The following is a 54,899-nucleotide window of genomic DNA, read 5'->3' as shown; positions in this document are numbered from 1 at the left end:
GGCAGGCAGTACGACCTGTCCGCCTGGTACAAGTCGAACACCCCCGATGTGTCGGTGACGGTGTTCCGCCACGACACCACCACCGGCTGGCAGTACTGGACCGACCTGCAGAACCCGCCGGTCAGCGCCGCGTGGGCGCGTACGGAAGTCCGTACGCCCGCCGTCCCGCCGAACACCGACAAGATCGCGTGGGGCCTGTCCGTCTACGGGGTGGGCACCCTCACCTCCGACGACTACGCGCTGGAGGAGGTGGCGGCACCGGTGCCCCAGCCCGCCTGCACGGGTACCGCCGAGCAGTGCGCCCAGGGCAAGTGGGAGGTGATGGCGGCCCAGAACCCGGTGCGTTCCATGCACGCGGTCGTGCTGAGGAACGGGAAGGTGCTGCTGATCGCCGGCTCCGGCAACGACATCTCCCAGTTCAACGCCGGTACCTTCACCTCCGCCGTCTACGACCCGGTGGCCGGCAGCGTCAGGACGATCCCGACGCCGGTGGACATGTTCTGCTCCGGACACGTGCAGCTGGCCGACGGCCGGGTGCTGGTCATGAGCGGCAACAAGGGCTACCCGTCCGCCGACGGCAAGATCGGCTACCAGGGCCTGAAGGACTCGTACGTCTTCGACCCGGCCACCGAGCAGTACACGCGGACCAACGACATGAACGGCGGCCACTGGTACCCGTCCGCCACCATCCTCGGCAACGGCGACGTGATCTCCTTCGGCGGGCTGAAGGAGGACTCCACGGGCAACGTCACCGCGGAGAAGTTCTCGGCGGCGCAGGGAAAGTGGCTGCCGATGAACGAGGTCAACCAGACCTGGTCGTACTGGGGCCTGTACCCGTCGATGATCCTGATGCAGGACGGCCGGCTCTTCTACTCCGGCAGCCACACCTTCGGCAACGGCACGCCCGGCTCCGGCGCCTCGGTCTACGACTACGACGCCAACACCATCACCGACGTGCCCGGACTGCGGAACAAGGACCAGCGCGACGAGTCGGCGAGCGTCCTGCTGCCCCCGGCCCAGGACCAGCGGGTCCTGACCATCGGCGGCGGCAACAACGAGACCAACCCGGCCGCCAACCGGCTCACCGACATCATCGACCTGAAGAAGCCGAGCCCCGCCTACACCGCGGGCCCCGACCTCCCCCAGGGCCTGGTCGACACCGGCACGGGCAAGCGCCCGCAGACCGGCGCCGAGGGCAAGATGTACGTCTCCGCCGTGCTGCTGCCCGACGGAAAGGTGCTGGAGACCGGCGGCGGCCTCCACGACCGCGCCGACCCGGTCTTCGAGGCCTCGCTCTTCGACCCGGCCGCCAACACCTACCAGGCGGGCCTCGCCACCGACCCCATCCCGCGGACGTACCACTCGGCGTCCTTCCTGCTGCCCGACGGCCGGGTCATGTCGGTCGGCGACAACCCGGGCAACGGCACCTACAACCACAGCGTGTCGGTCTACACCCCGCCCTACCTGTTCAAGGGCGCCCGACCGCAGATCACCTCGGTGATCGACACGCGGTGGGTGTACGGGGACACGCAGCGGATCACCGTCGACCGGCCCATCGCCAAGGCGGAGCTGATCCGGCCGGCCGCCGTCACGCACTCCTCGGACCCGAACCAGCGGTTCGTGGACCTGCCGCTGACGGTGGTGGACAGCACGACGGTCGACCTGAACGTGACCAGCAACCCGAACCTGGCGCCGCCCGGCTGGTACATGCTGTTCGCGGTCGACGCGAACGACGTGCCGTCGATCGCCCAGTGGGTGCACGTGGGCGGGGCCCCGGCCCTGGCCGCCCTGTCGGGCGGGCAGGACCAGCAGCCCTCGGCGCACCAGCACTCCTTCGCGGACCAGCTGGGCCCGGCCAGGCCGAACCCGGCCAAGCGGGACTCGGCCCCGGTCAGCCCCAAGGTCGCGGGCTGCGACCGGCACTACGGCACGGCCACCTTGTGCGTGCCGACGGTGTTCCCGGCGGAGGTCGAGAACACCACCGGGGCCCGCTGCGACTGGCTGGCCGCGCACACGTACCCGAAGCGGATGAAGGTCAACGGTAGCGACCCGCTGCGGCTGGACGCGGACCGCGACGGCTACGCCTGCTGAAGCCGTCCCTCCACGGGGGCCGGTGCCCCGGGCACAGCCCGGGGCGCCGGCCTCACTTGGCCATCACGGTGTAGAGGCTGGAGTTGTCACCCGGGTTGGTGTCGCCCGCTACGCGGAGGGTGGCGCGGATGACACCCTGGCCCGCCTTGTCCACGTGCGCGAAGACCGGGAGCTCCTTCTTCTCACCGGCCTTCAGGGTGCCTCCGGTGCAGAGGTAACCCCTGACCTTGCCGTCGGCCGCGGGAGCGTGCATGGTGCACTGGAAGCCGCTGAAGGTGGTGTTCTCCGGTGGTTTCCTGATCGACAGCGACCCCTCGGTGGTGACATCGACCACCGCGCCCTTGGCCTCCCCGGCGGAGCTGAAGTACGGCAGCCAGTAGGTCCGGTTGGTGCCGGTCGTCGGGGCGAACTCGCCGTTGAACGTGCCCAGCGAGGCGTTCGTGGGCGCGCCGGCGGGATCGGCCGGGTCGGTCGCGGCGCTGCAGACGTTCTTGCCCCAGTCGCTGAACTCGTTCGTGGGGAAACCCGACGCGCTGTCCGTCGTGGGCACCATCGCCTGCGCGGCCCCGCAGTACGCCACGCCGGGCTTGACACCCGGGAGCGTCCGGGTGACCAGCCGTCCCTTCCCGGGGGCGCCCGGGTAGAGCTTCCGCACCTTGCCGGCTTCGTTGTTGGGGTTGTCCTTCTCGAAGACGGCGACCCAGTGACCGCTCTCGTCGGGCGTGTTGTCCCTGAAGGTGACGTAGGCGGTGGTTCCCTCCGTCCAGACGCGCACCGTCGTGGGGGCCGGGGGTTTCTCGCCGGCGGCCGCCGGCGTGGCCAGGCCGGCCACGAGACCGCATGCCATCCCGGCTCCTGCGCAGAGCCGGAGGACTCTCTTCGTCCGTATCCCGCTGGATGTCATCGGATGTCCATTCCGCAGGTCACGGTGGTCACGCACCGTGATGTCGATGGTCCCCCGCTGCCCCTGGGCCGACTCCTTCCATCCTGCTCCGGCCGTGTGACGGTGTCGATCCGGAGCGGTCGTCGCCCGCACGGCAAGGCACCCCGGGGGCACCTCCGTCCGTGCGGGCGTCCCCTCGCGATCGGGCAGCGGGTGCCTACGCGTGCTGGTAGGCGGCCAGCGAGATGCCGATGTAGTGGGCCACGAAGGCCGCGAGCGTCAGGGAGTGGAAGACCTCGTGGAAGCCGAAGAAGCGGGGGGAGGGGTTGGGGCGCTTCATCCCGTAGATGACCCCGCCCACGCTGTAGAGCAGACCGCCGACGATCACCAGGACCAGGACGGCGATGCCGCCGGTCCGCATGAAGTCGGGCAGGAAGAAGACGGCCGCCCACCCCATGGCGATGTAGCACGGGGTGTAGAGCCAGCGCGGTGCGCCGACCCAGAAGACCCGGAAGGCGATCCCGGCCGCGGCCGCGATCCACACCGCCCACAGCAGGGTCTTGCCGGTGGAGCCGGGCAGCAGCAGGACCGTGAGCGGGGTGTAGGTGCCCGCGATGATCAGGAAGATGTTCGCGTGGTCGAGCCGCCGTAGGACGGCTTCGCCGCGCGGCCCCCACGTGCCGCGGTGGTAGACGGCGCTGACGCCGAAGAGCAGGCAGGCGGTCAGGACGTACACCCCGCAGGCGACGCGGGCCTCCGTCGAGTCGGTGAAGGCCATCAGCACCAGGCCGGCGACCACCACGGCGGGGAACATCCCGAGGTGCAGCCAGCCGCGCATCAGCGGCTTCTCCTCCAGGGCGGTCTCGGCCGCCTCCAGGGCCTGGACGACCGGGGAGGCCTGGGGGGCCGGCGCGGCGGCGGCGTCTGAAGTCATGGTCCACATGCTACCTACGGGTCCGTAGCTTTCCGTTAGTCCTCTTTACGGAAGATTGACGGACGTGGCGATGCTCACGTGAGAGGCCCCCTGGACATATGCGCACACGCACCGGATGATCAGATGAGTGCGGTCGGCACCGGATGAGCGGAGCGCGAAGCGTCCGGGTCGCAGCCCCCACGGGGCATACACCAAACAACCCCTCAACAAGGAGCAATCGTGGCGCGCGACAACGCGGCTCCCACTTCCGTCCCGACGAACCACCGGGAGCTCGTCTCCTGGGTGGAGGAGATCGCAGCCCTGACCCAGCCGGACCGCATCGTCTGGTGCGACGGCTCCGAGGCCGAGTACGAGCGCCTGTGCGAGGAGCTCGTCGCCAAGGGCACGTTCAAGAAGCTCGACGAGACCAAGCGCCCGAACTCGTACTACGCCGCCTCCGACCCCTCCGACGTCGCGCGCGTCGAGGACCGGACCTTCATCTGCTCCGAGAAGGAGGAGGACGCGGGCCCGACCAACCATTGGAAGGCCCCGGCGGAGATGAAGGCCCTTTTCACCGGTGAGGGGGGCTTCGCGGGCGAGAAGGGCATCTTCCGCGGCTCCATGAAGGGCCGGACGATGTACGTCGTCCCCTTCTGCATGGGCCCCCTCGGCTCCGACCTCTCCGCGATCGGCGTCGAGATCACCGACTCCGCCTACGTCGCGGTCGCCATGCGCACCATGACCCGCATGGGCAAGGCCGTCCTCGACGAGCTCGGCACCGACGGCTTCTTCGTCAAGGCCGTCCACACCCTCGGCGCTCCGCTCGCCGAGGGCCAGGACGACGTGCCGTGGCCCTGCAACACCACCAAGTACATCTCGCACTTCCCCGAGACCCGCGAGATCTGGTCCTTCGGCTCCGGCTACGGCGGCAACGCCCTGCTCGGCAAGAAGTGCTACGCGCTGCGCATCGCCTCCGTCATGGCCCGCGACGAGGGCTGGCTCGCGGAGCACATGCTGATCCTCAAGCTCACCCCGCCGGCCGGCGAGGGTGGGGCGAAGTACGTCGCCGCCGCGTTCCCGAGCGCCTGCGGCAAGACCAACCTGGCCATGCTGGAGCCCACGATCCCCGGCTGGACGGTCGAGACCATCGGCGACGACATCGCCTGGATGCGCTTCGGCGAGGACGGCCGCCTCTACGCGATCAACCCGGAGGCCGGCTTCTTCGGCGTCGCCCCGGGCACCGGTGAGCACACCAACGCCAACGCCATGAAGACGATGTACGCCAACACCGTCTTCACCAACGTCGCGCTCACCGACGACGGCGACGTGTGGTGGGAGGGCATGACCGAAGAGGCGCCCGCCCACCTCATCGACTGGAAGGGCAACGACTGGACCCCGGAGAGCGACACCCCGGCGGCCCACCCCAACGCCCGCTTCGCCGTCCCGGCCTCGCAGTGCCCGACGATCGCCCCCGAGTGGGAGGACCCCAAGGGCGTCCCGATCTCCGCGATCCTCTTCGGCGGCCGCCGCGCCTCCGCCGTCCCGCTGGTCACCGAGTCCTTCGACTGGAACCACGGCGTCTTCATCGGCTCGAACATCGCCTCCGAGAAGACCGCCGCCGCCGAGGGCAAGGTCGGCGAACTGCGCCGCGACCCCTTCGCGATGCTGCCCTTCTGCGGCTACAACATGGGCGACTACATGGCCCACTGGGTCAAGGTCGCGGCCGGCAAGGACCAGTCCAAGCTCCCGAAGATCTACTACGTGAACTGGTTCCGCAAGAACGACGCGGGCAAGTTCGTGTGGCCCGGCTTCGGCGAGAACAGCCGCGTCCTCAAGTGGATCGTCGGCCGCCTCGACGGCACGGCCGAGGGCGTCAAGACCCCCATCGGGGTCCTGCCGACCAAGGACGCCCTGGACCTCGACGGCCTCGACATCGCGGACGAGGACCTCGACTTCCTCCTCACCGTCGACAAGGAGGTCTGGCGCGAGGAGGCCGCCCTGGTCCCCGAGCACCTCAACACCTACGGCGACCACACTCCGAAGGAGCTGTGGGACCAGTACCACGCGCTGGTCGAGCGCCTCGGCTGAGCACCCGGCCGGCCGTTCTCCGGCCGGCCGCCCCGCCCTGACACGACAGGGCAGCCCTGACACGACAGGGCACACGAACGTGGGAGTCCCCGACCAAGGTGCTCCCACCGCTGTGGGAATCCCCGACCAAGGCTTTCCCATCGCAGCACACGCCTGACTGGCCGACGGGCCGGCGCCACTGTCCCGGCCGCCGCCCGCCTCAGGAGCGTCCGCGCTCCTCCAGATAGGCCGTGTGCGTCTGCTGACGGCGGACCTCCCTGTCCTGGAGGTCCGCCGTCAGGCGTTGCGCCTCCTGCGACAGCACCGACAGCTGCCGCTCCAGGTGCCGCTCCGGGCCCTCCCCGCCCGGCGTCAGCCGGGTCCACCAGCGCGTCCGGTCGTACGTGTCCACGCACTCCGGCACGTCCGTCCGGACCGCCCGCGCCAGCGCGTGCACCGCCTCCGGCTCCGCCGCCAGCACCTGCGCCACCCGGTCCGGATCCAGCAGGGCCGCGTACAGGTCCAGCAGCTCGCCCAGCTTCCCCTCCGCCGCCGCCGGCAGCTCCACCTCCGCCACGTACGCGCGCAGCCGGCCCAGGTCCTCCCGTACGAGGTCCAGCTGCTCGGCGGCGCCGGGGAACAGCGGCGGAGGCGTCCGGTCCGGCGGGGCGAGCAGCGCGCCCGCCCCGTACAGACCCGCGATCACCGCCGGCCAGTACGCACCCGCGGCACCGGCCAGGGTCAGGACCAGCCCGGCGAGCCCGCAGGCACTGCCCCACAGGTTCTTCTTCGACTCCAGGTACGCGAGCGCCCTACTGGTAGCCACGGATCTCCTCGAAGGCCCCGTCCAAGGAACCGGTCCCGTCGGTCGCGTCGAAGAGCCGGCCACCGGTCAGCTCCGTGATGTGCGTCAGCTCCGCGCGGTCCGAATCCCCGAACAGCACCGCGAAGACCGGCGTGCGCTTGTGCGCCTGCGGCAGCCCGGCGTAGAAGGAGTCGAAGTCCTTCGCCTTGTCCCCGCTCCGCCCGTCCGTCATCAGCACGATCGAGGTGAACGCGTCGCCGTCGCCCTGACCCAGATGCCGGTAGGCGGCCTTCAGACTGGCGTAGACGGCCGTGCCCCCCTCCGGGCGCAGCGACTTCACGTCCGCCCGGATCGCGTCCAGGGCCCGCCCCGGATCGCCCGGCTCGACGACGTGCGTGAGCACCTCCTTCACCTTGTCGCCGAAGGGCAGCAGCGTCACCTCCTCACGGTCCCGGAACCGCTGCCCCGTCCCCGAACTCCCCGTTCCGGTCAGGTCGGTGAGCGCCGACCGAAGCCGCCCGATCCGGTCGGCCTCCGCCATCGAACCCGAGGTGTCCAGCACGTACACCGTCCGCGAGGGCCGGCGCAGCTCGTTCTCGTACGAGGCCAGCAGCCCGTCCGCCACCGACCGGTCGCCCGGGAAGGGCAGTTCGCGCCGCACCGAGGAGTCCAGCCCGGCCGCCGGAGCCACCCCGGCCGCCACCGGCCGCCGGAAGGTCTTCTGCGTGATCGCCCTCTGCGCCGTGTCGCCCCGCAGGTACTCCGTCAGCAGCCGGCCCGACTCCCGCGCCCCGGCCGGGGCCGACGCGAGCAGCGTCAGCGGGTAGTGCGCGGTGACCACCCCGTCCTTCGGGCGGATCACCTTCAGCGGGGCCTTCGCCCGGTCGTTCATCGACAGCAGCACCGATTCGTAGTTGACGAGCGCGTCCACGTCGTCCCGCCTGGGGTACGCCGTCACGAGCCAGCCCGAGGAGCCGGAGGTCAGCTTCTGCCCCTTGAAGAACTCCTTCAGCCGGGGCCGGGCCTTCCGCACGTCCGCGTCGGTCAGCGCCGACTGCGCGCCCGACAGCCCCGAGGCCACCGAGACGAGGGCGGAGAAGCCGGAGTTGGAGCGCACAGGGTCCGTCATCCCGTACGTCAGCTTCCCGGCCGCCACGGCCTCCTCGACCGCCGACCAGGTGACCTCCTCCGGCTTCCAGCCGAGCCGGGCCAGCGCCTCCGGCTTCACGCCGACGGCGACCGGCGAGGACATCACGGGGGTCTCGTTGGCGAGCTTGGCGGCGGCCTCCGGGCGCAGCCGCAGGTAGTCGTTGGAGGACAGCCAGACCGCGTCGTACGTGCCGTCCGCCTTGCCGGAGGCGACCTGCTCGGCCGCGTCCAGCGTGCCCGACCAGGTGAAGTCGACCGAGACCCCGGTGGCGGCCTTGGCGTCCTTGAGGACCTGCGCCATGTCGGCGAGCTCGCTGGAGGCCAGCACGCGGAGCCGGCCCTCCTTGTACCCCTGCTTCCCGGTTCCGCCCGCGGAACCGCCGCCCGTGCCCGTGGCGGGTTCGTCCGAGGTGCAGGCAGCGGCGCCCAGCAGGGCCGCGGCCAGGACCACCGCCGCGGCCAGGCGTCCGCGCGGCCGGGCCCTCGTCGCCCGTGCCGTGGTGTGCGTCGTCGCGTACGGCTTCGTCCTCGTGGCGGGCGGCTTCATCGGTCCCCGCCTTCCAGGGCGCTCGCGGTGCGGGCGCGGCTCAGGTAGGCCGAGGCCGCCTGGAGCTCGCCCGTCAGGGACTCCACCGTCGCCGCCATGTTCTCGGTGGCCTGGACCTTGAAGGTGTCGATCGCGTCGAGGGTCTTGTAGATCTGCGCGAAGGCCGTCCGGAGGGTCTCCGCCCCGACCGCCGGGTCCGCGGCGATCCGCTGGATGTCCCCGGTCTGGGTGGCCAGCATCTCCGCGTTGCCCCGGATCAGCTCCTCGGTGGTGCCCTTCAGGGCGTTGACCTGCTCGACGACCGCGCGCTGGTGGTCCAGGGCCGAGGCCAGCATCACCGCGATGCGCAGCGCCGAGACGGTGGTCGTCGCGGCCCGGTCGACGCCCTTGATGAGCTCCTCGTTGTTGCGCCGGACCACGTCCATCGCCAGGTAGCCCTGCGCGCACACGGCCAGCTGCGTCAGCAGGTCCTGGTGCTTCTGGCGCACGGGGAACAGCACGTCGGAGCGGAGGGCGTCCGCCTGGCCGGGGTCCGTGCGCCCGGCTTCGGCGATCCGCTGCTCGACGGCGGCGTCCAGGGCCTCGGTGAGCACCGCGTGTTCCTGGAGCCTGCCCATCGTCTCCCAGAGCCGGGTCCGCTCGGTGTGCAGGGCCGCGTTGTCGCGGCGCAGCTCGTCCTGGCCGCCGCGCAGCGCGCCCACGATCCGGTTCAGGGTGGCCTGGGAGGAGGCGTACGTGGCGATGTGGTCGCGGAGCCGGTTGCCGCCCGGCAGCTTCGCCAGCAGCCTGCGGACCCCCTTGGCGGGGGCGTCCCGCGGGTCGAGGTCCTCGACGGTGCGGCGCAGCTCGACGAGCGAGCCCGCGACGCGGGCCTGGGCGTCGCCGCCGCCGTCCGCGCCGAGGGAGCGTACGGCCCGCTCCAGCATCCGGTTGGACTGCTGGGCGGCGGTGCGCATGTCGGCGGAGCCGAGGGCGGCGATGTCGCCGAGGCGGGTGGCGAACTCCGGCGAGCGGGCGTCGATGCCGGCGAGCTGGGCGACGTACTCCCGGGCCCGGCGGGCCATCTCCTCCCGGACCCCGTCCTGGAGCGGTACGAGGCCGGAGGCCTGTCCGCGCTCCACGGCGGGGACGGGCTCGGGCGCGGTCAGCAAGAGCGGCCCGTCCTCGGGCGGTGTCAGTGTCACGGTGTGCCCCCCTGTCCCTTGGCGCGGCCCGCGAGCACCGCCAGGACCTTCACGGTCGGTGCGCTGACCTGGCGGATGCCGGTCAGCTCCGGGTTGAGGTAGCCGGCGTACCGGGCGGTGGACGCCGAGAACTCGGCGGTGCCCTCCTGCGGGCGGAAGCCGTGCCGCAGGGCCAGTTCGCGCAGCTTCTCGTCGGTGGCGAGGAGCGTGCCGAGGTCCTTGGCCTTCTCGCCGAGCGGTACGAAGGTGTGCGGGGAGTTGACGGTGGTGTCCGGGTACAGCACGACCATGCTCGCGGCCTCTCCGGTGGCCTGCTTCTGGAGGAGCAGCGCGGCGACCTGGGCTTCGTACGCCAGGACCAGCGGCTCGCCGCTGCCGCTGATGAAGGAGCGGAAGGGGCCGTCGGTGCTGGGCTCCAGGGAGCCCTGGACGGAGATCAGCTTCCGGAGGAGGGGCGCGGTGCGCTCGATGCCCGCGTCGTCGGAGACGACCGTCTTGTCGTTGGCGACGTTGGAGGCGGCGCCGATGAACAGGGCGCCGGAGTTGGAGGTGGTGGGGTCGGAGGTCTTGATGAAGACCGTCCCGGTCAGCTCGGCGTGCGCGGCCGAGCCGGGCAGCTGCTGCCAGGTGCGGTCCTCGCCGGCGGCCTTGAGGAAGGGGTCCATGAGGAGGGTGCCGGTGTTCTTGCCGTTCGGCTTCACGAGGCCGTTGTCGGCGAGGACCTTCGCCGCGTGGGCGCGGGCGATGACCACGAGGGGGGAGAAGAAGGGCTTCGCGCTCTGCGCGCCCTTCACCCCGGCCTTCGCGGCGATCTCGTCGGCGGGCTCGCTGCTGCTGGGGAAGGCGAAGTCGTACTCCTTGAGGGCCAGTTGGTCCATGGCCCAGGAGCCCGAGGTCTCCGTCTTCACGGTGTAGCCCTTGGCTGCGAGGGCCTTGACGACGTCGGGATCGCGGAAGAACTCGGACTTCTCCGACCCGATGACGCCACGCACGGTCTTCGTTGCCGTGCCCTCTGGTGTTCCGGTTCCCCCGAGGACGATGACGGCGATCACGCCGCCCATCAGGAGGACCGCCAGAGCGATTCCGAGGATGCGTCTCACGGGTGCAGCCTGCTCACGGAAACCCACATTCCGCGCGTGCTCGGATGAACGCCGGGTGTCCAGACGGTCCCGCTTCGAAATGCTGTCCGGGTCGGCGGGTGCTGGTGGGCGGCAGCGGGCGGCGGGAGGATCGGGGGATGGGCGTGAGCGTGGGCGCGGGTGCGTTGAAGTGGCAGGGGTGGGTGGTGGGCCTGGCGGGGCTGTCCTGCCTGCTGGTGTTCGCCCCGCTGGGACTGTACGTCTGGGCCGGCGGCTCCCCGGTCCCGGCGGCGGCACCGCCGGACGTACGGATCACCGACTGCCGGATCGACCCGCCGAGCCGGCGCGCGGTGGCGGTGGTGGAGGCCCGCGGCGAGGGTTCGTACGTCGCCACGGTCGCGTTCCGCGACGGACCGCCTTCGCTGCCGGACGCCCGGGAGGCCCGCGCCCTGGTCCCCCTCCGGGGGCTGGCCGCCGGCGCCCCGCCGGCCCGCGCGGAGGCCGTCGGCCCGGTGTGGGCGGCGGGGGCCCGCGTGTGGTGCGGGGTGACGGGGGTCGGGGAGCCGGGGGAGTCCTAGCGGCGCGGAACCGGGGGGCGTGCGGCCTCAGCTCCGCCCCCGCGGGGCATGGCGCCCGGTCCGGAGCCTGCGCGGTCCCGGACCGGGGCCGTCAGTGGGCGCCGGCCCGGTCCGGGGTTTCGAGGGCGGCGGTGTGGGCGTCCATGCGCTGCGCCGCGAGGATCGCCGCGGCGGTGTCGGCGCGGGACGCGGCGACGAGCAGGGCGCGCGCGGCGAGGTCGCGGGCGCGGCGGTGGAGGGTGCGGCTGTCGGCCCCGTCGGCCAGCGCGGGATAGGCGATGCGGACGGGGTGGGAGCCGCGCAGGCGGGTGACCTGGGCGGCGATGCGGACGGCGCCGTCGTCGTCGAGGCCGAGTTCGTCGGTGACGGCGAGCAGCGCGGAGAGGTGCCCGGCGAGCTGGATGTCGAGGGCTTCGCCCCGGCTGCTCTGCGGGTAATGGGCGTCGGTGTGGTTGCCGTCCACTCGGTGGACGACCGACTTGGGGCGGATCGGCTCGTACATGAGGAGGCCTCCTGCTGGGTCAGGAGGCCATCCTACATTGGAACCGGTCTAAGGTTGAGTCGAATCCTGGCTGACCACGGCTGGAGCGCGGGCCGGTGACGCTACGGCTGCCCGTAGCCGTCCAGGAAGCGGCCGATCCGGGTGACGGCGTCCGCGAGGTCCTTGGTGCTGGGCAGGGTCACGATCCGGAAGTGGTCGGGCTCGGGCCAGTTGAAGCCCGTGCCGTGCACGACCATGATCTTCTCGGCGCGCAGCAGGTCGAGGACCATCTGCCGGTCGTCCTTGACCTTGTAGACCGCCGGGTCCAGCTTCGGGAACAGGTACAGCGCGCCCTTGGGCTTCACGCAGGTGATGCCCGGGATCTGCGTCAGCAGGTCGTACGCCGTGTCGCGCTGCTCCAGCAGCCGGCCGCCCGGCAGCACCAGGTCGACGATCGACTGGCGCCCGCCCAGGGCGGTGGCGACGGCGTGCTGCGAGGGCATGTTCGCGCACAGGCGCATGTTCGCCAGGATCGTCAGGCCCTCGATGTACGAGGAGGCGTTCTTCTTGGGCCCGCAGACCGCCATCCAGCCCGCCCGGTAGCCGGCCACGCGGTAGTTCTTGGACAGCCCGTTGAAGGTCAGGGTCAGCAGGTCGGGCGCGATCGCGGCGGTGTTCGTGTGCGTGGCGCCGTCGTAGAGGATCCGGTCGTAGATCTCGTCGGAGCAGACCACCAGGTTGTGCCGGCGCGCGATGTCCGTCAGGCCCCGCAGCATCTCGTCGTCGTAGACGGCGCCGGTCGGGTTGTTCGGGTTGATGATCACGATCGCGCGGGTGCGGTCGGTGACCTTGCGCTCGATGTCGGCGAGGTCGGGCATCCAGTCGGACTGCTCGTCGCAGCGGTAGTGCACGGCGGTGCCGCCGGCCAGCGAGACGGAAGCCGTCCACAGCGGGTAGTCGGGGGCGGGCACGAGGACCTCGTCGCCGTCGTCCAGCAGCGCCTGCATCGACATCTGGATCAGCTCGGAGACGCCGTTGCCGAGGTAGATGTCCTCGACGTCCAGGTGGATGCCCTTGGTCTGGTAGTGCTGCATGACCGCTCGCCGCGCCGACAGCAGGCCCTTCGCGTCCCCGTAGCCGTGGGCGTTGCCCAGGTTGCGGAGCATGTCCTCGAGGATCTCCGGCGGGCACTCGAAGCCGAAGGCCGCGGGGTTGCCGGTGTTCAGCTTGAGGATGCGATGACCTGCCGCTTCGAGCCGCATCGCCTCTTCGAGGACGGGTCCGCGGATCTCGTAGCAGACATTGGCGAGTTTCGTTGACTGGATCACCTGCATGACGGGAGCTTACGGGCCCCGCCGCCCGCCCGCTCGAACGTTCCGGGGGAATTCCATCGAGGGAAATGTCCCACTTCGCGCGATGGGAGGGCGCAGACGCCGTCCACCCTTTGAAACGGCGGCCCGTCCGCCGCCCGGCCTGCGGAATGAGGAAACCCGGCCGCGCCCCCGGGCCTGGTGTTGCGCTCGTCACCCCGGACGCCGTTCGCGGCGACCCGTCGTCAGTGCCCCCGCCTACCGTGGGGGCATGGAGCCGCTGAGGATCGTTTCCGGGGACGCGACGAGTCCGCAGGCCAAGGGGCCCAAGCTGATCGCCCACGTCTGCAACGACATCGGCGGGTGGGGGAAGGGCTTCGTCCTCGCGCTCTCGCGGCGCTGGCCCGAGCCGGAGGCCGCGTTCAGGGCCTGGCACCGGGGGCGCGCCGGGAACGACTTCGGGCTCGGGGCGGTGCAGGTGGTGCGGGTGCGGCCCGACGTGTGGGTGGCCAACATGGTCGGCCAGCGCGGGATACGCACCGGCAGCGGCGGCCCGCCCATCCGCTACGACGCCGTCGAGCGCTGCCTCGGCGCGCTGGCCGGCCACGCGCTGGAGCTGGGCGCGAGCGTCCACATGCCCCGCATCGGCTGCGGGCTCGCCGGCGGCAGGTGGTCCCGTATCGAGCCGATCGTCACCGGGGCGCTCTGCGCGCGGGACGTGGCGGTGACGGTGTACGACCACGCGTGAGGTGACATCCCGATCCGGCGGCGGCCGCCGGTTCCGGGCGGCCGTTTCAGCGGGTGGAGCTCCAGCCGCCTTCGCGGAGGCGTTCGAAGCCGTCCAGCATCAGGTCCAGCGCGAACTCGAACTCGAACTGGTCGTCACAGCCCCCGCCCACCACGGAGTCCCCGTCGTGCGCGGCCGCCGCGGCCAGTTCCGCGATGCGCGGGTAGCGCTCCGCCAGTGCGGGGTCCGGGGGGCCGGCGCCGCGTGAGTCGTCGAACAGTTCCTGGCTGAAGCCCAGCAGCCGGCTGCCCATCGCGTGCATCACGTGGTGCGTGAGGTCGGCCGAGAAGCCGCCGTCCCGGAACGCCCCGATCATCGAGTCCAGGTACTCCAGCACCGCCGGCGTCGGGACGCCGCGCGACTCGAGCACCCGGTACGCCCAGCGGTGGCGCAGCAGGACCCGGCGGGCGGAAAGGATCCGACGCCGCACCACGTCCCGCCAGTCGGGGCCGGGCTCCGGGGGGTCGATCCCGGCGACGACGGAGTCCAGCATGCCGTCGAGGAGCTGCTCCTTGTTGGCCACGTGCTTGTAGAGCGCCATCGGTACGACGTCCAGCTCCTGCGCCAGCCTGCGCATGCTGAGCGATTCGATCCCGCTCTCGTCGGCGAGCGCGACGGCGGCCCGCAGGACCCGCTCCCGGTTCAGCCGTGTCATCCGGCCCCTCCCTTCCTCCCCTGCTCCTCCGCTTGACGAGTGTACGTCGTACACCTATGGTTCCGGGCAGGCAGAGAGGTGTACGCCGTACACCTCCGCAGGGGAGGGGTCGCGCATGGACGCGGACAGACGTACGGCGGTCGTCGCGGGGGTGCTGTTCCTGGTGACCGAGGCCGCCGCGATCGCGGGGGCCGTCCTCTACCGGCCCCTGCTCGGCGGCGGAGCGGGGGCCGGGGCGGGGGCGGTGGACCGGGCGCTGCTCGGCGTGCTCTGCGAACTGGTGCTCGTCGCCGCCGTGGCCGGCACGGGAGCGGTGCTGTACCCGGTGGTCCGGCGGTGGGGCGAGGACCTCGCGCTCGGGTACGTCTGCGCCCGCCTCGTGGAGGCGGTCGTCATCCTCCTCGGCATCGTCGCCGTGCTCACCCTGACGACCCTGCGCCGGGAGGCGGTGGAGCCGGGTGCCGCCGGCGCGGTGCTGGTGGCCGTCCACGACTGGACGTTCCTGCTCGGCCCCAACGTCGCCCTCGGCCTGAACACCGCCCTGCTGGCCCGGCTGATGTACCGCTCGCGGCTCGTGCCCCGGCCCATCGCCGTGCTCGGGCTGGTCGGGGGCCCGCTGATCTGCGCCTCCGCCGTCGCCGTGATGTTCGGGCTCTACGCGCAGCTCTCCGTGCCCGGTTCGCTGGCGGCGCTCCCGGTGTTCGCGTGGGAGGTGGCCCTTGCCGTGCACCTCGTCGTCAAGGGGTTCCGGGACACCCGGACCGTCGGCTGATCCTGCACGTGTCCGTCGCGGGGGCGCCCCGTCCACGGCGCGGGCGTATCGATTCGCCTCGACGGGACGGGGCCGCCCGTCACCCCTCCACGATCACCAGCGGCAGCTCGCGGGGCCGGGCGCGCTCCTGGTAGTCGTCGTACAGCGGCCACAGCGCGGTCAGCGCCTCCCAGTACGTCTCCCGCTCCACCGCGTCCGCCGTGCGCGCCCACGCCGCGAACGTCCGGGTGCCCACCTGGAGGCGGACCTCCGGGTGCGCGGTGAGGTTCCCGTACCAGGACGGGTGGCGGCGCCCGCCGGAGCCGGCGGCGACGACCAGGTACCGGCCCTCGTCCTCGGCGTAGATCAGCGGCGTGCGCACCGGCCGGCCCGTGGCACGGTCGAGGGTGGTCAGGAGCAGGGTCGGGACCCCGCGCCACAGGTGACCGTCGGTGCCCCCGCTCGACACGTAGGCGCGTACGTGATCGAGGCGCGGCCCGGGATGCGGATCCGTCGGGTGGTCCCAGTCGACCGGCGGGACCGGGGAGACCGGGAAGACCGGAGTGACCGGGACGGCAACGCTGTTCATGTGACCTCCGTAGGGCGTCCCCCCGGAGCGCTAACGAGCCTCCACCGATTCTGGATGCGCCGGACCCGTGGCGCACGCCGCCCGCCCGCGTCCCGGGCCCGGCTCGGCCCGGTCCGCCGCAGCCGCCGCGCCGGCGCTCAGGCGACCGGTTCCGCCTTCTCGATCACCACCGGCACCAGCGGGACGTCACCGTGGCCGCCCGCGCGTCCGGTACGGACGGCGGCGATGGCGTCGACCACGTCCCGGCCCCCGCTGACCGTGCCGAAGACCGCGTACCCCCAGCCGTCCGGCGTCGGGGCGGTGTGGTCCAGGGCCGGGTTGTCGGCGGTGTTGACGAAGAACTGGCACGTCGCCGAGTGCGGGACGCTCGTGCGGGCCATCGCCACCGTGTACCGGGTGTTCCGCAGGCCGTTGTCCGCCTCGTTGCGCACCGGCTCGCGGACGGGCTTCTGCCGCATGTCGGCGGTGAACCCGCCGCCCTGGTTCATGAACCCGGGGATCACCCGGTGGAAGACCGTGCCGTCGTAGTGGCCGCTCTCCACGTAGCCGAGGAAGTTGGCGACCGTGGCCGGCGCCTCCTCCTCGTGGAGGTCGATGACGATCGTGCCGAGGCTGGTGGTCAGCTTCACCTGGGGCATGCGGGTCGGTCCCTTCCCGTGCTGGAACGTGCCTCACAGCTTCGCAGAGGGTCACCGTGAGGCCACGGCCCGGGGTGCGACCCGGGCCGTGGACCCCGGCAGCGTCATCCGGCCGGACCCGCCCTACGGCAGGAAGCGTTCGATGACCTGCGGACCCTCCTTCTCGATCAGCTTCCGCGCCTTCTCGACCCGCTCCGGAGTCGGGTCGTGGCCGGTCGCCATCACCAGGTCCTCGGGGTCGTACGCGCGCTCCCCACCCGTGAAGAGCCGGTCCGACCGGGTGGGCTGCTCGTTGGCTTCACTGTCCATCGGATACCTCCTACGGTGCCCCCCAGGCCCCCATACTCCGGCTCCGGCCCCATGAACGCACGTCGGGCCCCCGAGGGCGCCCGGCCCGGGGCGCCGCCTCCCGGCGAGGGGAGCGTCAGGCAGGGGAGACGGCGGCCGTCAGCGTCGCCAGCGCGCCGACCGCGACCAGCGCCCCGCAGATCGACAGGTTGACCGTCCGGTGCTCCCAGAACACCGCCACGAACTCGCGCAGGGTGGCGCTCGGCAGGAAGTAGCGGGCCGTCGGCGAGCCGACCACCTGCCCGTTGACCCCCGTCTTGCGGGCCAGCATCGCGGCCCGGAAGGCGTGGAAGTTGTTGGTGACGACCACGCACCGGTAGCCCGGCTTCGCCGCCAGCATGATCCCCTTCGAGAAGAGCATGTTCTCCTCGGTCGTGCGGGAGTTCTCCTCCAGCGTGATCGCCTCCGCGGGAACCCCCTCCGCGATCAGCCAGTCGGCCATCGCCCGCGCCTCGGAGACCCGCTCGTCGGAGCCCTTGCCGCCCGAGACGAGCAGGACCGGCGGGCGCGAGCCGCGGGCCAGCTGGGCCTCGTAGATCCGCCTGCCCTTGCGCAGCCGCGAGGCCAGCAGCGGCGGCACCCGCTCCCCGCCGACCAGGCCGGAGCCCAGCATCACCACGTGGTCGACGTCCCCGCGCACCTTGATCCGGCCGTAGAGGAAGGCGTACCCGAGGAAGCACAGGAAGAGGAAGGAGACGTAGCCGACGACCAGGGTCAGGGTCGCGGCCATGCCGTTCAGGACGGTGGAGCGGAACAGGGGGACGACGACCAGCAGCGCGATCATCCCGAAGATCCCGAGCCCCGCGACCATCGACAGCAGGTTGGCCGGACGGCGGCCCTCCTTGCGGATCATCGTCACGCCGTTGGCGATCAGGAAGCCGCCGATCGCCATGGTGCCGAGGGCGGGCGCCGTGAGGGCGATCGCGATGATCGTCAGGGCCGCCCACCCCGGCAGCGCCGTCACCTGGAAGAGCAGCGCGGCCGACAGCGTGATGAAGGTCAGGCCGAACAGCACCGCGTTGCTGAAGCGGCGGCGGTCCTTGAAGGTGCTTATGCAGAAGGCGAGGAAGAGGAGGGCGGGGAGCAGGAAGGCGGCCATGCCGTTCATCGTATGTGCCGGGCGCATACGCCCTCCGGGACCAAAGTCCTACGGTCCGACAGGGGTTCGGCGAACCGCCCGTCCGGCCAGGACGCCGGTCCTGGTCCCGTCCCGCATGACGAACCGTCCGTCGACCAGGACGTACGGGATCCCCGTGGGCAGCGCGCGCGGCCGTTCGTACGTGGACCCGGCCGCGACCGTCTCCGGGTCGAAGAGGACCAGGTCGGCGCGGAACCCCTCGCGGACCAGCCCCCGGTCGGGCAGCCGCAGCCGCGCCGCCGGGCGGCCCGACAGGTGGGCCACGCACTCCTCCAGGGACAGCACGCCCAGCTCGCGCACGTAGTGCCCCAGGTAGTGCGGGAAGGTCCCGTACGCGCGGGGGTGCGGCTTCGCGCCGTGCAGGATCCCGTCGGAGCCGCCCGTGTGGACGGGGTGGCGCATGATCGCCCGGACGTTCCCCTCGTGGCCGACGTGCTGGAGCACGGTCGGTCCCAGCCGGTCCCCGAGCAGCAGCCGCCGCGCGGTCTCCCAGCCGTCGAGGCGGGTGCCGACGTGCCCCCGGTACGCGGGGTCGTTCGTACCGGAGACCTCCACGGAAGCCCAGTCCACCGGCACCCCGTGGCAGCCGTCGGAGCCCGTCACCTCCAGGGCGTACCGGATCCGTCCGGCGGTGTCCTCGTCGCGCAGCCGCGCCAGCAGCGCCTCGGGGCCGCCCTCGTGCGCCCAGCCGGGCAGCAACGCGGCGAGGGTGGTGCAGCCGGGGGTGTACGGGTAGCTGTCGAGGGTGACGTCGGCGCCGTCGGCGAGGGCCGCGTCGAGCAGGGCCAGCAGGTCGGGGGCCCGGCCCTCGTTCTCCGCGAAGTTCATGGTGGCGTGCGCCAGGTGCAGCGCGCAGCCGGCCGCGCGGCTCAGCGCGAGCATCTCGGCGTAGGCGTCCAGCGCGCCGCGCCCGTACGAGCGGTGGTGCGGGCAGTAGTAGCCGCCGTACCGGGCCACCACCGCGCACAGCTCGGTGAGTTCGGCGCCGGAGGCGTACATGCCGGGGGTGTAGGTGAGCCCGGAGGACATGCCGAAGGCGCCCTGCTCCAGGCCCTCGGCGACGAGCCCGCGCATCCGGTCGAGCTCGGCGGCGGTGGCGGGGCGGTCGTCCCAGCCGAGGGCGTACGCCCGCACGGTGCCCTGGGGCACGAGGTAGGCGGCGTTCACCGCGATGCCCTGTCCGCCGTGGGCCCGGTCCAGCCGGCCGAGGTACTCCCCGACGGTCCGCCAGTCGAAGTCGACGTCGTCACCGGGGCCGTTCCAGCCCGCGATGGCGGTCCGCACGCCGGCCAGGGTGCGTTCGTCGGCGGGCGCGTACGACAGGCCGTCCTGGCCGAGGACCTCGAGGGTGACGCCCTGTGCGGCCTTGGCGCTGTGGTCCGGGTCGCGCAGCAGTGCCAGGTCGCTGTGGGCGTGCATGTCGGTGAACCCGGGGGCCAGGACGAGCCCGTGCGCGTCGAGGGTGCGCCGTCCGCCGCCCGGGATCCTGCCGATCGCGGCGATCCGGCCCTCGTGCACGGCGACGTCCGCGGTGTACGAGGGCCCGCCCGTGCCGTCGACGACGCGGGCGCCCCGGACGAGGAGGTCCACGGCTAGAAGAAGGTGCGTACGTAGTCGGTGACCGTGCCGTCGGCCTCCACGACCGGGATCAGCGGCCACTTCTCGAAGATGGTGCAGGGGTGCGACATGCCGAGCGCCACCCAGTCGCCGACCTGGACGTCGTCGGCGGAGTCGGTCTCCAGCCAGGCGTGCTGGTCGGACAGCTTGACCACGCGGACGCCGGTCGCGGGCCGCTCGGTGCCGTCGAGGGCGTCGCGGACCAGCTCGGCCTCGGGCAGCCCGAGGTCGTAGGCGATGTCGCGCTTGCCGGCGTTGACGAAGGCCTGGGTGGGGGAGGGGCGGGAGACGACCTGGGTCCACAGCCGGAAGGCGGGGCGCAGTCCGCCCTCCTCGGGAACCCGGTTGAAGGGGGTCAGGCGGCCGTACCAGCCGTGGTCGTGGGAGACGTACGCGCCGGAGCGCAGCAGCTTCAGGACGGGCCGGGACAGGGCGGGCAGTTCGGCGAACACGTCGGCGACGGCGTCGAACCAGGCCGACCCGCCCGCGCTGACGACGATCTCCTCGACGTCCGGTCCGAACCGCCCGGCCTTGTCGAACTCGGCGGCCAGGCCGGTGAGCCGGCGCAGCCAGGCGTGCACGCGGTCCGCGTCGGCGCCGGGCACCTCGGCCTCGTACCCGGCGACGCCGACGAGGCGCAGGGTGCCGGCGTCGGCGACGGCGTCGGCGACGGCCCGGCAGTCCTCGTCGGTACGGGCACCCGTGCGCGCCCCCTCGCCGGCCCCCAGCTCGACGACCACGTCCAGCACGGCGCCCCGCCCCCGGAGGGCCCGGTCCATGAGCCGGACCCCGCGCACGGAGTCGACGTAGCAGACGAACCGGAAGCCGGGGTCGGCGACGAGTTCGGCGGCGACCCAGTGGAGGGCGGCGGGGTCGACGAGCTCGTTGGCGAGGAAGACGCGCCGGATCCCGAAGGCGCGGTAGACGCGGGCCTGGTGGGGGACGGCTGCGGTGATGCCCCAGGCGCCGTGCGCGAGCTGGCGCTCGAAGAGCTGGGGGGCCATGCAGGTCTTGCCGTGGGGCGCGAACGCGAGGCCGTGGCGGGCGGAGTACTCGCCGAGCACGGTGAGGTTGTGCGCGAGCGCGTCGGCGTCGAGGGTGAGGACGGGAGTGGTGAACCCGCCGTCGTACAGGTCGCGGCCCTGCGCGGCGAGTTCCCCGACGGTGAGGCCCGCCGCCTGCGCGTCCGGCGGGAGGCCCTTGAACCGGTGGTCGACCGGTTCGTCGGCGAGCCGTCGGACTGCGTCGCTGGCCATGGGGTCCTCCTGGGGGTGGTGCGGGTGTGCTGCGCGTGGTGCCTGTGGTCTAACACCCGGGGGGACGAGGGTCAACGCCGTGCCGGTTCCGCCGGGTGGAGGCGGCCGCCGCCGGGGGAGCCGGGTCCCGCGGGGCGGTAGCCCGTCCTCGCGAACCGGTCGAACGGGCCCCCCGGGGACCGCGCCCCGCTGAGACCATCAGCGGGGGGAAACACCCCGCACCGATACGAACGCAGAGGACCCTCGTGAGCGAGAAGACCGCCGTCACCCCCGAGTCCCACCCCGCCCCGCCCGCGAAGTTCTCGCACGGCGTCCGCAAGGGCAACATCCTCCAGGTCGCCGGCCAGGTCGGCTACCTGCCGCACGCCGAGGGGCAGCCGCCCACGACGGCCGGGCCGACGCTGCGCGAGCAGACCCTCCAGACGCTGGAGAACGTCCGTTCCGTGCTGGAGGCGGGCGGGGCGAACTGGGACGACGTGATGATGATCCGCGTCTACCTGACCGACACCGGGCACTTCGCCGAGATGAACGAGATCTACAACGCCTACTTCGAGGAGCAGGGCCTCAAGGAGGCCCCCGCCGCCCGCACCACGGTGTACGTGGGCCTCCCGGCCGGGCTGCTGATCGAGATCGACGCCCTGGCGGTACTGGGCTGACGCGGCGAGGGGGCGCCCCCCTGGCGGTGGGGCGCCCCGGCCGGGCCCGTCCGCGTCACGCGGTGCAGTACTGGGCTTCCTTGCCGATGGAGCGGTACATGCAGTCCGCGTTCTCCAGCAGCTGGAGCACGGCTTCCTTGTTGCGCGCCGTCTCGCGGTCGATCACCTCGTCGGGCGGGTAGAAGCCGCCGCCGCCGCTCGACGGGTACATCTCGAAGGTGTAGCCGAAGATCTTCTGGTCGCCCCACAGCCAGTCGTCGATCGTGCCGTCGGTGATGTACAGGTCGCTCGACTGCTCGGGCGTGTAGCCGTTGCTGGCGGCCATGCTCGTGCCGATCTTCTTGTAGACGGCGAGGTCGTCGGCGGTCAGGCCCGGCGCGGTGTCGTTGTAGGTGTAGCCGAAGGGCCACAGCACCAGTTCGCTGTACGTGTGGAAGTCGATCGCGGCCTTGATCTGCTGCTTGCCGCCGACCACCCGGCCGCGGACGAAGTCGGAGACCGCCTTGACCTCGGGCGCGGACTCGGCGGCCGGCCCGCGGTAGGTCTCGGAGCTCTTGCTGCCGCTGGAGCCGCCGCAGCAGCCCCACTTGTAGTTCCAGTTGCGGTTCTCGTCCGTGCCGACGTACGAGGAGCCGCTGTTGGGCTGGCGGTTCTTGCGCCAGGATCGGTAGGAGCCGGTGGCGATGTCGTACTCGCCGCCGTCCGGGTTGAGGTCCGGGATGATCCAGATCTCGCGCTGGTTGACCATGTTCGTGACGCGGCTCTCGCTGCCGTACTTCGAGCCGAACTCCTTGAGCAGGTACAGGGCCATTTCCACGGTCAGGTGCTCGCGGGCGTGCTGGTGGGCCGTGAAGAGCACCTCGGGTTCGGCCTCGTCCGTGCCGACGTTGTCACTGATCTTGATCGCGACGAGGTCCCGGCCCTGGTACGACTTCCCGATGACCCGCTTGCTCATGATCCCGGGGTACTGGGCGATGCGCTGGTCGATCTCCGCACTGGCCTCGGCGTAGTTGTGGTACCTGGAGTCCGCCGGGGGGAAGTCCATCGGGGAGGCCGCCACGCCCCGCTCGCTGCGGTCCGGCGGGCCGGGCAGCGCGGTGAGCTCGTGGCCCAGCGCGCGCAGGGCGCGGGCCTGCATGGGGTCGGCGCTGACCACGACCGAGTGGGCGTCCACCTCGTCGATCGAGGCGCCGGTGCGCAACAGGGCCGTGCGTTCGGCGGCCGTGGACGGGCCGTGGATCTCGTACTGGACGATCGCTTCGTCCTGGGTGGCGGTGGACGGGGTGGGCGGGGGCGCTGCCGTCGCGCTCATGCCGTAGGCGGGTGCGCCGAGCGCGAGCGCCAGCAGGGCCGCCGTGACGGCGGCCCTCCGGCGGTGGTGGAGCCGCATGCGTTCTCCTGGGTGGGAGTGTGGGGTAGCCGTGCGGACGCGCACAGCGTGCTCTCATGGCATGTTCCGGTCAAGAACCTGAGGGGCTCACCGGGCCGAATCAGCCACCCCACACCTCTACCGCCTACGGCAGTGCGTGGACCTTCGGACCCACCGCGTTGGACCAGGTGCTACCCGCCTTGGCGTCCCAGTTGGTCGACCAGGTCATCGCCCCGCGCAGCGAGGGGTAGGTCTTCGACGGCTTGAAGGACCCGCAGCCCGTGCCCCTGGTCAGGCAGTCCAGGGCGTTGTTGACGACGGTCGGGGAGACGTAGCCGCTGCCCGCGCCGCTCGGCGAGGCGGGGACGCCGATGCCCACCTGGGAGGGGTCGAGGCCGCCCTCCAGCTGGATGCAGGCCAGCGCCGTCAGGAAGTCCACCGAGCCCTGCGCGTAGACCTTGCCGTCGCAGCCGTTCATCGCGCCGCTGTTGTAGTACTGCATGTTCACGACCGTCAGGATGTCCTTCACGGCCAGCGCCGTCTTGAAGTAGCCGTTCTGCGTGGACTGCATGTCGATGGTCTGCGGCGCCATGGTCAGGACCAGCGAGGGGCCGGCCTTGGCCGACAGGGCGCGCAGCGCCTGCGTCATGTAGGTCGGGTTGAGGCCGTTCTCCAGGTCGATGTCGATCCCGGTGAAGCCGTACTCCCGCATCAGCGCCCAGGCGGAGTTCGCGAGGTTGGTGGCGGAGGCGGAGTCATTGACCGAGATCGTGCCCTTCTCGCCGCCGATGGAGAGGATGACCGACGTGCCGGCGGCCTTCTTCGCGGCGACGTCCGCCTTGAACTGGGCGACCGTGTAGCCGCCGAGTCCCGCCGAGTCGAGGTTGAAGGCGATGGCGCCGGGCGTGGCCGTGGCGTCGGCGAAGGAGACGGCGATGATGTCGTACTGCGCGGAGACGTCGGAGAGCCTCTGGACGGCCGCGCCGTTGTTGAAGTTCTGCCAGTAGCCGGTCAGCGCGTGCCGGGGCACCGAGGGGTTCGGGTTCGGACCGCCGCCCCCGGTGGTGGTGCCGGTGACCGGAGCCGACCTGGGGCCCTCTCCGGCCGCGTTGTACGCGCTCACCTGGAAGGAGTACGAGGTGCCGGCCGCGAGCCCGGTGACGGGGGTGGAGGTGCCCGCCACCGTCTGGACGCGGACCCCGTCCTGGTAGACGTGGTAGCCGCTCGCCCCGCCGACCGCGTTCCACGAAAGGGTGAGCCCGTTCTGGCTCTGGCCGGAAACGGCGGCCCCCGCGGGCGCGCCCGGCAGGCCGGGTCCGGGATCGGCGGGGCCGCCGCCGTCCGGGCCGAGGACGCTGAACTCGTCGGCGGTGTAGGCCGGCTGGCCGTACCAGCCGTGGGTGTGGACGGTGACCCGGGTGGTGTCCGGCCCGGTGGTGAAGGTGGTCGACAGCTTCTGCCAGCCGCCGTCCGAGCCGGGGGTCCAGGTGGAGACGTCCTGGGTGCCGGTGCCGGTCGCGCCCAGGTAGACGTACGAGCCCTGCACCTGGGCGCTGAGCGTGTACGTGGAATTCGGCTTGACCGTGACGGTCTGGCTGCAGCGGGCGTTGTCCGAGCCCGCTGGGGTGGCCCTCAGGGCGCCCGCCCCGGCGTAGACGGGGGAGGAGACGGAGGCGCCGCTGCCGTTCGAGCAGGACCAGTTGGCGAGGCCGGACTCGAAGCCGCCGTTGCGGACGACGTTGACGTCGGCGGCCCGGGCGGGACCCGCCGCGAGGGCGGTCAGCCCGCCGGCGGCGAGGGCGGCGGCGACCGGCAGGGCGAGGGAGCGTATGCGGTTCACGTGGGCTCCGTGGGGGGAGGAAGGGGAGGAGCGGAAGGGGGGGCAGCGCGGGGGAGTGGGGTCCCCGGGACCGAGAGCTGGCGCCAGCCAAGTTGGTCCAGACCAATCCCCGTGTCAAGAGTGTTTGCAATGTGGCTTGAAATGCGCGGAGCCCCGATCCCTGTTGTCCGGGTTTCCCGCCTCCTGCGACATGTGCTTCCGGCACGGGAATCCTCAAGCCCCTGCCCTGTCAGGGGCGTCGCGGATATGGTGCTCGGGCAAGGGGGAAGGGCGTCGATCGTTTGCGGTCGCGCAGCATGCGCGCGTACGCGAAGTCCGGCGGACGGCCGGGCGGACGGGTGCCGCGCAGAGGGTGAACGGGGGGATTCGCGTGCCGACCGCCATCGCTGTCACCAGTGCCGATCTGGTGCTGCCGGCCCCCGACCGGCACACTCCGGGCGCCGCCGTACTGCGCACACCGGCCGAGTCCGGCCTCGAGGCCTCGCTCGCCGAGACCACCGCCCTGCTGGAGCGGCACGGGCATCTCGTCGCCGTCGTACCGTCCTGGCTGCCGCCGGCCACCGCGCGCCGGCTGCGCACCGTGCGGGCCGTCCTGGAGACCGACCGGATCGCGCTCCTCGAGGTCGATCTGCCGCCGCTGGCCACGGCCGTGCTGGTGCGTCAGCTGCGCCAGCTCACCGTCTGCGACTTCAGCCCCGGGGTGATCGCCTCGGCCGCCCGGCTGCTGTCCCACTACATCCACGCGGGCGCCCTGCTGGGTTCCGTCGCCAAGCTCGACCGGATCCCGGTCGGCCTCAAGGCGCACGCCCGCTCCTGGTCGCCCGGCGCCCAGTTCGCCGTACTCGCCCACCCGGCACCGCACCTGGCCCGGCTCGGCACCGCCGCGGCGGGCGCGCCGCCGCCCGGGCCCGCCTTCGCCACCCACCTCACCTTCGCGCGCGGCCAGCTGTCCTCCGACTGGGTGGCGGCCGAACTGGCCCCCGCCTGGCAGGTGCGGGGAGTCATGGAGAACCCGCTGCCCGCCGATTCCGCCCGCTGGTGGGCCACCCCGAAACTCGTCGAGTTCGCCGCCGCCATCCCGGACGTGTCCGTGCTCCACCAGCTGGTCGCCTCGGTCCGCCGCGAGGAGTGCGGCTGGTGCGGCTTCGAACTGATCGGCGACCGCTGCGGCTTCTGCGCCGCCCCCCTGGCCGCACCCCCGCCCGAGGCGGCCGCCGCCCGCTCCAGATCCGGATCCTGACCGCCCGAACGAACGAAGAACGGCGAGGTAGTACGGCCCATGAACTCACGCCAGCGCCGCGGCGTCATCCTGCTCCTGCTGTCGGTCCTGTGCGCCCTCGCCGCCTTCGCCGGGGTCCTCGTCGTCATCGGCGACGTCAACTCCAAGGTCGGTTCCGAGGTCGTCGCGTACCGCGTCAAGGGCGACATCGCACCGTACAGCGCCCTGACGGCCGGCCAGTTCGAAGAGGTGAAGGTCCCCAAGCGGTGGCTGTCCGACACCGCCGTCGGCGATCTCGGCGCGCTCCAGGGCAAGATCGCGCTCACCACCCTGAAGAAGGGCTCCCTGCTCCAGAGCGACATGTTCGTCGACAAGCCGCAGCTCCAGGCCGGGGAGCAGGAGATCGCCATCATGATCGACGCGGCCACCGGCGTGGCCGGCAAGATCACCTCGGGCGCCAAGGTCAACATCATCGCCACCTTCAAGGGCGCCAAGGAGACCGACCCCTCCCGCTCGGTGATCATCGTCGCCAACGCCCGCGTCCTGGGCGTCGGCAAACTCACCGCCCTCGACAAGGACAGCGACCGCAAGGGCCCCGCCGAGGCGGTCCCGATCACCTTCGCCCTGAACACGAAGGACACCCAGCGCGTCGCCTACGCCGAGTCCTTCGCGGAGCACGTCCGGCTGGCCCTGGTGGCGCCCGGCACCGACTCGGCACCCAGCCCGGCCGACCGCACGTACACCCTCGACGGGGACAAGTGAGGCGCGGATGACCACTCGAATCCTCCCCGCGGCCGGCGACCCGGACGCCGCCCGCTCCCTCGCGGCCCTGCTCGGCCAGCTGCCGGACGCCGAGCCCGCCCCGCCCGTGCCCGACTCCACCTCCCTCCTCGACATGCTGGGCCGCCTGGCCGCCGAGTCCGTCGACGAACTCCCCGAGGTCGTCCTCGTCCACGAGCGGATCGGCCCCGTCCCCGCCCTGGAGCTCATCCGCGAAGTCGCCCTGCGCTTCCCGGCCGTGGGCGTGGTCCTGCTCTCCTCCGACACCGGACCCGGCCTCTTCTCCGCCGCCATGGACTCCGGGGCGCGCGGCCTGATCGCCCTGCCCCTCTCGTACGAGGAACTCTCCGCCCGCGTCCAGGCCGCCGCCCTGTGGGCCGTCGGCGTACGCCGCCACCTGGGCGGGGGCGCGGACGCGTTCACCGGCCCCGGCGGCCGGGTCGTCACCGTCACCGGGGCCAAGGGCGGCGTCGGCACCACCTTCACCGCCGTCCAGTTCGCGCTGGCGGCCGCCGCCTCGGGGCGGCGTACCGCCCTGGTCGACCTCGACCTCCAGGCCGGGGACGTCGGCTCCTACCTCGACGTGCAGTTCCGCCGCTCCATCGCCGACCTCGCCGGCATCCAGGACATCTCCCCCCGGGTCCTCCAGGACGCCGTGTACGAGGACCGAACCGGCCTCGCGCTGCTGCTGGCCCCGGCGGAGGGGGAGCGGGGCGAGGAGGTCGACGAACGGGCCGCCCGCCAGGTGATCAGCGCCCTGCGCGCCCGCTACGAGCTCGTCGTCATCGACTGCGGCACCCAGGTCACCGGAGCCAACGCGGCCGCCGTGGAACAGGCGGACGTGGCCGTGCTCGTCACCACCCCGGACGTGGTCTCCGTACGGGCGGTCAAGCGGATGGTCCGGATGTGGGAGCGGCTCCAGGTGCGCAAGGCGGAGGACACCGCCGTGGTGGTCAACCGCTGGAGCAAGCACACCGAGATCCAGCCCTCGCTGATCGAGAAGATCACCAAGACCCGGCCGGTGCGTACGCCGGTCCCCGCCGCCTTCAAGGAACTCCAGGCCGTGGTGGACGCCGGCCGGGTGCAGGACCTCGACAACCGCTCGACGGTCAAGCAGGCGCTGTGGGCGGTGGCGGGGGAACTGGGGCTGTTGTCGGCGCCGGAACGGGCCGCCGCCCCGGCCCGGGCGGGTGCCGGGTCCGTCCTGGCGGTCCGCGCGGCCGGACCGGTGGCCCGGCTGCGGCGCGGGCGGGGGGACTGACCGGTGCGGCGGTGGCGGGACGAGCGGGGCCGGGACCGGGGCCAGGTGGCCGTGGAGTTCGTCGGCGTGGTGCCGCTGATCCTGCTGCTCGTGGCGGCGGTGTGGGAGTGCGTACTGATCGGCTACGCGTTCTCCCTCGCAGGCAACGCGGCCGACGAGGCGGCGCGGGCGGGGGCGGTCAAGGGCGACGGGGCGTGCGAGGCGGCCGCCGTCGAGCACATCGGGGGCGCCTGGGGGCCGGAGGTCGAGTGCGGCCGGGCCGGGGACGTCTACACGGCGAAGGTCAGCCTCGGCATCCCCGTGCTCTTCCCCGGCCTCGACTTCGGCCGGATCGACGGCAAGGGCGGCGCGGCGATGGAGCGGGAGGAGTGACATGAGACGACGGAACATCCGCTCCGACCGGGGGCAGGTGGCCCTGGAGTACATCGGCTTCGTGCCGATCCTGCTGTTCGTCGCCCTGTGCGGGATCCAGCTGGGCTGGATCGCGTACGTCCACGAACAGGCGGACACCGCCGCCCGGACGGCGGCCCGCGTGGAGGCCCAGCACCGGGGCCGGGGCGAGGCGGCCGGACACGCCGCGATCCGCGAAGGACTCCCGGCGGTCATCACCGTGGCCGCGGGCGCCGACGCGGTCACCGCCACGGTGACCATCCCCATCAACACGATCGTGCCCGGCCTGTCCGTCGAACCGGCGAAGGCCACCGCCGTCATGCCCAACGACGACCCGAAGGGACCGTGACCATGAGCCTGCGTTCCCGGGTCAGCACCCCCGACGACCGGCACGGCCCCCGCGAGGACGGCCGGCTCGTCTCCTCCTACCGCGCCAAGCTGCTGGAGGAGATCGACCTCGCCGAGATGTCCGCGCTCGCGCCCGCCGAGCGCCGGGCGCGCCTGGAGCGCGTCCTGGGGCACATCATCAGCCGCGAGGGGCCCGTCCTCTCCACCGCCGAGCGCGCCCAGCTGATCCGCCGCGTCGTCGACGAGGCACTCGGCCTCGGCGTGCTCGAACCGCTCCTCGAGGACGCCTCCATCTCCGAGATCATGGTCAACGGCCCCGACCAGATCTTCGTCGAGCGGTCCGGCCGGGTCGAGCAGCTCCCGATCCGCTTCGCCTCGCACGAGCAGCTGATGCAGACCATCGAGCGCATCGTCTCCACCGTCAACCGCCGCGTGGACGAAGCGAATCCGATGGTCGACGCGCGCCTGCCGAGCGGGGAGCGCGTCAACGTCATCATCCCGCCGCTCTCCCTCACCGGCGCGACCCTCACGATCCGCCGCTTCCCGCGCGCCTTCACCCTGCACGAGATGATCGCCCTCGGCTCCCTCGACGAACAGATGCTGCTCCTGCTCTCCGGGCTGGTCCAGGCGAAGATGAACCTGATCGTCTCCGGCGCCACCGGCACCGGCAAGACCACCCTCCTCAACGCCCTGTCCGGACTGATCCCCGAGGGCGAACGCGTCATCACCATCGAGGACTCCGCCGAACTCCAGCTCCAGCAGGCCCACGTCATCCGCCTCGAATCCCGCCCGGCGAACGTCGAGGGCAAGGGGCAGATCACCATCCGCGACCTCGTACGCAACTCCCTGCGCATGCGCCCCGACCGCATCATCGTCGGCGAGGTCCGCGGCGGCGAGACCCTCGACATGCTCCAGGCGATGTCCACCGGCCACGACGGCTCCCTCGCCACCGTCCACGCCAACAGCTCGCAGGACGCCCTGATGCGCCTCCAGACCCTCGCCTCCATGTCCGAGGTCGAGATCCCCTTCGAGGCCCTCCAGGACCAGATCAACAGCGCCGTCAACGTCATCGTCCAGCTCACCCGCTTCGGCGACGGCTCGCGCCGCATCACGGAGATCTCCATCCTCGACTCCCACGGCCGCGAGCCGTTCCGGATCACCACCGTGTGCCGCTACATCGCCCAGCCCATGGGGGCCGACGGGCGCGTGCACGGCTACTTCGCCTACGCCCCGCTGCCCCGACGGATCGCGGAGCGCCTCTACATGAGCAACCAGCCCATCCCCCAGGCCTTCGGGGTAGCACCGGAGGACTACCTCGACCCGCTGACCTCCCGGACCGTGCTGTGACCCACCTCGTCCTCCTCACCCTCGGTGCCACCCTGCTGGCGGGACTCCTCGTGTCCCTCGGGGCGCACGCGTACTCGGCCGGCCTCGCCCAGCGCGCCGCCCTCATCGACCGGCTCTCCGCGGAGGGCACCCCCGAGGCCACCGGCCGCAGACGCCGCTTCCAGGGCGTCGACCGGCGCCTGCGCAGGACGAAGCTGGGCCGGCGCATCGAGCTGAAGCTGGCGACCACCGGCCTGGACGTCACCCCGGGCGAGTTCTTCGTCTACATGCTGATGGCGGTCGCCGGGACCTGGCTGATCTCCGCCTCCCTCCTCGCGCCCTTCTTCGGCCCGGTGGCCGGCCTGATCGGGCTGTGGGCCGCCAACGCCTTCCTCAACTGGCAGCGCGCCCGGCGCACGGAGCGGTTCATCAACCAGCTGCCCGAGCTGGCCCGCATCCTCGCCAACGCCACCCAGGCCGGGCTCGCCCTGCGCACCGCCATCGGGATCGCCGCGGAGGAACTGGAGGCCCCGGCGGGGGAGGAACTGTCCCGCGTCACGGACCGGCTCGCGGTCGGCCACTCCATCGAGGAGGCGCTCGGGGAGATCGTCGAGCGGCTGCCGTCGCGGGAGCTGGTCGTCCTCGTCTCCACCCTCGTCCTGTCGGCGCGGGCGGGCGGCGCCATCGTCGGCAGCCTGCGGAACCTGACCGTGACCCTGGAGCAGCGCAAGGAGACGCGCAGGGAGATCCGTACGCAGCTCTCGCAGGTCACGGTGACCGCGTACCTGGTCCCCGCCATCGGCCTCGGCTCGCTGCTGCTGGTCGACCTGATGATGCCGGGCGCGCTGGACCGGATGACGGGCGCCCTGATCGGACAGACGGCGGTGCTGGTGGCGCTCGGCCTCTTCACGCTCGGCTTCGTCCTCATCCGCCGCCTGTCGAAGATCGACGTCTGAGGGGCCGGCCACCACGATGAACACCTACCTCCCCTTCCTCCTGGCCCTGGCCGCCGCCCTCTCCGTCTTCGGGATCCTCCACGGCGTCCGGCTCTACCGCGCCGACGTCGAACTCCCGACCGACCTCGCCCTCGCCCTGGAGGTCGGCGCCACCCGTACGACCGCCGTCGGCTCGGCCGTCGACCGGCTCGGCATCCGCTGGGCGCCGCTGGTGCTGCGGCTGATGGGGCCCAAGCAGGTGGCCCGCAAACGCCGCCAGATCGACATGGCGGGCAACCCGGCCGGCCTCACCATCGACCGGTACGCCGCCCGGCGCGCGGTCTACGGCTTCCTGGGCGGACTCGGCGCCTTCGCGATGCTGCTCAACGGCAAGCTCGTCCCGGCGCTGCTCATGGTGGCCTTCGGACTGTTCTGGATCGAGGCCGGGCTGTGGTCGGCGATCCGGATCCGGCGCGACAACATCGAGCGCACCCTGCCGGACTTCCTCGACGTCCTCGCGGTCGTCGTCAGCGCGGGCCTCGGCTTCCGCCAGGCCCTCGAACGCGTCGCGGGCAAGTACGAGGGCCCCTGGGCGGACGAGATCCGCATCACCCTCCAGCAGCTGGACATGGGCGTCAGCCGCCGCCAGGCCTTCGACGAACTGCGCCGCCGCAACGACAGCGAACAGGTCGCCCAGTTCGTCACGGCGTTGCAGCAGGGCGAGGAGCTCGGCTCCCCGATCGTGGACACCCTGATCGCCATCGCCGAGGACATGCGGCGCACGGACGCCCAGAACGCCCGCAGGCGTGCCGCCCGGGCCGTCCCCAAGGCCACCTTCGCGGTGACGATGTTCATGCTGCCCGGCACCCTGATCCTGCTGGTCTGCGGCTTCGTCTACGGCGCGAACGTCGACTTCGGCGCCCTGCTGGGAGGCGGCTGAGCCATGCGCCTAGAAGCCAACGCCCTCCAGGCCCTGTGCCGCCAGGTGTTCGCGGTGCGGCTGGTCATGATCCCCCTCGGCGCCCCCCTGGCCCTGGGCCGTACGGCGCCGGGCGTCCCGCTGTACCTGGTCGCGGGCGCGGTGGTGGGCACCTTCACCCTCTCCTACGCCCTCTACCGCGACTGGGAGCGCTTCGGGCCGATGCTGCTGCGCCACCGCTGGCTGCTGGCGGCGGACATGGCGGTGGGCGCCCTGCTGCTGATCACCGCCACCCCCTCCTCCCCGCTGGGGCTCGTCGCCCTCGGCACGCCGCTGCTGGCCGGGCTGGTCTACGGCTGGCGGGGCTCCGCGGTGTTCGCGGCGGCGCAGACGGTGGTGGTGGCGGCCCTGGGCGGCGGCCTGGCCCTCTCCCTCCTCTGCGTCCTGTCGGGCGCGGCCGGCTCCTCCGTACGCGACTTCCTCTTCCGCCTGTCGCGGACCCGGGCGCGGCTGGCGGCGGCCGAGGCGGTCCGGGAGGAGCGGGAACGGCTGGCGCGGGAGATGCACGACTCGGTGTCCAAGACCCTGCACGGCCTGGCGCTCAGCGCCGACGCCCTGTCCCGCACGACTGACCCCGCCGCCCTCCGCCACCAGGCCGAACAGGTGGCCGCGGCGGCCCGCCGCGCGGCCTCCGAGTCCCGTGCCCTGCTCACGGACCTGCGGCGCGCCGAGGAGGTCCCCCTCCTGCCGGCGCTGCGCGCACTGGACGCGGAGGTCCGGGTGTCGGGGGAACTGCCCGCGCTGCCCCCGGCCGTGGCGGGGCACATCCTGTCGGTGGCCGCGGAGGCGGTGGAGAACGTACGCCGCCACGCGGGGGCCACCGAAACCCTGCTGACGGTGTCGGTGACCGGCACGCACCTCACCGTCTCGGTGGAGGACGACGGCCGGGGCCTGCCGGCGCGGCTCCCCTCCGGGGGCCACTTCGGCGTGCTCGGCATGCGGGAACGCGCGGCGGCGATCGGAGCCGCCCTGTCGCTCGGCCCCCGCCCGGCGGGCCGCCCCGGCACCCGCGTCCGTCTCTCGCTCCCGCTGGAGGGGATCCGATGACCCCGACGACCCCTACGACCCCGATCGACATCCTGATCGCCGACGACAACCCGGTCGTACGGGCGGGCCTGAGCGCGCTACTGGCCACGGCGGGGGACCTCCGCGTGGTGGCCCAGGCCCGCGACGGCCGCGAGGCTCTGCACCTGACCCGGATCCACGCCCCGGACGTGATCCTGCTGGACGTCCGGATGCCGGGGGTGGACGGCATCTCGGCACTGCCGCACCTGGTGTGCCTGGCGCCGGTCCTGATGCTGACGTACAGCCAGGAGGCGGAGGTCGTCCGCGAAGCCCTGCTCCTGGGCGCGGGCGGCTACCTGATCCACGGCGAGTTCACCGCCGACGACCTGGTCCGCGCGGTCCGCGACATCCACGCCGGCCGCGCCCACTTCACCCCGACGGCCGCCACGGCCGTCCTCGCGGAACTCCGGTCCTCTTCGCAAACGCAACCTTCTGTGGCACAGTCGACGGAGCGCTTGCACAACTCCGTTGTGTTCGGCCTGAGTTCGCGGGAGGTGGAGATCATGGACCTGATCGCGTCCGGCATGAACAACCAGCAGATCGCCGGCGCCTGCTTCATCAGCGAGAAGACCGTCAAGAACCACATCAACCGCATCTTCGCGAAGCTCCAGAGCACCAGCCGCAGCGAAGCGATAGCCCGCTGGCTGGGAACCGCCCGTCCGGGAGTGACTGGTCATGGGTAGACACCGTGCGCAATGGGACCGTATTTGGGCCCCGGGACCCTTGGTTATCACCCGTCACTCCCCGTACCGTCCGCGAATCGACTGCGGAACCGGACCGGGAGGGATCCCCCATGTCGAACAACACGCTGCTGAAGGTCTCCGTCGAGGCGAAGGTCCGCGTCAGCGCCTGGACGGACACGACGGTGACGCGGATCCGCAAGCGCTACGCGAACCTGGACCGGGGGCAGACCGCGTTCGAGTACCTGGGCATCATCCTGGTGGTCGTGGTGATCATCGGCGCAATCATCGGTACGGGTATCGGTTCGGAGATTACCAAGCGCATCAAGCAGGCTGTCACGGACATCAAAGCCGGGTAGTGGGGGAAAGCGGAAAGGGGCGGCGGGATCGCGGTCAAGCGTTCCCCGTTTACATTGTGGTAATCGCAGCTCTTCTCTTCGCCGCTCTCGCCTTCTTCGTCGTTGGGCAGGCCTCTGTGACCCGCAGCGACGCGCAAGGCGCGGCGGACGCAGCCGCTCTGGCTGCCGCTCAAGACGCGCGGGACCACCTTCTCCCGGGCTTGATCCTTGCCGAGCTACAGCCCAAAGACTGGGAAGCCGTCCTCAAGGGCGGCAGGTTCAACTCTGCAGGGGCCTGCCGGAAGGCTGCCGATTTCGCCGAAGGTAACGGCGCCATGGCCTCGTGCACTGCTAATCGCCTGAGCTTCAGGGTGGTTGTTAGCACCAAGCGGACCGTGGGCAATTCGGTGATCCCCGGCACCAGTGACATGAAGGGGACAGCTGACGCCACCGCCGTGATCGAGCCGCGCTGCCACCTGGGGGTGGCGGCATCACCGTCGCCAGTCCCCACACCTGCGCCCTCGCCTGGGCAGACGACCCCGCCGACGGAGAGCGATGCACCGAAGCCGGTGGTGGTGAAGTTCCAGTGCAAGGGCGGGAAGGTAATCACCTTCAACCCCGCAAAGCCCGATCCGTGGCGCACCGTAGGCCGGGCGCTATTCGATGTGCGTTTGACCGACTGACCGTGACATATCCGAGAAGGAAGCAGTGCAGATGATCATTCGGCAGACGATGAAGGCCTGCGGGGGAGCGGCCGTTGTTGCAGCGGTCTTGGCCCTCACGGTGGCCGGATGCGGAGGCGGTGACGAGAGTGGGGGCAAGGCGCCGTCGAAGTCATCGAAGCCGCAGTCGCAGGGCGCTGGATCCCAGGTTCCATCGTCGGGCAAGGGGGCAAGCCCAGTGCCGGCCTCGGTTATCGCCACTCTCAGCGGTCAAGACGGCATGATCCTGGAAATCAACTCTGCTCAGAGGGACCCAGGCGGATTCCTTACTGTCACGGGACAGCTCAAGAACACCAGCAGTAAGTCCTACAAGGACACTGCCGCCTGGCGCGGCATTGAACTGAAGGGATCGGGCGAATCCGTAGCGGGTGCGACACTGGTCGACAAGGCTGGGAAGAAACGCTACTACGTGCTGCGGGACACAGAGTCGCGCTGCCTTTGTACGGCTGGTATCTCAAGCGTTGATCCAGGCCAGGCCGTGCCCTTCTTCGCGCAGTTTCCGATGCCGCCGACGTCCACCACAGAGGTCGAGTTCAACCTCCCCACCTTCGCCACGGCCACCGTCAAAATCTCCGGGTGACCCCATGACCAAACGCCACCGCGTAGCCGCTGCCACAGCCGTCGCCGCCCTCGTCATCGCCGGGACCCACCTCATCGGCGCGACAAGCGCCCACGCCGACGACCCGAAGCCCTCCGTCCCCCCCGGCACGGAGCCGTCAGCCGCCGCGCCCGTGCAGGTCGACCCGAACGCTCCCGGCCTCAAGATCCCCCAGGGCGGCACCCTCGCGCCCATCAAGGTGCTCGACATCGCCGAAGTCGTCGAAGACCTCGGCGGCGAGCAGCGCCGCCAGGAGACCAACCAGAACGTCATGATGGCCCTGCAGTCAGAGGTCCTCTTCCCCGAGAACAGCGCCGTCTTCAACGCCCAGGCCGCCTCCCGCATCCAGGCCATCGCGCAGGAGATCAACACCCAGAAGGCCACCCGCATCCGCGTCTTCGGCTTCACCGACGACCAGGGCAGCTACGAACACGGCAAGGAACTCTCCAAGCAGCGCGCCGACGCCGTCCAGGCCGAGCTGGCCAAGACCGTCACCAGCCCCGGCGTCACCTACGACGTCCGGGGCTACAGCGAGGACTACCCGATCGCCGACAACAGCACCGAAGAGGGCCGCAAGAAGAACCGCCGCGTCGAGATCACCTTCCCCCGGGGAGCCGCCGGTTAGGCGCCACCCGCCCGGCACGCCGCCTCAACGCTGACATTTGTCACTTTTGTCCGGGTCGAACCCACCGGAAAGTGGAGGGAGTTGACTCGGTGGATGGCAGAGCGGGGGTTCCAGGTGGCGGGCAGGGAGACGGCGACGGGGACGGTGACCCCCAGGCCAGCCAGGGGCGGGATCGTGCGGGTGGGGGTCCGGTCGCTGGTGGACGTGCTGCTGCGGCGGCCGGCCGCGCAGGGGGTGAGGCACTCGGCCGGGGTGCGGCAGCTGGTGCTGACCCTGGTCGCGATGGAGGCCGTGACCGGGTTCCTGCTGTCCTCGATGCTGCCGCCCCCGGCCCGGCCCGTGCACGCGGCGGTGGAGGTGCTGCTGGTGCTGGCCGGGCTCGCCCTGGTGGCCACGCTGCTCCGGCACCCGCACCAGGTGGACGCGGAACGGCTGGTCCTGCGGACCGGGTTCCTCGGGGACGTGACGCTGCCGCGCTCGGCGGTCCGGTCCGTGTCGCCGGTGGTGCGTACCGTGGACGGCCGTGGTCCGCGTCCCGTGCCGGGCGAGCCGGAGGCGGTGGCCTGCTCGGTGAGCGACTCCCTGGAGGTCGCCGTGCACCTGGACCCGCCCGTACGCCTCGACCTCGGTGCCGCCGGGGTGGTCGACGCCAGCACCGTGTACACCTCGGCCGACTCCCTCGCCGCCCTTTCCGCGGCCCTCCGGGCGGCCTAAGGGCCAAGGGTCGTTCCGCAACTGGTCTTTGGCAGCACGGGAGTGCCTGGCCGGGATCGCATCCCGGGTTCCCTTTGGGGAAGCACTGACCTCGGTTCACCCCTGCGACCGCACGACACGGCAACGGGTAGCAGGTGCCTCCTCCCGACAACGTGCGGACCTACCGACCCGGGAAGAGGAGCAGGGCCCCTGCTAGTGTGCGCCGATGTCAACGATCAAGCAGTTCCAAGTGACCTTCGACTGCGCGGAACCTGCGCGCCTCGCCGCCTTCTGGTGCGAGGTGCTGGGGTACGTCATACCGACGGTCCCGGAGGGCTTTGCCACGTGGGAGGAGTACCACCGCTCGCTGCCGCCCGAGGACGAGATCTACTTCGCGTGTACTGATCCCTCGGGTGTGGCCCCGCGCCTGCTGTTCCAGCGAGTTCCCGAAGGCAAGGTCGTCAAGAACCGGGTGCACCTCTGTGTGCGGGCCGGCGCCGGGCTCGTGGGTGACGAGCGCCTGGCCACGCTCGAGGCCGAATGCGCACGGCTGATGGCGCTCGGCGGGAAGCACGTGCTGACGCAGCGCGCCGATGGCGTCAACGAGTCGTGCATCACGATGCAGGACATCGAGGGCAACGAGTTCTGCCTCGGCTGATTCTCCCGATATCGCGCACGCCGTTGCGGCGGGGTGTAGCGGAAATTCCGCGCGAGGAACGTTTCGGCGCACTGAGGGGCGCGTCTGAAATTCGGGTCCGCCCTGCGCAGGGGTGCGGCGCAGGGCGGACCCGGCGTGTCGGTCAGGAATTTTCGGCCATTTTGGCAGGTGGGGCGGGCGGCTGTTTTGCGCCCGTGCGGGCGTTAATCCGCCAGTCGTAGGTCATCGGATCATCTGTCGACTGCTCGTTGGGGGTGAATGGTCGTCCGATTCAATTGACCGGCCGGTGATCGCTGGTATCAATTCCGTGTGCTCGTGATCGAGCCGGATGACTCCCTCCTTTTGGCCTGAGTGAATCACTCCTGCCTGCGTCGAGAATGGAATCCGCATCATGGCAATCGCCCTCCGCAAGACGCTCGCCCTCGCCGCGCTCGCCCTGACCGCCTCCCTCCTGCCGGCCGGCGGGGCGGCGGCGGGCACCGTCCAGCAGGCCGCCGTCCCCGGCCGGTACTGCCTCGCCAACACCTGGGGGGCCGCGGACGTCTCCTCGAAGCCGTGTGACGCCGCCGACCGGGGCCAGCACTGGACCCTCGCGGGCCATCAGATCTCCCTCACCAACGCGCGCGGCTACTGCCTGGCCAACAACTGGGGCACCCCGGACGTCTCGACGAAGCCGTGCGACCCCAACGACCAGGGCCAGTACTGGAACGTGTCGGGTCAGAAGATCTCCCTCGCCTTCGCCCCGGGGTACTGCCTCGCCAACGCCTGGGGGACCCCGAAGATCACCACGAAGCCCTGCGACGCCGCCGACCGCGGGCAGAACTGGGTGGTGTTCAACGACCAGATCAGCCTGGCCCTCGGCTGATCCCCGCTCCCGCGCCCGGGGCCCGCCGGAGCGGCCCCGGGCCCGGGACGTTCGGGCTCAGTCCTCCACGCGCACCGGCATGAGCAGCGAGTACGTCTCCTCGTCGTCGCTCCGGCGGACGGTCAGGGGTGTGGTGCCCGTGCCGGCCTCCAGGACCAGGCGGTCCCGGTCCCCGGCGGCCAGGGCCTCCAGCAGGAAGGCGCGGTTCACCCCGATCCGGTCCCGGACCCCGCCCCCGGTCCGGTCCTCCGGCGAGACCTGCTCGCAGACCGTCGCCGTGCCCCCGTCCGTCACCTCCAGCACGCTCACGTCGTACGCCGCACCGTCCTGCTCCCGCACCTGGCTCCGCACGGGCCCGCCGCTCAGGGCCTCCCGGAACGCGGCCACGTCCACCACGGCCCGGCGCCCGGCGGGCAGCCGTACGAGCCGCCGGTAGTCGGGGAAGCCGTCCCCGGCGCACCGCCCGCCCGCCTGCCGCTCCCCGGCCTCCAGGACCACCCTGTCCCCCTCGACCACCAGCTCCGCGGGCCCGCCGTCACCGAGCAGCGCCCGCATCGCGTCGACCAGCGGGGACGGGACGACGACCTGGACGCGGGAGCCGTCGTACTCCGCGGAACCGGTGATCCCGGTCCCCGAAACGGCCAGCCGGTAGCGGTCGGTGGCCACCACCCGCAGCCTCCGGCCCTCGATGTCGAAGAGGACCCCGCCGAGCATCGGCAGTTCCGGATCGGTACTCGCCGCGAACCGGACCGCGTCCAGCGCGGCGGCCAGTGCGGGCCCGGACAGGTTCAGGCGGACGGTGCGGGTGTCGGCGGAGGCCGGACTCATGGTGATCTCCCTGGAATCGAGAAGGGCGCGGACCATGGAGAACTCGCTGCGCGCATCGGAGAGCCCCCGCTCCAGCCGGAGCAGGTGCTCCCGGAGCAGCTTCAGCACCAGCGCGGTGTCGCCCCCGGCCCAGCCGGCGGTCACCAGCCGGATGTCGGCCAGCGGCATCCCGGCCCGGCGCAGACGGGCCAGCAGGCGCGCCTCGTCCAGCTGCCCGGGCCCGTACCAGCGGTACCCGCTCACCGGATCCACCCGGTCCGGTACGAGCACCCCGGCGCCGTCGTAGAACCGCAGCGCGCTCACGCCCAGTCCGCTCTCCCGGGCCATCTCGCCGATACTGCGCATCTCGTTCCCCACGCCCAGCACTCTGATCCCTCCACCAGGTCGAGGGTCAAGCGTCGTCCCAGGGGCGGGCCGCCGCCGGGTCAGATCACCGCACGCCTGGCCGGATCCGTGACGTCTTCCGGCCGGTCAAAAGGCCGTTACCGGCCCATGGCATCGCCCGCGCCTCCGTTCCGCGACGCCTCCAGCAGCCGCAGGGCCGCCTCGCGTGCCCGCAGGGCCGGTTCCGGGCCCGGGTTCAGGGCGGCCACGACCGTGGCGCCCTCGGCCAGGATCAGGAGCTGGTCCGCGAGGGCGGGGGAGTCGGTGAGGGTGCCCAGCAGGGAGCGGAGCTCCGTCTTGTGGCGGCGTACGACGTCCAGGACGGCGGCGGGGCCCGTGCCCAGTTCCCCGTAAGCGTTGAGGAAGGCGCAGCCCCGGAAGTCCGGCTCCGAGAACCACCGCGCCAGCCAGTCGAAGACGGCCGGCACCGGTTCGGCGGCCGCCGTCACCGCCTCCCGCAGGCTGCCGGTCCAGCGGGCGTCGCGCCGCTCCAGGTAGGCGGCGACCAGGGCCTCCTTCGCGGGGAAGACCCGGTAGAGCCGCTTCAGCGGTACGCCCGATTCCGCGCGTATGCGGTCCATGCCGACGGCCTGGATGCCCTCGGCGTAGAACAGCGCCTCCGCGGCGTCGAGCAGCCGGGTGCGGGCCTCTTCATCGTCCATGTGGGGAAGGGTAGTTCAGAACCGCTTGCGGCGAGAACGTTCGTTCTCTACTTTGAGAACGAACGTTCTCCGAGCTGTCTCCCGTGCCGCCCCCCGCGCTGCCGTCCGAGAGGAAACGCCCGTGCTCACGCCCCCGTTCACCGAGGAGACCGCCCGCGCCAAGGTGCGGGCCGCCGAGGACGCCTGGAACACCCGCGACCCCGACCGGGTCGCGCTCGCCTACTCCGAGGACTCCGTCTGGCGCAACCGCGACCGCTTCCTCATGGGCCGTGCCGAGATCCGCGCCTTCCTCGCCGAGAAGTGGGAGCGCGAGCTCGACTACCGCCTGCGCAAGGAGCTCTGGGCGTACACCGGCAACCGCATCTCCGTCCGCTTCGAGTACGAGTGGCACGACGCGGACGGCCGGTGGTGGCGCAGCCACGGCAACGAGCAGTGGGAGTTCGACGACGACGGCCTGATGCGCCGCCGGGAGGCCAGCATCAACGACGTCCCCATCGAGGAGTCCGAACGGCGGCTCCGCCCCTGACGGCCCCGGGCCCGCCATCCGCGGCTACGGCTCGCCGTGGTGGGCCCGGGTGATCAGGTCCGTCGCGACCTCCAGGGCCGCCAGCCGGGTCTCCTCCGGGTCCCCTTCCACGTGCTGGAGGAACATCATCCCCGCGTGCAGGGTGAACAGGGCGCTCACGCACCGCACCTGGTCGGTGAGCGGGCCCTCCTCGTTGCGCAGCAGTTCCACCAGGGTGAACAGCCGGCGCTTGACCGTCTCCCCGATGCTCAGCTCGCGCATGGTGGCCTGGTTCTCCTGCATGAAGCGGTACAGCTGCGCGCCCGCCGCCATGGCCTCGCTGTAGCGGCGCAGGACTTCCCGCTTGGTCTCCAGCGTCGGCGGCTGCCCCTGCGCCCACTCGATCAGCTCGTCGATCGGACGCGTCAGGTCCTCGAAGACGCTGATGATGATGTCTTCCTTGGTCTTGAAGTGGTAGTAGAGCGCCGCCTTCGTGACCTCGAGCCGCTCGGCGATCTCCCGCAGCGAGGTCTTCTCGTACCCCTGCTCGGCGAAGAGCTCCAGTGCGACGTCCTGGATGCGCTGGCGCGTGTTGCCACGGCGCGGCTGCTGCGGACCGGTGCTGGACATGGCTCTCCCAGAGTACTTACTTGACGCCCGGCTAGTGACGGGTCTACCTTCCCCATTCTAGTGAACTAGCCGGGCGGCAAGTAAGTACCCGGTGCGGTTGCGAGTGAGCGGGGAGCGGACATGGCGGAGAACATCGCGGAGGCAGCGGGCACCGGGGAGGTGAAGCCGCGCAGCGTACGCGTCGTCCTGATGGCCCTCATGATCGCAATGTTGCTCGCCATGCTCGACAACATGATCATCGGTACCGCGATGCCGACCATCGTGGGCGAGCTCGGCGGCCTCGAACACCTCTCCTGGGTGGTCACGGCCTACACCCTGGCCACGGCCGCCTCCACGCCGATCTGGGGCAAGCTCGGCGACATGTACGGGCGGAAGGGCTCCTTCCTCACCTCGATCATCATCTTCCTCGTCGGCTCCGTGCTCAGCGGCATGGCCCAGGACATGGGCCAGCTGATCGGCTTCCGCGCCGTCCAGGGCCTGGGCGCCGGCGGTCTGATGGTCGGCGTCATGGCGATCATCGGCGACCTGATCCCGCCCCGTGAGCGCGGCAAGTACCAGGGCATGATGGCCGGCGTGATGGCCCTCGCCATGATCGGCGGCCCGCTGGTCGGCGGCACCATCACCGACCACATGGGCTGGCGCTGGTCCTTCTACATCAACCTGCCGCTCGGCGCCGTCGCGCTCGCGATGGTCAGCGCGGTGCTGCACCTGCCCAAGAAGAAGGCGCAGGGCAAGATCGACTACCTCGGCGCGGCCCTGCTGACCGTCGCCATCACCTCGGCCGTCCTCGTGACGACCTGGGGCGGCACCGAGTACGCATGGGGCTCCGCCGAGATCATCGGCCTGACCGCGACCGGTGTCCTGTCGACCGCCGCGTTCCTCTACGCCGAGACCAAGGCCGCCGAGCCGGTCATGCCGCTGCACATCTTCCGCAGCCGCAACTTCACCCTGATGTCGGTGATCGGCTTCCTCGTCGGCTTCGCCATGTTCGGCGGCGTGTTCTACCTCCCGCTCTTCCAGCAGTCCGTCCAGGGCGCCTCCGCCACCAACTCCGGCCTGCTGCTCCTGCCCCTGCTGCTCTCGATGATGGCCGTCTCGCTCGTCGCGGGCCGCATCACGACCAGCAGCGGCAAGTACAAGGTCTTCCCGATCGTCGGCGGCGCCCTGATGGTCGTCGGACTGTTCCTCCTCGCCACCATGGACACGGGCACCACCCGCCTGGTCTCCGGCCTCTACATGGCCGTCCTCGGCGCCGGTCTCGGCTTCCTGATGCAGATCACCATGCTGGTGGCGCAGAACAGCGTCGACATGAAGGACATGGGCGTCGCCTCCTCCTCGGCCACTCTCTTCCGCACCCTCGGAGGTTCCTTCGGCGTGGCGCTGATGGGCTCCCTGTTCACCTCCCGGGTCACGGACACCATGTCCGAGCGGCTCGGCCCGCAGGCGGCCGAGGCCGCCGGCTCCGCCCAGCTCGACGCGGCCGGCCTGGCCAAGCTCCCCGAGGCCGTGCGCGACGCCTACCAGCACGCGGTGGCCGCCGGTACGCACTCGGCGTTCCTGCTGGGCGCGGCGATCGCCGTACTGGGCTTCGCGCTCGCCTGGTTCGTCAAGGAGGTCCCGCTGCGGGGCGCCGGCCCGGCCCCGGCCGACGGCGGGTCCGCCAAGACCGCGCAGGCCCCGCAGGACTCCTTCGCGCACTGAGCCCCCTGTCTGCCGGTGAGGCGGGTGCGCCGCCCGCCGGGCGCTACAGCGCGCGCGCCACCTTCAGCACCGCCGCCGCCAGCGGGCCGTTCTCCGGGGCCGCGCCGCCCGGGAAACCGAAGCGGCGGCGCGTGTACCCGTACGCGATCCCCGTGACCGGGTCGGCGAAGCCCAGCCCGCCCGCGGCGCCGCAGTGCCCGAAGGCCTCCGGGCCCACGGCGTGCTGCCGCTCGAACCCCAGCCCGAAGTGGTCGGTCTCCGAGGTGACCGCGTCCGTGCCCGGGGTGTGCGGCCGCGCCACGTCGGCCACGGTCGCCGGGGTCAGCAGCGGCGGAAGCCCGTTGAGCCCGCCGATCGCCGCCGCGTACAGGGCCGCCACGCCGCGCGCCGTGCCGGTGCCGCCGGCCGAGGCGGGGCCGAGGGCCCTCACCTTCGGATGGTTGGCGTACGCGACCACGTCCATCGGCGGCTCGTGGTGCTGGTTGAAGGCGACCCGCATCATCGCGGGCATCGCGGAGGCCGCGAGCACCTCCGCCTGCGCGGGCGTCGGCAGCATCTCGAGGACCGGCTTCCAGCGGCCCGCGAGCCCCTCCGGCAGCCCCATGTACAGGTCCAGCCCGTACGGCGCCCGCACCCGCTCCTCGTAGACCTCCTGGAGGGAGCGGCCCGTGACCCGCCGCACCACCTCGCCCGTCAGCGCTCCGATCACGAAGGCGTGGTAACCGTACGCCGTGCCGGGCTCCCAGAACGGCTTCTGCCCGGCCAGCCGGGCCGCGACGAACGCGTCGTCCGCGACCTCCTCGTACGAGAAGCCCTCGTCGGAGCCGATCAGCCCGGAGCCGTGCGCGACCAGCTGCCGCACCGTCAGCCGCTCCTTGCCGTGCCCCGTGAACTCCGGCCAGTACGCCGACACCGGGCGCTCCAGGTCCAGTACGCCCTCCTGCGCCAGCAGCGCCACGACCAGGTGCGCGGCGCCCTTGGTGATGGAGAAGACCCCGCTGAGGGTGTCTCCGCCGGTGTCCTCGCCGCCCCACAGGTCCACCACCGTCCGCCCGTGGTGGCGGACCGCCAGCTGGGCCTCCGGCGGGTTGGGCTCCAGGGCCACGAACGCCTCGAACGCCTCCCGGACCGTTTCCCAGCCCGCCGCGGCCGTCCCGTTCACCGTCACACCCATACCGTCCCCCCGTACCGTTCGCGGACCGTCCGTCCGTCGGGCACAGACAACCAGAGTCGCCGGGACGGCATTCCGGCCCGGCGGCGGAGTCCGTCACCTGTGCGTCCGCCGGCCGTTCCCGTACGGGTGAACGCGCGCGCGGCATCGTTCCGGCCCGCCGCGGGGCCCGTTGGTCCGGGCATGAAGCGCACTCGCACCGCCGCCCTCGCCCTCGCCGCGGCCGCCGCGGCCGTCGCCCCCGCCCTCGGCCAGGGGTCCGCCACCGCCGCACCGGGCACCGGGTACCTCCAGGACCCGGCCGGGGGCGAGCACGAGATGAAGTCCCTGTGGACCAAGGACCAGAAGCACAAGCTGGAGGGCCAGGTCCGCTTCCACCCCGGGATCCAGTACGAGACGGTCTCCCGTCCCCCGCTCCCCGGCGACCCGAGGGACGAGCGCCGGGTCGCCGACCCGGACACGCTGTCCTGGATGCCCTCGTACGAGTTCGCCTGGGCCGTGTCCGACGTACTGGTGAACAAGGGCCTGACCACGAAGAACGGCACGCACCCGATCGTCGTGCGCGCCGTGCTGCGCGACGCGCGCGGGACCGCGCGGGCGGAGGTGGAGCAGAAGCTGACGGGGCAGCCGGCGACGGGGCGTCAGAAGGTCGCGGGCGGCAAGCGCATCGCGTGCGACACCGGTCAGTACACGGTGGAGTGGTCGGTCACGCGCACCCACTACGGGACGCTGACGGGCACGCTGCGCTGGGACTCCGGCTGCGAGCGCTACCGCACGGCGTTCTCCGGGAAGAACGGCCCGGCGTAGCACGGCGGGAGAAGAGGAGGAGGCCTGTCGCCCCGCGCACCTTGTGGGTGCTCGGCGGGCGACCGGGCCACGGCCTTGGATCAAGTGCCGTCAGCCATTCTGCCGTACGGGATGGGGTGCGGCAGGGAGGCGGAGGTCCCTCTTGCGGGGGACCTTCAGCGCTTCTTCTTCGAGGCGGCGCTCGCCCTGGCGGCGATGTCCTCGAGGACGGTCTTCGGGTCGCCGCCCGGCTCCACGGCCCGCCCGATGCTGCGCTTGATGGTGTCGCTGACCGTCACCCAGGCCGGGTCGTTGACCGGGTAGAGCTGCGCGCCGCGCAGGGCGGTCAGGAACTGCTCGTCGTTCTTGTCGAGGCCGCCGCCCGCGGGGGTGCGGGAGGCCGTGACCGTCGAGGGCAGCAGGTGGTAGCGGCCCGCGAAGTCCGCCAGGTTCTTGTCCCGGTAGACGAAGTCCAGGAACCTGCCGATCTCCTCGCGCTTGCCGTTCTGCTTGAAGGCCATCATCCAGTCGGCCACGCCCACGGCCGGCGGTGTCTCGCCGGTGCCGAGGTACTCCGAGACCGGCATGGCCACGGTGCCGACGGTGATGCCCTTGGCGCGCGCCTCGTGGGAGAGCGACGGGTAGCCGTTGAGCATGCCGACCTCCCCGCGCAGGAACGCGGCGAAGGCGTCGGCGCGGTTCAGCTGCGAGGGCGGGACCGGACCGGTCAGCCCGGGGCCCACCAGCTGCTCCTTCAGCCACTTGAAGGTCTGGATGTTCTGGTCCGAGGCGAGGCTGTAGTTGCCGCTGCTGTCGGCGTAGCCGCCGCCGTTGCCCAGTTCCCAGATCATCGCCTCCGCGTGTGCCTCCTCGGGGCCCAGCGGCAGGGCGTACGGGTACCGCACGCCCCTGGCCTTGAGCGCCGTCGCGGCCGCCTTCAGGTCGGTCCAGGTCTTGGGCTGCCAGGACGTCGAGCCGTCCTTGGGGATGATGCCCGCGTCGGCGAACAGCTTGGTGTTGTAGAAGAGCAGCCGGCTGCTCGCCACGAAGGGCAGGCCGTAGAGGGTGTTGCCGACGGACCCTGCCTCGGCGAGGGGCTGGAGGAAGTTCGCCTCGGCGGTGACCGAGAGCAGTTCCTCGGCGGAATACAGCTTGCCCTGGGCGGCGAAGTCCGAGTAGGAGCCCATGAGGGCCATGTCGGGTGCCTTGCCGGCGTCGACCATACGGGATACCTCGCGGTCGATGTCGGCCCACGGGATGAGCTTCACCTCGACCTTGATGCCGGGGTTGGCCTTGGTGAAATCGGCCGTCACCTTGTCCCAGAAAACCTTGGAACTGTTGGCGGAGGTGTTGCCGTATTCGGCGGCGACCAGGCGCAGCGCGTCGCCGCCGTCACCGTCGCCGGAGGAATTTCCGCAGCCGGACAGCGGTGTCAGCAGGCCGAACACGGCTGCTGACGCGGCCGCGCCGAACATTCTTCTTCGCACGGGTGGATACCCCTGATTTTCTTTTGAGTCCGCTTATTACTTATGAGTTGCTCCGGGCTGGGGTGTCCCGCCGTGGCCCGTCTGGCCGGAATTCTCTCCTGAGGGCGGCGGACTCGATTCCATCGGGTCGGCAGTTGTGTCGGTTGCTCCAACCACGGCTTTTGGGATTTGTGTTTTCCGATATGAGGCCGCCCTATCGGACGCGCGTAGACATACGGAAAAGCCCGTTTCCGGCAGGGAAACGGGCTGGGGTGTTTTCCGGCGCGCGGGCCGGCCGGGGCCGGCTAGCCGGCGAAGTCGCCGGCGTACGGGTCGGGCTCGCCCGTCTCCGGGTTGCGGCCTTCCTGCCAGCGGCGCTGGGCCTTGCGCCAGTGCACGAAGCTGAGGTGGCCGCCGTCCCAGAAGGTGATGCCGACGGGGCTCACGTCGAACTCGTCCGAGCACAGCCGCAGCAGGAATTCGGCCATGCCGTACGGGTAGACGGCGAAGGCGTCGGCGGTGTGCCGGCCCGCGACCAGCACCGGCCACCGGTCGGGGTCGGGGTCGGTGGTGAGCCAGCACAGGATGTCGTCGCCCGCGGTGACCCCCCAGGCGATGATCGACTCCGGGTCCACGTCGAAGGCGGCCCGGCCGCCCCCCGCCTCCCACGCCTGCCGGGCGTTGGCGGTCTCCTCGGCCATCTCCGCCGGGTCCCACTGGAGTCCGGGCTTGGGCAGCGGCAGCAGGATGCCGGCCTCGCCGTTGATGGAGCCGGCGCCGAAGCGCCCCATGAAGGCGACGTAGTCCGCCGGGAACCGGGTCCCCCAGACGGCCTCGGCCGCCTGCCAGTCGATGTCCTCGTCGGCGCCGTGCGTCGCCGGCATGATCTGCTCAAGCGCCTTGATCCGCGCGTTCTCCGTCATGCCGCTCCCCTGAGACCCCAGCTCAACCGCCCCAACCTACCGCCCGCGCGGCGTCTCACCCAGTCCGAGTTGAGACGGCCACCACGCTCCCCACGGCCAGGCCCCACCCCGGCATGGCCCCCGCCGCGGCCTCCAGAACGTGCCGGGAGCGCGGGCGCGGCAGGCCCAGGCGGCCGGGGGGCATGGTGGTCAGCGCGATCACGCGCATCCGGCGGTCGAGGTACGCCACGTCGATCGCGAACCGCATCCCGAAGGTGTGCACGCTCCCCGCCGGGGTCAGCAGCAGCGCCCCGTCGACGCCGTCGCGGCCGAGCAGCCCGCGGGTGCGGGCCCGGTAGGAGGCGGCGACCTCCAGGGGGACCACCGCGGTGCCGATGCGGAGGGTGCCGGGGCCGTCCTGCCAGTGCGCCATGCGGGCCACCCTAAGGGCTGTCCCGCGATGGGGTCCTGGGGCCCATCCGCGTCGCCCTGCGGCGGCCTACCGTCGGCGGGATGGGCGCACTCGTGATCATCCCCGCCGCGGCGTACGGCGCGGTCGCCGGCCTGGCGCTGCCCCGCGCCGCGTACCGGCTGTCGGTGGAGCCGGGGGAGTCCTGGCGGAGCCACTGCCCCCGGGGGCGGCCGCTGGCCGGCTGGCTGGGCCCCGCCCCCGGCTACGGACCCCGCGCGGGCCGCCTCGCCGTCCTCACCGGCGGGGTGTGCGCCGCGCTCGGCGCGGCCGTGGGGGCCCGGCCCGAGGCGGCGGTGTTCGTCGCGCTCGCGCCGGTGCTGGTGCTGCTGGCCCTGGTCGACCTCGCGGTGCACCGGCTGCCCGACGTGCTGACCCTGCCCCTCGCCGCCGTCTGCGCCGCACTGCTCGGGGCGGCCGCGCTGCTGCCGGGCGCCGCCGGGTCGTGGCGGCTCGCGCTGCTGGGCGGGCTCGCGCTCGGGGCCTCGTACCTCGTGCTGTTCCTGATCAACCCGGCGGGCATGGGCCTGGGCGACGTCAAGCTGGCGCTCGCCCTGGGGGTCGCTCTTGGGTGGTACGGGTGGGGGGTATGGGCGGCGGGGGCCTTCCTGGGGCTGCTCTACGGCGCCCTGTACGGCCTGGGCCTGGTGCTGCGCGGCCGGGCGGGCCGTGACCAGGGCTTCGCCTTCGGCCCCTTCATGGCCGCCGGATCCCTCACCGGATTGCTGCTGGGCGGATTCGGAGCGTAATCATCTTGCGTCGATGCACGCAGGACGCTTTACGAAGGGTTATGGTGGAACCCCCCCCTCGGGCCGGTCCGTATCCCCCCCACGGACCGGCCCGTTTTCTGTTCTCCGCACCCTCCGGCCAAAAGCGCAGGTCAGCCGCGCTGGGCCCAGATGTTGGTGCCGGGGGTGGACACCGCGAAGGAGTCGATCTCCTTCAGTTCCTGCTCCGTGAGCGGTGCTCCGGCCAGCGCGGCGACGTTCTCCTCCAGCTGCCGCACGCTCGACGCGCCGATCAGCGCGGAGGTCATCCGGTCGTCGCGCAGCACCCACGTCAGCGCGAGCTGGGCCAGCGACTGGCCGCGCCGGGCCGCGATCTCGTTCAGCCCCGTGAGCCGGCGGACCACGTCCTGCGAGAGCAGCGACGGGTTCAGCGACTTGCCCTGGCTGGCGCGCGAGCCCTCCGGGATGCCCTGGAGGTACTTGCCCGTCAGCAGGCCCTGCGCGAGCGGCGCGAAGGAGATGCAGCCCATGCCGGCCTCCTCCAGGGTGTCCAGCAGCCCGTCCTCCTCCGTCCAGCGGTTGATCATGGAGTACGAGGGCTGGTGGATCAGCGGACGCACGCCCATGTCCGTCAGGATCCGCGCGGCCCGCGCCGTCTGCTCCGCCGTGTACGAGGACACGCCCACGTACAGCGCCTTGCCCTGCTGGACCGCGGACGCGAGCGCGCCCATGGTCTCCTCCAGCGGGGTGTGCGGGTCGAAGCGGTGCGAGTAGAAGACGTCGACGTAGTCCACGCCCATCCGCTTCAGCGAGGCGTCCAGCGAGCCGAGCAGGTACTTGCGGCTGCCCCATTCGCCGTACGGGCCGGGGTGCATGAGGTAGCCGGCCTTGGTGGAGAGCACCAGCTCCTCGCGGTACCGCGCGAAGTCCCCGGCGAAGATCTTCCCGAAGTTCAGCTCGGCCGAACCGGGCGGCGGGCCGTAGTTGTTGGCCAGGTCGAAGTGGGTCACGCCGAGGTCGAAGGCGCGGCGCAGGATGGCCCGCTGGGACTCCAGGGACCGGTCGTCGCCGAAGTTGTGCCAGAGGCCGAGGGAGATCGCGGGGAGCTTGAGGCCACTGCGGCCCGTGCGCCGGTAGGGCATGGAGTCATAGCGCGAAGGCTCTGCCCGATAGGGATTGTTATCAGTCACGATGTCCTTGCTATCACGTACGTCTGACCGACCGAGTTGGGTACCCGATCCCGGCGCGCAGTAATGTGGCCGACTCGGGGGAGACCGCAATTGGCACGGGGGCATTGCACGGAGGGGCTCGAAGATCGTGAAGCTGCGCGACCTGGTGTACAGGCTCTATGCACGCCGGGTGGAAGGCCGCCTCGACCATGACGCGTCGCCCAAGCACATCGGCGTCATCCTGGACGGGAACAGGCGCTGGGCCAAGGCGTCCGGAGGCACGACGGTGCAGGGCCACCAGGCCGGCGCCGACAAGATCTCCGAGATGCTCGGCTGGTGCACCGAGACGGACGTCGAGGTCGTCACCCTGTGGATGCTCTCCACGGACAACCTGGACCGGCCGGAGGTCGAGCTCCGGCCCCTGCTCAACATCATCGAGAACACGGTCCGGGGCCTCGCCGAGGACGGCCGCTGGCGCGTCCACCACGTGGGCAACCTGGACATCCTGCCCGCGCGGACCCAGACGGTGCTGAAGGAGGCCGAGCAGGCCACCCACGACGTCGACGGGATACTGGTCAACGTCGCGGTGGGCTACGGCGGCCGCCAGGAGATCGCCGACGCGGTCCGTTCGCTCCTCCTGGAGCACGCCGAGAAGGGCACCTCCTTCGAGGAGCTCGCCGAGGTCCTGGACATCGACCACATCGCGGAGCACCTCTACACCCGCGGCCAGCCCGACCCCGACCTGGTGATCCGCACCAGCGGCGAGCAGCGGCTGTCCGGATTCATGCTCTGGCAGAGCGCCCATTCGGAGTACTACTTCTGCGAGGTCTTCTGGCCGGCCTTCCGCAAGGTCGACTTCCTGCGCGCCCTGCGCGACTACGCCGCCCGCCACCGGCGGTACGGCACCTGACGGGAAGCGGCTGACGCCCCCTCGGCCCCGTCCGTACCGCGCGCGAACCCTTCACCTGGGATTCACCGAGCGTCCGTCATATGCCATGGCATGGCGGCGCTCGTTCGAGGGCATAACCCAGGCAGGTCGACGCCCGATTCACGGGTGTCGAGTCTCAGCGGACGGCACAGGGCCGTCCGCCCGGGAGGCCCTTTGCACCAGGACGCGCGTGCGGTTCGCACGGACGGATTGGAGGGCCGGAATTCGGCCCTGGCACTGGCGCCGATGACCGGTCCGGTCTTCATGGCCCGACCTCTTCCGAGGGGGTACGTCCTTCCGTGGTGACCAGCACGAAGCGCCGCCTGCCCGACAGGCGGACCTATGTCCTCGACACCAGCGTCCTGCTGGCAGACCCCAACGCGATCTCCCGGTTCGACGAGCACGAGGTCGTGCTCCCGATCGTGGTGATCACCGAGTTGGAGGCCAAGAGGCACCATCCCGAACTCGGCTACTTCGCCCGTCAGGCCCTGCGCCTGCTCGACGACTTCCGGGTCCGCTACGGTCGCCTCGACGCCCCCATCCCGCTGGGCGATCTGGGCGGCAGCCTGCGCGTCGAGCTCAACCACTCCGACCCCGGCGTCCTGCCGGCGGGCTTCCGGCTCGGGGACAACGACTCGCGGATCCTCGCGGTCGCCCGCAACCTCCAGGCCGAGGGCTACGACGTCACGGTCGTCTCGAAGGATCTCCCGCTGCGCATCAAGGCCTCCTCCGTGGGCCTGCTCGCCGAGGAGTACCGCGCGGAACTCGCGATCACCGACGCCGGCTGGACCGGCATGAGCGATCTCGCCCTCTCCGGGGAGCAGGTGGACCTCCTCTACTCAGAGGATCGGCTGCACGTACCGGAGGCCGCGGAGCTGCCCGTGCACACGGGGCTGATCCTCCAGTCGGAGCGAGGCAAGGCCCTGGGCCGGGTCACGGCCGACGGCAACGTGAAGCTCGTACGCGGCGACCGCGAGGCCTTCGGGCTGCACGGCCGCAGCGCCGAGCAGCGCATCGCCCTGGACCTGCTGCTCGACCCGGAGATCGGGATCATCTCGATGGGCGGCCGGGCCGGCACCGGAAAGTCGGCGCTGGCGCTGTGCGCGGGTCTGGAGGCCGTGCTGGAGCGGAGGCAGCATCAGAAGGTCATGGTCTTCCGCCCGCTGTACGCGGTGGGCGGGCAGGAACTCGGCTACCTGCCGGGCGACCAGACCGAGAAGATGAGCCCCTGGGCGCAGGCGGTCTTCGACACCCTCTCGGCGGTCGCCGGGCGCGAGGTCATCGAAGAGGTGCTGGGGCGCGGGATGCTGGAGGTCCTGCCGCTCACGCACATCCGGGGCCGCTCGCTGCACGACGCGTTCGTCATCGTGGACGAGGCCCAGTCCCTGGAGCGCAACGTCCTGTTGACCGTTCTGTCCCGTATCGGGGCCAATTCGAGGGTCGTCCTGACCCATGACGTGGCCCAGCGCGACAATCTGCGGGTCGGCCGGTACGACGGAGTGGTCGCCGTCGTTGAGAAACTGAAGGGGCATCCGCTCTTCGCCCACGTGACGCTGACCCGCTCCGAGCGCTCCCCGATCGCCGCACTGGTGACGGAGATGCTGGAGAACCTCTAGGAGGGAAGGGGCTAAAACCCCCATAGCGGGACGGTCGGTTGGCGCCGTCCGGCAAAGGCGGAGGAGCCTAGCCGGGCGGCGTCCTGCTGCACAGGTGTTTGTCGAAAACAACGGGGACATCGCAGGTGTGACCTTTCCCACGCAACGCGGAATTGCCCTGCGGCGTCGAGGTCCGGCAGAGTCTGTTTTCCGTCAGGCCCCGCATACGGCACACCTGTATCCCCCGTGGGATGCGCACCACAACTCCACAGCCGATGTCCGTATGCCGCCCGGTTCAGCCGGCAGCCTCCGCGAGGGAGTTGCCCACGGGCCCGTGTCTCCAGTGACCTCATCACCCCGGAGACCAGTGTCGAGGGGGCACTCTTGCGACCGCGCGGTCACTGCGGACGCTGCTGGAAGGACACCGTGTGAGCCGGATCTCGGTCCGGGGGTTCGCAGTGGCTTCGGCCACCGCGGTCACCACCGTCGGCGCAGTCGTAGGCGTCGCCACTGGCGATGCCGCCTCGAACGACCTCGAGACGACCGCTTCCGGCGCGACTCTCCTCACTGACATCCCCGTCGGCGAGCAGGCCCAGGTCCAGAGCGGCACCCTGGCGCAGCAGGCCGACAGCATCGCCCACGCCGCCGACACCGACGCCAAGCGCTCGGCGGAGGAAGCCGCCCGCATCCAGGCCGCCGAGGACGCCAAGTCCAAGAAGGCGGACGCCGAGAAGGCGGAGCAGGCGAAGAAGGCGGAGGCCGACGCCAAGCTCAAGGAGCAGCGCGAGGAGCAGGGCGAGATCGCCAGTCGCTCCGCCGCCCGCGACGCCGGTGACTTCCCGGTCCAGGGCTCCTACACGGTCGCCCAGGTCAAGGAGATCGCCCGGCAGCTGGTCCCCTCGGGCCAGTTCCAGTGCTTCTCCAACATCATCAACCAGGAATCCACCTGGAACTACAAGGCCGTCAACTCCTCCTCGGGGGCCTACGGTCTGGTCCAGGCGCTCCCCGGTTCGAAGATGGCCTCGGCCGGCTCCGACTGGCGCACCAACCCGGCCACCCAGATCAAGTGGGGCCTCGGCTACATGAACGAGCGCTACGGCAGCCCGTGCAGCGCCTGGAGCTTCCACCAGGCCAACGGCTGGTACTAGAGCTTCGGCATAGGGCCCGCGCACAACCTCGGGGAACCCCGCACCGTCCGACGGTGCGGGGTTCCTCGCGTGTACGGTCGTGCGAGGTGTCACCGCTGGGCGGGGGGAAAGGAACGACATGGCGAAGACGGCAGGCTGGCTCGGCCGGCTCGGCAGCAGGCTGAGCCGGATGGAAGCGGCCCTGCACGAACGGCGGGCCGAGGTCGAGGCCGAGGCCGCCGGTGAAGCGCCGCTGCCCGCTTCCGCCGTGGCCGCGCCGGCGCCGGGCGGCGCGGCACCCGGCGGGGCCGGGGCGGTCCCGCCGGCCGAGCGGCCCGAGCCGGTGACCGTCATCCCGTGGGGCGTGCGGGTCGCCGCCGAGGCGAGCTGGCGGCTGCTGCTGCTCGCGGGGATGGTCTGGGTGCTGATGAGGGTGATCAGCGAAGTCCGCCTGGTCGTCCTCGCCTTCGCGGCCGCCCTGCTGGTGACCGCGATGCTCCAGCCGTTCGTGGTGCGGCTGCGCCGGCTCGGCCTGCCGCGCGGGCTGGCCACGGCCGTCACCGCGATCCTCGGCTTCGTCGTCATCGGGCTGGTCGGCTGGTTCGTGGTCTGGCAGGTCATGGAGAACCTCGACGACCTCTCCAACCGCCTCCGCGAGGGCATCAACGAGCTCAAGACCTGGGCACTGGACAGTCCGTTCCACGTGACCGAGAAGCAGATCAACGACATCGCGAAGAACCTCAGCGAGACCATCGGCACCAACACCGAGGAGATCACCTCCGCCGGCCTCCAGGGCGTGACGGTGCTCGTCGAGGTGATGACGGGCATGCTGCTCGCGATGTTCTCGACGCTCTTCCTGCTCTACGACGGCAAGAACATCTGGACCTGGGTGCTGGGCCTCGTCCCGGCCGCCGCCCGTCCCGGGGTCGCGGGCGCGGGTCCGCGCGCCTGGCGCACGCTGACCGCGTACGTGCGCGGCACGGTGCTCGTCGCGCTGATCGACGCCGTGTTCATCGGCCTCGGCCTGTACTTCCTCGACGTCACGATGGCCGTGCCGCTGGCCGTGTTCATCTTCCTGTTCGCCTTCATCCCGCTCGTCGGCGCCGTGATCTCCGGCGCCCTCGCGGTGGTCGTGGCGCTGGTGACCCAGGGGCCGGTGATCGCCCTGGCGGTGCTGGGGGTGGTGCTGGCGGTCCAGCAGATCGAGGGGCACGTGCTCCAGCCGTTCATCCTCGGCCGGGCCGTACGGGTCCACCCGCTCGCGGTGGTGCTCGCGGTGGCGGCCGGCGGGATGATCGCGGGCATCGGCGGGGCGGTCGTCGCGGTGCCGCTGGTGGCCGTCACCAACACGGTGGTGGTCTACCTGAGGGCCTATTCGCGCGAACGGCAGCTCGGGGCCGTCCCCACCGGTCCGGGCCCGCACGGGGCCACGGCGGTGGATGCCGCGGCCGCGGAGGCCGGGGATGACCGGCGAGCCTGAGCTCGCAGGGGAGTGGGCCGACCGCTCACCGCTCGACGGGGACGCCGGAAGGCGGCGATGGCCGAGGACGTGCGGGCCCAGATGGCCCGGCTGCGCGCGAAGCGACCGGCCGGGAAGCGCCGTGCCCCCGCCGCCCTTCGGGGCGGCGGGGGCAC

General features: G+C 71.7%; 56 protein-coding genes and 1 pseudogene (1 of these 57 running past the window's edge). 32 read left to right on the top strand and 25 right to left on the bottom strand.

The window, feature by feature from the left end; translation table 11 throughout:
• Window positions 1–2,091: the 3' portion of a galactose oxidase-like domain-containing protein gene (locus tag ACZ4WZ_RS18385; RefSeq protein WP_467891466.1), read on the top strand. 339 nt of this gene lie to the left of the window's left edge; the window shows 2,091 of its 2,430 coding nt (coding positions 340–2,430); the start codon falls outside the window, past its left edge; it ends in the stop codon at window positions 2,089–2,091.
• A gap of 52 nt (window positions 2,092–2,143) precedes the next feature.
• Here the strand turns inward: ACZ4WZ_RS18385 and ACZ4WZ_RS18380 are convergent, their stop codons facing one another.
• Window positions 2,144–2,938: a hypothetical protein gene (locus ACZ4WZ_RS18380; protein WP_467891464.1), complete on the bottom strand. Its 795-nt coding sequence runs from the start codon at window positions 2,936–2,938 to the stop codon at window positions 2,144–2,146.
• A gap of 253 nt (window positions 2,939–3,191) precedes the next feature.
• Window positions 3,192–3,908 (bottom strand): PAQR family membrane homeostasis protein TrhA, encoded by a 717-nt coding sequence (gene trhA, locus ACZ4WZ_RS18375; protein ID WP_467891462.1) that lies wholly within the window; start codon window positions 3,906–3,908, stop codon window positions 3,192–3,194.
• Window positions 3,909–4,127: 219 nt separating this feature from the next.
• On the opposite strand from trhA, the gene ACZ4WZ_RS18370 reads away from it, so the two are divergent.
• On the top strand, window positions 4,128–5,975 hold the full coding sequence (locus ACZ4WZ_RS18370; RefSeq protein WP_467891459.1) for a phosphoenolpyruvate carboxykinase (GTP): 1,848 nt from the start codon (window positions 4,128–4,130) through the stop codon (window positions 5,973–5,975).
• Window positions 5,976–6,174: 199 nt separating this feature from the next.
• Here ACZ4WZ_RS18370 and ACZ4WZ_RS18365 read toward each other — a convergent pair whose 3' ends face one another.
• The 4 genes from ACZ4WZ_RS18365 to ACZ4WZ_RS18350 are packed head-to-tail and all read right to left on the bottom strand — an operon-like array spanning window position 6,175 to window position 10,739.
• Complete coding sequence (locus tag ACZ4WZ_RS18365) at window positions 6,175–6,780, bottom strand: hypothetical protein (RefSeq protein ID WP_467891456.1); 606 nt, start codon at window positions 6,778–6,780, stop codon at window positions 6,175–6,177.
• A complete protein-coding gene (locus ACZ4WZ_RS18360; RefSeq protein ID WP_467891454.1) occupies window positions 6,767–8,455 on the bottom strand; it encodes a substrate-binding and vWA domain-containing protein in 1,689 nt (562 codons plus the stop codon). The genes ACZ4WZ_RS18365 and ACZ4WZ_RS18360 overlap by 14 nt, the downstream gene beginning before the upstream one ends.
• Entirely contained in the window at window positions 8,452–9,639 is a 1,188-nt protein-coding gene (locus ACZ4WZ_RS18355; protein ID WP_467891452.1) for a toxic anion resistance protein, read from the bottom strand. The genes ACZ4WZ_RS18360 and ACZ4WZ_RS18355 overlap by 4 nt, the downstream gene beginning before the upstream one ends.
• Window positions 9,636–10,739 (bottom strand): hypothetical protein, encoded by a 1,104-nt coding sequence (locus ACZ4WZ_RS18350; RefSeq protein WP_467891449.1) that lies wholly within the window; start codon window positions 10,737–10,739, stop codon window positions 9,636–9,638. Before ACZ4WZ_RS18350 ends, ACZ4WZ_RS18355 begins: the two co-directional genes overlap by 4 nt.
• Window positions 10,740–10,876: 137 nt before the next feature.
• Between ACZ4WZ_RS18350 and ACZ4WZ_RS18345 the strand changes: the two genes are divergently transcribed.
• Window positions 10,877–11,296 carry a hypothetical protein gene (locus ACZ4WZ_RS18345; protein ID WP_467891447.1) on the top strand — a complete coding sequence of 140 codons (420 nt, stop codon included), beginning with the start codon at window positions 10,877–10,879 and terminating at the stop codon, window positions 11,294–11,296.
• 91 nt (window positions 11,297–11,387) lie between these two features.
• Here ACZ4WZ_RS18345 and ACZ4WZ_RS18340 read toward each other — a convergent pair whose 3' ends face one another.
• Both ACZ4WZ_RS18340 and ACZ4WZ_RS18335 read right to left on the bottom strand, forming a co-directional pair.
• Entirely contained in the window at window positions 11,388–11,798 is a 411-nt protein-coding gene (locus ACZ4WZ_RS18340; protein ID WP_467891445.1) for an SCO4983 family protein, read from the bottom strand.
• A 101-nt stretch (window positions 11,799–11,899) separates the two neighbouring features.
• Entirely contained in the window at window positions 11,900–13,111 is a 1,212-nt protein-coding gene (locus ACZ4WZ_RS18335) for a pyridoxal phosphate-dependent aminotransferase (RefSeq protein WP_467891443.1), read from the bottom strand.
• 247 nt (window positions 13,112–13,358) lie between these two features.
• On the opposite strand from ACZ4WZ_RS18335, the gene ACZ4WZ_RS18330 reads away from it, so the two are divergent.
• The gene (locus tag ACZ4WZ_RS18330) at window positions 13,359–13,835 is read left to right on the top strand and encodes a macro domain-containing protein (RefSeq protein WP_467891441.1); all 477 of its coding nucleotides are present in this window, start codon (window positions 13,359–13,361) and stop codon (window positions 13,833–13,835) included.
• A 46-nt stretch (window positions 13,836–13,881) separates the two neighbouring features.
• On the opposite strand, the gene ACZ4WZ_RS18325 is transcribed toward ACZ4WZ_RS18330, so the two are convergent.
• Window positions 13,882–14,529 (bottom strand): TetR/AcrR family transcriptional regulator C-terminal domain-containing protein, encoded by a 648-nt coding sequence (locus ACZ4WZ_RS18325; protein WP_467891439.1) that lies wholly within the window; start codon window positions 14,527–14,529, stop codon window positions 13,882–13,884.
• A gap of 115 nt (window positions 14,530–14,644) precedes the next feature.
• On the opposite strand from ACZ4WZ_RS18325, the gene ACZ4WZ_RS18320 reads away from it, so the two are divergent.
• Complete coding sequence (locus tag ACZ4WZ_RS18320) at window positions 14,645–15,301, top strand: DUF4386 domain-containing protein (RefSeq protein ID WP_467891437.1); 657 nt, start codon at window positions 14,645–14,647, stop codon at window positions 15,299–15,301.
• Window positions 15,302–15,380: 79 nt separating this feature from the next.
• Here ACZ4WZ_RS18320 and ACZ4WZ_RS18315 read toward each other — a convergent pair whose 3' ends face one another.
• The 6 genes from ACZ4WZ_RS18315 to ACZ4WZ_RS18290 form a co-directional block, all read right to left on the bottom strand.
• Entirely contained in the window at window positions 15,381–15,869 is a 489-nt protein-coding gene (locus ACZ4WZ_RS18315; protein ID WP_467891434.1) for a nitroreductase family deazaflavin-dependent oxidoreductase, read from the bottom strand.
• Between the two features lie 137 nt (window positions 15,870–16,006).
• On the bottom strand, window positions 16,007–16,507 hold the full coding sequence (locus ACZ4WZ_RS18310; RefSeq protein ID WP_467891432.1) for a peptidylprolyl isomerase: 501 nt from the start codon (window positions 16,505–16,507) through the stop codon (window positions 16,007–16,009).
• 123 nt (window positions 16,508–16,630) lie between these two features.
• Entirely contained in the window at window positions 16,631–16,816 is a 186-nt protein-coding gene (locus ACZ4WZ_RS18305; RefSeq protein WP_388934334.1) for a hypothetical protein, read from the bottom strand.
• 115 nt (window positions 16,817–16,931) lie between these two features.
• Window positions 16,932–17,954 (bottom strand): YdcF family protein, encoded by a 1,023-nt coding sequence (locus ACZ4WZ_RS18300; protein ID WP_467891430.1) that lies wholly within the window; start codon window positions 17,952–17,954, stop codon window positions 16,932–16,934.
• A 48-nt stretch (window positions 17,955–18,002) separates the two neighbouring features.
• Window positions 18,003–19,583, bottom strand: coding sequence for an N-acyl-D-amino-acid deacylase family protein (locus tag ACZ4WZ_RS18295; RefSeq protein ID WP_467891427.1), 1,581 nt, complete (start codon window positions 19,581–19,583; stop codon window positions 18,003–18,005).
• 2 nt (window positions 19,584–19,585) lie between these two features.
• Window positions 19,586–20,866: an alanine racemase gene (locus ACZ4WZ_RS18290; protein ID WP_467891424.1), complete on the bottom strand. Its 1,281-nt coding sequence runs from the start codon at window positions 20,864–20,866 to the stop codon at window positions 19,586–19,588.
• A 245-nt stretch (window positions 20,867–21,111) separates the two neighbouring features.
• Here ACZ4WZ_RS18290 and ACZ4WZ_RS18285 point away from each other — a divergent pair, with 245 nt between their 5' ends.
• Window positions 21,112–21,522, top strand: coding sequence for a RidA family protein (locus ACZ4WZ_RS18285; RefSeq protein WP_467891422.1), 411 nt, complete (start codon window positions 21,112–21,114; stop codon window positions 21,520–21,522).
• Window positions 21,523–21,577: 55 nt separating this feature from the next.
• Here ACZ4WZ_RS18285 and ACZ4WZ_RS18280 read toward each other — a convergent pair whose 3' ends face one another.
• Window positions 21,578–22,912, bottom strand: a complete 1,335-nt coding sequence (locus ACZ4WZ_RS18280; protein WP_467891420.1) for a M14 family metallopeptidase — start codon at window positions 22,910–22,912, stop codon at window positions 21,578–21,580.
• A gap of 124 nt (window positions 22,913–23,036) precedes the next feature.
• Window positions 23,037–24,731, bottom strand: a complete 1,695-nt coding sequence (locus ACZ4WZ_RS18275; protein WP_467891417.1) for a chitinase — start codon at window positions 24,729–24,731, stop codon at window positions 23,037–23,039.
• 370 nt (window positions 24,732–25,101) lie between these two features.
• Here ACZ4WZ_RS18275 and ACZ4WZ_RS18270 point away from each other — a divergent pair, with 370 nt between their 5' ends.
• The 18 genes and pseudogenes from ACZ4WZ_RS18270 to ACZ4WZ_RS18185 all read left to right on the top strand — a co-directional run bounded on the left by ACZ4WZ_RS18270 (window position 25,102) and on the right by ACZ4WZ_RS18185 (window position 38,213).
• Window positions 25,102–25,971, top strand: a complete 870-nt coding sequence (locus tag ACZ4WZ_RS18270; RefSeq protein WP_467891415.1) for a hypothetical protein — start codon at window positions 25,102–25,104, stop codon at window positions 25,969–25,971.
• 39 nt (window positions 25,972–26,010) lie between these two features.
• Window positions 26,011–26,712, top strand: a complete 702-nt coding sequence (gene cpaB / locus ACZ4WZ_RS18265) for a Flp pilus assembly protein CpaB (protein WP_467891413.1) — start codon at window positions 26,011–26,013, stop codon at window positions 26,710–26,712.
• Window positions 26,713–26,719: 7 nt separating this feature from the next.
• Window positions 26,720–27,991: an AAA family ATPase gene (locus ACZ4WZ_RS18260; protein ID WP_467891411.1), complete on the top strand. Its 1,272-nt coding sequence runs from the start codon at window positions 26,720–26,722 to the stop codon at window positions 27,989–27,991.
• A gap of 3 nt (window positions 27,992–27,994) precedes the next feature.
• Entirely contained in the window at window positions 27,995–28,363 is a 369-nt protein-coding gene (locus tag ACZ4WZ_RS18255) for a TadE family protein (RefSeq protein WP_467891409.1), read from the top strand.
• 1 nt (window position 28,364) lies between these two features.
• Complete coding sequence (locus ACZ4WZ_RS18250; protein ID WP_467891407.1) at window positions 28,365–28,730, top strand: TadE/TadG family type IV pilus assembly protein; 366 nt, start codon at window positions 28,365–28,367, stop codon at window positions 28,728–28,730.
• 2 nt (window positions 28,731–28,732) lie between these two features.
• On the top strand, window positions 28,733–30,076 hold the full coding sequence (locus ACZ4WZ_RS18245; RefSeq protein WP_467891405.1) for a CpaF family protein: 1,344 nt from the start codon (window positions 28,733–28,735) through the stop codon (window positions 30,074–30,076).
• On the top strand, window positions 30,073–31,011 hold the full coding sequence (locus tag ACZ4WZ_RS18240; RefSeq protein ID WP_467891403.1) for a type II secretion system F family protein: 939 nt from the start codon (window positions 30,073–30,075) through the stop codon (window positions 31,009–31,011). Before ACZ4WZ_RS18245 ends, ACZ4WZ_RS18240 begins: the two co-directional genes overlap by 4 nt.
• A gap of 16 nt (window positions 31,012–31,027) precedes the next feature.
• Window positions 31,028–31,930, top strand: a complete 903-nt coding sequence (locus ACZ4WZ_RS18235; protein WP_467891401.1) for a DUF5936 domain-containing protein — start codon at window positions 31,028–31,030, stop codon at window positions 31,928–31,930.
• 3 nt (window positions 31,931–31,933) lie between these two features.
• A complete protein-coding gene (locus tag ACZ4WZ_RS18230) occupies window positions 31,934–33,016 on the top strand; it encodes a sensor histidine kinase (RefSeq protein ID WP_467891399.1) in 1,083 nt (360 codons plus the stop codon).
• The gene (locus ACZ4WZ_RS18225) at window positions 33,013–33,717 is read left to right on the top strand and encodes a response regulator (protein WP_467891397.1); all 705 of its coding nucleotides are present in this window, start codon (window positions 33,013–33,015) and stop codon (window positions 33,715–33,717) included. Before ACZ4WZ_RS18230 ends, ACZ4WZ_RS18225 begins: the two co-directional genes overlap by 4 nt.
• Before the next feature lie 110 nt (window positions 33,718–33,827).
• Window positions 33,828–34,073, top strand: a complete 246-nt coding sequence (locus ACZ4WZ_RS18220; RefSeq protein WP_467891394.1) for a hypothetical protein — start codon at window positions 33,828–33,830, stop codon at window positions 34,071–34,073.
• Window positions 34,073–34,237, top strand: a pseudogene (locus tag ACZ4WZ_RS18215) (pilus assembly protein TadG-related protein); the annotation flags it as partial. The gene ACZ4WZ_RS18220 and the pseudogene ACZ4WZ_RS18215, both read left to right, overlap by 1 nt.
• A gap of 36 nt (window positions 34,238–34,273) precedes the next feature.
• Window positions 34,274–34,735, top strand: coding sequence for a hypothetical protein (locus ACZ4WZ_RS18210; RefSeq protein WP_467891543.1), 462 nt, complete (start codon window positions 34,274–34,276; stop codon window positions 34,733–34,735).
• A gap of 31 nt (window positions 34,736–34,766) precedes the next feature.
• Window positions 34,767–35,354 carry a hypothetical protein gene (locus ACZ4WZ_RS18205; RefSeq protein ID WP_467891392.1) on the top strand — a complete coding sequence of 196 codons (588 nt, stop codon included), beginning with the start codon at window positions 34,767–34,769 and terminating at the stop codon, window positions 35,352–35,354.
• A 4-nt stretch (window positions 35,355–35,358) separates the two neighbouring features.
• A complete protein-coding gene (locus tag ACZ4WZ_RS18200; RefSeq protein ID WP_388934283.1) occupies window positions 35,359–35,997 on the top strand; it encodes an OmpA family protein in 639 nt (212 codons plus the stop codon).
• A 93-nt stretch (window positions 35,998–36,090) separates the two neighbouring features.
• Window positions 36,091–36,711, top strand: coding sequence for a hypothetical protein (locus ACZ4WZ_RS18195; protein WP_467891390.1), 621 nt, complete (start codon window positions 36,091–36,093; stop codon window positions 36,709–36,711).
• 205 nt (window positions 36,712–36,916) lie between these two features.
• Complete coding sequence (locus ACZ4WZ_RS18190) at window positions 36,917–37,348, top strand: VOC family protein (RefSeq protein WP_467891388.1); 432 nt, start codon at window positions 36,917–36,919, stop codon at window positions 37,346–37,348.
• Between the two features lie 391 nt (window positions 37,349–37,739).
• Window positions 37,740–38,213 carry a ricin-type beta-trefoil lectin domain protein gene (locus tag ACZ4WZ_RS18185; protein WP_467891386.1) on the top strand — a complete coding sequence of 158 codons (474 nt, stop codon included), beginning with the start codon at window positions 37,740–37,742 and terminating at the stop codon, window positions 38,211–38,213.
• A gap of 57 nt (window positions 38,214–38,270) precedes the next feature.
• On the opposite strand, the gene ACZ4WZ_RS18180 is transcribed toward ACZ4WZ_RS18185, so the two are convergent.
• Together ACZ4WZ_RS18180 and ACZ4WZ_RS18175 are read right to left on the bottom strand one after the other, a co-directional pair.
• Window positions 38,271–39,398 carry a DNA polymerase III subunit beta family protein gene (locus tag ACZ4WZ_RS18180; RefSeq protein WP_467891384.1) on the bottom strand — a complete coding sequence of 376 codons (1,128 nt, stop codon included), beginning with the start codon at window positions 39,396–39,398 and terminating at the stop codon, window positions 38,271–38,273.
• Between the two features lie 125 nt (window positions 39,399–39,523).
• Window positions 39,524–40,087 (bottom strand): TetR/AcrR family transcriptional regulator, encoded by a 564-nt coding sequence (locus ACZ4WZ_RS18175; RefSeq protein ID WP_467891382.1) that lies wholly within the window; start codon window positions 40,085–40,087, stop codon window positions 39,524–39,526.
• A gap of 121 nt (window positions 40,088–40,208) precedes the next feature.
• Between ACZ4WZ_RS18175 and ACZ4WZ_RS18170 the strand changes: the two genes are divergently transcribed.
• Entirely contained in the window at window positions 40,209–40,613 is a 405-nt protein-coding gene (locus ACZ4WZ_RS18170) for a nuclear transport factor 2 family protein (protein ID WP_467891380.1), read from the top strand.
• 24 nt (window positions 40,614–40,637) lie between these two features.
• Here ACZ4WZ_RS18170 and ACZ4WZ_RS18165 read toward each other — a convergent pair whose 3' ends face one another.
• A complete protein-coding gene (locus ACZ4WZ_RS18165) occupies window positions 40,638–41,222 on the bottom strand; it encodes a TetR/AcrR family transcriptional regulator (RefSeq protein ID WP_467891377.1) in 585 nt (194 codons plus the stop codon).
• 120 nt (window positions 41,223–41,342) lie between these two features.
• Between ACZ4WZ_RS18165 and ACZ4WZ_RS18160 the strand changes: the two genes are divergently transcribed.
• Window positions 41,343–42,923 (top strand): MDR family MFS transporter, encoded by a 1,581-nt coding sequence (locus ACZ4WZ_RS18160; protein WP_467891375.1) that lies wholly within the window; start codon window positions 41,343–41,345, stop codon window positions 42,921–42,923.
• 43 nt (window positions 42,924–42,966) lie between these two features.
• Here the strand turns inward: ACZ4WZ_RS18160 and ACZ4WZ_RS18155 are convergent, their stop codons facing one another.
• Window positions 42,967–44,097: a serine hydrolase domain-containing protein gene (locus tag ACZ4WZ_RS18155; RefSeq protein WP_467891373.1), complete on the bottom strand. Its 1,131-nt coding sequence runs from the start codon at window positions 44,095–44,097 to the stop codon at window positions 42,967–42,969.
• A gap of 180 nt (window positions 44,098–44,277) precedes the next feature.
• On the opposite strand from ACZ4WZ_RS18155, the gene ACZ4WZ_RS18150 reads away from it, so the two are divergent.
• Window positions 44,278–44,901 carry a hypothetical protein gene (locus tag ACZ4WZ_RS18150; RefSeq protein WP_467891371.1) on the top strand — a complete coding sequence of 208 codons (624 nt, stop codon included), beginning with the start codon at window positions 44,278–44,280 and terminating at the stop codon, window positions 44,899–44,901.
• Between the two features lie 155 nt (window positions 44,902–45,056).
• Here the strand turns inward: ACZ4WZ_RS18150 and ACZ4WZ_RS18145 are convergent, their stop codons facing one another.
• The 3 genes from ACZ4WZ_RS18145 to ACZ4WZ_RS18135 form a co-directional block, all read right to left on the bottom strand.
• Window positions 45,057–46,367 carry an extracellular solute-binding protein gene (locus ACZ4WZ_RS18145; RefSeq protein WP_467891369.1) on the bottom strand — a complete coding sequence of 437 codons (1,311 nt, stop codon included), beginning with the start codon at window positions 46,365–46,367 and terminating at the stop codon, window positions 45,057–45,059.
• 284 nt (window positions 46,368–46,651) lie between these two features.
• Complete coding sequence (locus ACZ4WZ_RS18140; protein ID WP_467891367.1) at window positions 46,652–47,269, bottom strand: SMI1/KNR4 family protein; 618 nt, start codon at window positions 47,267–47,269, stop codon at window positions 46,652–46,654.
• A gap of 55 nt (window positions 47,270–47,324) precedes the next feature.
• Window positions 47,325–47,681, bottom strand: a complete 357-nt coding sequence (locus ACZ4WZ_RS18135; RefSeq protein WP_467891365.1) for a DUF192 domain-containing protein — start codon at window positions 47,679–47,681, stop codon at window positions 47,325–47,327.
• An 80-nt stretch (window positions 47,682–47,761) separates the two neighbouring features.
• On the opposite strand from ACZ4WZ_RS18135, the gene ACZ4WZ_RS18130 reads away from it, so the two are divergent.
• Window positions 47,762–48,466 carry a prepilin peptidase gene (locus ACZ4WZ_RS18130; RefSeq protein ID WP_467891362.1) on the top strand — a complete coding sequence of 235 codons (705 nt, stop codon included), beginning with the start codon at window positions 47,762–47,764 and terminating at the stop codon, window positions 48,464–48,466.
• 131 nt (window positions 48,467–48,597) lie between these two features.
• Here ACZ4WZ_RS18130 and mgrA read toward each other — a convergent pair whose 3' ends face one another.
• Window positions 48,598–49,635: an L-glyceraldehyde 3-phosphate reductase gene (mgrA, locus tag ACZ4WZ_RS18125; protein ID WP_467891360.1), complete on the bottom strand. Its 1,038-nt coding sequence runs from the start codon at window positions 49,633–49,635 to the stop codon at window positions 48,598–48,600.
• 127 nt (window positions 49,636–49,762) lie between these two features.
• On the opposite strand from mgrA, the gene ACZ4WZ_RS18120 reads away from it, so the two are divergent.
• The 4 genes from ACZ4WZ_RS18120 to ACZ4WZ_RS18105 all read left to right on the top strand — a co-directional run bounded on the left by ACZ4WZ_RS18120 (window position 49,763) and on the right by ACZ4WZ_RS18105 (window position 54,744).
• Window positions 49,763–50,524 (top strand): isoprenyl transferase, encoded by a 762-nt coding sequence (locus ACZ4WZ_RS18120; protein WP_388934243.1) that lies wholly within the window; start codon window positions 49,763–49,765, stop codon window positions 50,522–50,524.
• Between the two features lie 317 nt (window positions 50,525–50,841).
• Entirely contained in the window at window positions 50,842–52,158 is a 1,317-nt protein-coding gene (locus ACZ4WZ_RS18115) for a PhoH family protein (RefSeq protein ID WP_467891357.1), read from the top strand.
• 407 nt (window positions 52,159–52,565) lie between these two features.
• Complete coding sequence (locus tag ACZ4WZ_RS18110; RefSeq protein WP_467891355.1) at window positions 52,566–53,285, top strand: aggregation-promoting factor C-terminal-like domain-containing protein; 720 nt, start codon at window positions 52,566–52,568, stop codon at window positions 53,283–53,285.
• A gap of 118 nt (window positions 53,286–53,403) precedes the next feature.
• Window positions 53,404–54,744 (top strand): AI-2E family transporter, encoded by a 1,341-nt coding sequence (locus ACZ4WZ_RS18105; protein WP_467891351.1) that lies wholly within the window; start codon window positions 53,404–53,406, stop codon window positions 54,742–54,744.
• Window positions 54,745–54,899: the final 155 nt, after the last annotated feature.

The sequence above is a fragment of the Streptomyces sp. NPDC029122 genome (assembly GCF_055569445.1).
This window is presented reverse-complemented; position numbering and strand designations above follow the sequence as displayed.

Excerpts from the sequence above, each read along its gene's own strand:
- ACZ4WZ_RS18380 (WP_467891464.1), bottom strand. The coding sequence starts at position 2,938 with ATGGCATGCGGTCTCGTGGCCGGCCTGGCCACGCCGGCGGCCGCCGGC.
- trhA (WP_467891462.1), bottom strand. The coding sequence starts at position 3,908 with ATGACTTCAGACGCCGCCGCCGCGCCGGCCCCCCAGGCCTCCCCGGTC.
- ACZ4WZ_RS18360 (WP_467891454.1), bottom strand. The coding sequence starts at position 8,455 with ATGAAGCCGCCCGCCACGAGGACGAAGCCGTACGCGACGACGCACACC.
- ACZ4WZ_RS18345 (WP_467891447.1), top strand. The coding sequence starts at position 10,877 with ATGGGCGTGAGCGTGGGCGCGGGTGCGTTGAAGTGGCAGGGGTGGGTG.
- ACZ4WZ_RS18340 (WP_467891445.1), bottom strand. The coding sequence starts at position 11,798 with ATGTACGAGCCGATCCGCCCCAAGTCGGTCGTCCACCGAGTGGACGGC.
- ACZ4WZ_RS18335 (WP_467891443.1), bottom strand. The coding sequence starts at position 13,111 with ATGCAGGTGATCCAGTCAACGAAACTCGCCAATGTCTGCTACGAGATC.
- ACZ4WZ_RS18330 (WP_467891441.1), top strand. The coding sequence starts at position 13,359 with ATGGAGCCGCTGAGGATCGTTTCCGGGGACGCGACGAGTCCGCAGGCC.
- ACZ4WZ_RS18325 (WP_467891439.1), bottom strand. The coding sequence starts at position 14,529 with ATGACACGGCTGAACCGGGAGCGGGTCCTGCGGGCCGCCGTCGCGCTC.
- ACZ4WZ_RS18320 (WP_467891437.1), top strand. The coding sequence starts at position 14,645 with ATGGACGCGGACAGACGTACGGCGGTCGTCGCGGGGGTGCTGTTCCTG.
- ACZ4WZ_RS18315 (WP_467891434.1), bottom strand. The coding sequence starts at position 15,869 with ATGAACAGCGTTGCCGTCCCGGTCACTCCGGTCTTCCCGGTCTCCCCG.
- ACZ4WZ_RS18310 (WP_467891432.1), bottom strand. The coding sequence starts at position 16,507 with ATGCCCCAGGTGAAGCTGACCACCAGCCTCGGCACGATCGTCATCGAC.
- ACZ4WZ_RS18305 (WP_388934334.1), bottom strand. The coding sequence starts at position 16,816 with ATGGACAGTGAAGCCAACGAGCAGCCCACCCGGTCGGACCGGCTCTTC.
- ACZ4WZ_RS18300 (WP_467891430.1), bottom strand. The coding sequence starts at position 17,954 with ATGGCCGCCTTCCTGCTCCCCGCCCTCCTCTTCCTCGCCTTCTGCATA.
- ACZ4WZ_RS18290 (WP_467891424.1), bottom strand. The coding sequence starts at position 20,866 with ATGGCCAGCGACGCAGTCCGACGGCTCGCCGACGAACCGGTCGACCAC.
- ACZ4WZ_RS18280 (WP_467891420.1), bottom strand. The coding sequence starts at position 22,912 with ATGCGGCTCCACCACCGCCGGAGGGCCGCCGTCACGGCGGCCCTGCTG.
- cpaB (WP_467891413.1), top strand. The coding sequence starts at position 26,011 with ATGAACTCACGCCAGCGCCGCGGCGTCATCCTGCTCCTGCTGTCGGTC.
- ACZ4WZ_RS18260 (WP_467891411.1), top strand. The coding sequence starts at position 26,720 with ATGACCACTCGAATCCTCCCCGCGGCCGGCGACCCGGACGCCGCCCGC.
- ACZ4WZ_RS18250 (WP_467891407.1), top strand. The coding sequence starts at position 28,365 with ATGAGACGACGGAACATCCGCTCCGACCGGGGGCAGGTGGCCCTGGAG.
- ACZ4WZ_RS18245 (WP_467891405.1), top strand. The coding sequence starts at position 28,733 with ATGAGCCTGCGTTCCCGGGTCAGCACCCCCGACGACCGGCACGGCCCC.
- ACZ4WZ_RS18235 (WP_467891401.1), top strand. The coding sequence starts at position 31,028 with ATGAACACCTACCTCCCCTTCCTCCTGGCCCTGGCCGCCGCCCTCTCC.
- ACZ4WZ_RS18230 (WP_467891399.1), top strand. The coding sequence starts at position 31,934 with ATGCGCCTAGAAGCCAACGCCCTCCAGGCCCTGTGCCGCCAGGTGTTC.
- ACZ4WZ_RS18225 (WP_467891397.1), top strand. The coding sequence starts at position 33,013 with ATGACCCCGACGACCCCTACGACCCCGATCGACATCCTGATCGCCGAC.
- ACZ4WZ_RS18220 (WP_467891394.1), top strand. The coding sequence starts at position 33,828 with ATGTCGAACAACACGCTGCTGAAGGTCTCCGTCGAGGCGAAGGTCCGC.
- ACZ4WZ_RS18205 (WP_467891392.1), top strand. The coding sequence starts at position 34,767 with ATGATCATTCGGCAGACGATGAAGGCCTGCGGGGGAGCGGCCGTTGTT.
- ACZ4WZ_RS18200 (WP_388934283.1), top strand. The coding sequence starts at position 35,359 with ATGACCAAACGCCACCGCGTAGCCGCTGCCACAGCCGTCGCCGCCCTC.
- ACZ4WZ_RS18195 (WP_467891390.1), top strand. The coding sequence starts at position 36,091 with ATGGCAGAGCGGGGGTTCCAGGTGGCGGGCAGGGAGACGGCGACGGGG.
- ACZ4WZ_RS18190 (WP_467891388.1), top strand. The coding sequence starts at position 36,917 with ATGTCAACGATCAAGCAGTTCCAAGTGACCTTCGACTGCGCGGAACCT.
- ACZ4WZ_RS18185 (WP_467891386.1), top strand. The coding sequence starts at position 37,740 with ATGGCAATCGCCCTCCGCAAGACGCTCGCCCTCGCCGCGCTCGCCCTG.
- ACZ4WZ_RS18175 (WP_467891382.1), bottom strand. The coding sequence starts at position 40,087 with ATGGACGATGAAGAGGCCCGCACCCGGCTGCTCGACGCCGCGGAGGCG.
- ACZ4WZ_RS18165 (WP_467891377.1), bottom strand. The coding sequence starts at position 41,222 with ATGTCCAGCACCGGTCCGCAGCAGCCGCGCCGTGGCAACACGCGCCAG.
- ACZ4WZ_RS18160 (WP_467891375.1), top strand. The coding sequence starts at position 41,343 with ATGGCGGAGAACATCGCGGAGGCAGCGGGCACCGGGGAGGTGAAGCCG.
- ACZ4WZ_RS18155 (WP_467891373.1), bottom strand. The coding sequence starts at position 44,097 with ATGGGTGTGACGGTGAACGGGACGGCCGCGGCGGGCTGGGAAACGGTC.
- ACZ4WZ_RS18150 (WP_467891371.1), top strand. The coding sequence starts at position 44,278 with ATGAAGCGCACTCGCACCGCCGCCCTCGCCCTCGCCGCGGCCGCCGCG.
- ACZ4WZ_RS18140 (WP_467891367.1), bottom strand. The coding sequence starts at position 47,269 with ATGACGGAGAACGCGCGGATCAAGGCGCTTGAGCAGATCATGCCGGCG.
- ACZ4WZ_RS18135 (WP_467891365.1), bottom strand. The coding sequence starts at position 47,681 with ATGGCGCACTGGCAGGACGGCCCCGGCACCCTCCGCATCGGCACCGCG.
- ACZ4WZ_RS18130 (WP_467891362.1), top strand. The coding sequence starts at position 47,762 with ATGGGCGCACTCGTGATCATCCCCGCCGCGGCGTACGGCGCGGTCGCC.
- ACZ4WZ_RS18105 (WP_467891351.1), top strand. The coding sequence starts at position 53,404 with ATGGCGAAGACGGCAGGCTGGCTCGGCCGGCTCGGCAGCAGGCTGAGC.